The organism is Bradyrhizobium sp. Mp19 (assembly GCF_029952935.1).
GTDB classification, from domain to species: domain Bacteria; phylum Pseudomonadota; class Alphaproteobacteria; order Rhizobiales; family Xanthobacteraceae; genus Bradyrhizobium; species Bradyrhizobium elkanii.
On the sequence record NZ_JASAUT010000011.1, the window covers coordinates 127942 to 169364 of the forward strand.

The 41423-nt window shown below is 63.9% G+C and carries 40 protein-coding genes and 1 tRNA gene; 25 read left to right on the forward strand and 16 right to left on the reverse strand.

The annotated features are described in order from the left end of the window. Positions 1-1378, forward strand: a 1378-nt coding sequence (locus QJT82_RS15960; RefSeq protein WP_281446648.1) for a glycosyltransferase, incomplete at its 5' end; no start/stop codon positions are given. On the opposite strand, the gene QJT82_RS15965 is transcribed toward QJT82_RS15960, so the two are convergent. Continuing rightward, complete coding sequence (locus QJT82_RS15965) at positions 1375-2442, reverse strand: hypothetical protein (protein ID WP_210199799.1); 1068 nt, start codon at positions 2440-2442, stop codon at positions 1375-1377. The two genes, QJT82_RS15960 and QJT82_RS15965, sit on opposite strands and share 4 nt — an antisense overlap. A gap of 310 nt (positions 2443-2752) precedes the next feature. Between QJT82_RS15965 and QJT82_RS15970 the strand changes: the two genes are divergently transcribed. The 4 genes from QJT82_RS15970 to QJT82_RS15985 all read left to right on the forward strand — a co-directional run bounded on the left by QJT82_RS15970 (position 2753) and on the right by QJT82_RS15985 (position 6453). After that, entirely contained in the window at positions 2753-3772 is a 1020-nt protein-coding gene (locus QJT82_RS15970) for a helix-turn-helix transcriptional regulator (protein WP_051448098.1), read from the forward strand. A 481-nt stretch (positions 3773-4253) separates the two neighbouring features. Further along, a complete protein-coding gene (locus tag QJT82_RS15975; RefSeq protein ID WP_028343784.1) occupies positions 4254-5171 on the forward strand; it encodes an NADP-dependent oxidoreductase in 918 nt (305 codons plus the stop codon). A gap of 97 nt (positions 5172-5268) precedes the next feature. Continuing rightward, entirely contained in the window at positions 5269-5886 is a 618-nt protein-coding gene (locus QJT82_RS15980; protein WP_028343783.1) for a nitroreductase family protein, read from the forward strand. 21 nt (positions 5887-5907) lie between these two features. Beyond that, complete coding sequence (locus QJT82_RS15985) at positions 5908-6453, forward strand: peroxidase-related enzyme (protein ID WP_028343782.1); 546 nt, start codon at positions 5908-5910, stop codon at positions 6451-6453. A 354-nt stretch (positions 6454-6807) separates the two neighbouring features. Here QJT82_RS15985 and QJT82_RS15990 read toward each other — a convergent pair whose 3' ends face one another. Next, a complete protein-coding gene (locus QJT82_RS15990; RefSeq protein WP_028343781.1) occupies positions 6808-7860 on the reverse strand; it encodes a polysaccharide deacetylase family protein in 1053 nt (350 codons plus the stop codon). A gap of 313 nt (positions 7861-8173) precedes the next feature. Between QJT82_RS15990 and QJT82_RS15995 the strand changes: the two genes are divergently transcribed. Beyond that, positions 8174-8389, forward strand: coding sequence for a cysteine rich repeat-containing protein (locus QJT82_RS15995; RefSeq protein ID WP_028343780.1), 216 nt, complete (start codon positions 8174-8176; stop codon positions 8387-8389). A gap of 115 nt (positions 8390-8504) precedes the next feature. Here the strand turns inward: QJT82_RS15995 and QJT82_RS16000 are convergent, their stop codons facing one another. Next, positions 8505-10184, reverse strand: coding sequence for an MFS transporter (locus QJT82_RS16000; RefSeq protein ID WP_028343779.1), 1680 nt, complete (start codon positions 10182-10184; stop codon positions 8505-8507). 185 nt (positions 10185-10369) lie between these two features. Between QJT82_RS16000 and QJT82_RS16005 the strand changes: the two genes are divergently transcribed. The 7 genes from QJT82_RS16005 to QJT82_RS16035 all read left to right on the forward strand — a co-directional run bounded on the left by QJT82_RS16005 (position 10370) and on the right by QJT82_RS16035 (position 18348). After that, positions 10370-11761, forward strand: a complete 1392-nt coding sequence (locus QJT82_RS16005) for a hydrolase (RefSeq protein WP_028343778.1) — start codon at positions 10370-10372, stop codon at positions 11759-11761. An 83-nt stretch (positions 11762-11844) separates the two neighbouring features. Beyond that, the gene (locus tag QJT82_RS16010) at positions 11845-13230 is read left to right on the forward strand and encodes a cytochrome P450 (protein ID WP_028343777.1); all 1386 of its coding nucleotides are present in this window, start codon (positions 11845-11847) and stop codon (positions 13228-13230) included. 41 nt (positions 13231-13271) lie between these two features. Further along, positions 13272-14681: an adenylate/guanylate cyclase domain-containing protein gene (locus QJT82_RS16015; protein WP_028343776.1), complete on the forward strand. Its 1410-nt coding sequence runs from the start codon at positions 13272-13274 to the stop codon at positions 14679-14681. A gap of 277 nt (positions 14682-14958) precedes the next feature. Then, complete coding sequence (locus tag QJT82_RS16020) at positions 14959-15462, forward strand: TerB family tellurite resistance protein (RefSeq protein WP_016847256.1); 504 nt, start codon at positions 14959-14961, stop codon at positions 15460-15462. 226 nt (positions 15463-15688) lie between these two features. Then, positions 15689-16468: an SDR family oxidoreductase gene (locus QJT82_RS16025; RefSeq protein WP_028343775.1), complete on the forward strand. Its 780-nt coding sequence runs from the start codon at positions 15689-15691 to the stop codon at positions 16466-16468. A gap of 147 nt (positions 16469-16615) precedes the next feature. Further along, entirely contained in the window at positions 16616-17425 is an 810-nt protein-coding gene (locus QJT82_RS16030) for a glutamine amidotransferase (RefSeq protein ID WP_028343774.1), read from the forward strand. Between the two features lie 113 nt (positions 17426-17538). Continuing rightward, the gene (locus QJT82_RS16035) at positions 17539-18348 is read left to right on the forward strand and encodes an enoyl-CoA hydratase (RefSeq protein WP_028337384.1); all 810 of its coding nucleotides are present in this window, start codon (positions 17539-17541) and stop codon (positions 18346-18348) included. 114 nt (positions 18349-18462) lie between these two features. On the opposite strand, the gene QJT82_RS16040 is transcribed toward QJT82_RS16035, so the two are convergent. Continuing rightward, positions 18463-18538, reverse strand: a tRNA-Ala gene (locus QJT82_RS16040). A 297-nt stretch (positions 18539-18835) separates the two neighbouring features. Here QJT82_RS16040 and QJT82_RS16045 point away from each other — a divergent pair. From QJT82_RS16045 to folD, 3 genes are read left to right on the forward strand one after another with little or no spacing between them, the layout of a single operon-like run. Next, on the forward strand, positions 18836-19126 hold the full coding sequence (locus tag QJT82_RS16045; protein WP_016847252.1) for a YggT family protein: 291 nt from the start codon (positions 18836-18838) through the stop codon (positions 19124-19126). A 32-nt stretch (positions 19127-19158) separates the two neighbouring features. After that, complete coding sequence (locus tag QJT82_RS16050; RefSeq protein WP_080686922.1) at positions 19159-19494, forward strand: DUF167 domain-containing protein; 336 nt, start codon at positions 19159-19161, stop codon at positions 19492-19494. A gap of 1 nt (position 19495) precedes the next feature. Next, the gene (gene folD / locus QJT82_RS16055) at positions 19496-20380 is read left to right on the forward strand and encodes a bifunctional methylenetetrahydrofolate dehydrogenase/methenyltetrahydrofolate cyclohydrolase FolD (RefSeq protein WP_028343772.1); all 885 of its coding nucleotides are present in this window, start codon (positions 19496-19498) and stop codon (positions 20378-20380) included. 154 nt (positions 20381-20534) lie between these two features. Here folD and ppa read toward each other — a convergent pair whose 3' ends face one another. Together ppa and QJT82_RS16065 are read right to left on the reverse strand one after the other, a co-directional pair. Beyond that, complete coding sequence (gene ppa, locus QJT82_RS16060; protein ID WP_028343771.1) at positions 20535-21065, reverse strand: inorganic diphosphatase; 531 nt, start codon at positions 21063-21065, stop codon at positions 20535-20537. A gap of 165 nt (positions 21066-21230) precedes the next feature. Next, positions 21231-21740: a GNAT family N-acetyltransferase gene (locus QJT82_RS16065; protein WP_028343770.1), complete on the reverse strand. Its 510-nt coding sequence runs from the start codon at positions 21738-21740 to the stop codon at positions 21231-21233. A gap of 374 nt (positions 21741-22114) precedes the next feature. Between QJT82_RS16065 and QJT82_RS16070 the strand changes: the two genes are divergently transcribed. From QJT82_RS16070 to QJT82_RS16080, 3 genes are all read left to right on the forward strand, one after another. Further along, complete coding sequence (locus tag QJT82_RS16070) at positions 22115-22582, forward strand: DUF2269 domain-containing protein (protein ID WP_028343769.1); 468 nt, start codon at positions 22115-22117, stop codon at positions 22580-22582. A 126-nt stretch (positions 22583-22708) separates the two neighbouring features. Beyond that, positions 22709-24037 (forward strand): SDR family oxidoreductase, encoded by a 1329-nt coding sequence (locus tag QJT82_RS16075; protein WP_028343768.1) that lies wholly within the window; start codon positions 22709-22711, stop codon positions 24035-24037. 60 nt (positions 24038-24097) lie between these two features. Further along, positions 24098-24505, forward strand: coding sequence for a thiol-disulfide oxidoreductase DCC family protein (locus QJT82_RS16080; protein WP_028343767.1), 408 nt, complete (start codon positions 24098-24100; stop codon positions 24503-24505). Between the two features lie 96 nt (positions 24506-24601). On the opposite strand, the gene QJT82_RS16085 is transcribed toward QJT82_RS16080, so the two are convergent. From QJT82_RS16085 to QJT82_RS16115, 7 genes are all read right to left on the reverse strand, one after another. After that, positions 24602-25852 (reverse strand): NAD(P)/FAD-dependent oxidoreductase, encoded by a 1251-nt coding sequence (locus QJT82_RS16085; RefSeq protein ID WP_028343766.1) that lies wholly within the window; start codon positions 25850-25852, stop codon positions 24602-24604. Between the two features lie 191 nt (positions 25853-26043). Next, a complete protein-coding gene (typA, locus tag QJT82_RS16090; RefSeq protein WP_016847242.1) occupies positions 26044-27870 on the reverse strand; it encodes a translational GTPase TypA in 1827 nt (608 codons plus the stop codon). Positions 27871-28146: 276 nt separating this feature from the next. Further along, complete coding sequence (locus QJT82_RS16095; RefSeq protein WP_028343765.1) at positions 28147-28383, reverse strand: hypothetical protein; 237 nt, start codon at positions 28381-28383, stop codon at positions 28147-28149. A 13-nt stretch (positions 28384-28396) separates the two neighbouring features. Beyond that, a complete protein-coding gene (locus tag QJT82_RS16100) occupies positions 28397-28648 on the reverse strand; it encodes a hypothetical protein (protein ID WP_028343764.1) in 252 nt (83 codons plus the stop codon). A gap of 18 nt (positions 28649-28666) precedes the next feature. Then, positions 28667-28948 (reverse strand): hypothetical protein, encoded by a 282-nt coding sequence (locus tag QJT82_RS16105; RefSeq protein WP_028343763.1) that lies wholly within the window; start codon positions 28946-28948, stop codon positions 28667-28669. Then, on the reverse strand, positions 28945-30390 hold the full coding sequence (locus QJT82_RS16110) for a radical SAM protein (RefSeq protein WP_028343762.1): 1446 nt from the start codon (positions 30388-30390) through the stop codon (positions 28945-28947). Before QJT82_RS16110 ends, QJT82_RS16105 begins: the two co-directional genes overlap by 4 nt. Continuing rightward, a complete protein-coding gene (locus QJT82_RS16115) occupies positions 30371-31090 on the reverse strand; it encodes a prolipoprotein diacylglyceryl transferase family protein (protein ID WP_028343761.1) in 720 nt (239 codons plus the stop codon). Before QJT82_RS16115 ends, QJT82_RS16110 begins: the two co-directional genes overlap by 20 nt. Before the next feature lie 304 nt (positions 31091-31394). On the opposite strand from QJT82_RS16115, the gene QJT82_RS16120 reads away from it, so the two are divergent. The 4 genes from QJT82_RS16120 to QJT82_RS16135 all read left to right on the forward strand — a co-directional run bounded on the left by QJT82_RS16120 (position 31395) and on the right by QJT82_RS16135 (position 36870). Then, positions 31395-32786 carry a hypothetical protein gene (locus tag QJT82_RS16120; RefSeq protein ID WP_245288876.1) on the forward strand — a complete coding sequence of 464 codons (1392 nt, stop codon included), beginning with the start codon at positions 31395-31397 and terminating at the stop codon, positions 32784-32786. 261 nt (positions 32787-33047) lie between these two features. Next, entirely contained in the window at positions 33048-33506 is a 459-nt protein-coding gene (locus QJT82_RS16125; RefSeq protein ID WP_028343759.1) for a hypothetical protein, read from the forward strand. Between the two features lie 155 nt (positions 33507-33661). Then, the gene (locus QJT82_RS16130; protein WP_028343758.1) at positions 33662-35401 is read left to right on the forward strand and encodes an ATP-binding cassette domain-containing protein; all 1740 of its coding nucleotides are present in this window, start codon (positions 33662-33664) and stop codon (positions 35399-35401) included. A 113-nt stretch (positions 35402-35514) separates the two neighbouring features. Next, the gene (locus QJT82_RS16135) at positions 35515-36870 is read left to right on the forward strand and encodes an HlyD family type I secretion periplasmic adaptor subunit (protein ID WP_245288875.1); all 1356 of its coding nucleotides are present in this window, start codon (positions 35515-35517) and stop codon (positions 36868-36870) included. 15 nt (positions 36871-36885) lie between these two features. On the opposite strand, the gene QJT82_RS16140 is transcribed toward QJT82_RS16135, so the two are convergent. From QJT82_RS16140 to QJT82_RS16150, 3 genes are all read right to left on the reverse strand, one after another. Further along, complete coding sequence (locus tag QJT82_RS16140; protein ID WP_028343756.1) at positions 36886-37662, reverse strand: response regulator transcription factor; 777 nt, start codon at positions 37660-37662, stop codon at positions 36886-36888. Positions 37663-37867: 205 nt separating this feature from the next. Continuing rightward, positions 37868-38452, reverse strand: a complete 585-nt coding sequence (locus QJT82_RS16145) for a hypothetical protein (RefSeq protein ID WP_245288874.1) — start codon at positions 38450-38452, stop codon at positions 37868-37870. A gap of 199 nt (positions 38453-38651) precedes the next feature. Then, positions 38652-39416 carry a Crp/Fnr family transcriptional regulator gene (locus QJT82_RS16150; RefSeq protein ID WP_028343754.1) on the reverse strand — a complete coding sequence of 255 codons (765 nt, stop codon included), beginning with the start codon at positions 39414-39416 and terminating at the stop codon, positions 38652-38654. Positions 39417-39682: 266 nt separating this feature from the next. Between QJT82_RS16150 and QJT82_RS16155 the strand changes: the two genes are divergently transcribed. Both QJT82_RS16155 and QJT82_RS16160 read left to right on the forward strand, forming a co-directional pair. Then, positions 39683-40057, forward strand: a complete 375-nt coding sequence (locus QJT82_RS16155) for a response regulator (RefSeq protein WP_028343753.1) — start codon at positions 39683-39685, stop codon at positions 40055-40057. Between the two features lie 93 nt (positions 40058-40150). Beyond that, positions 40151-41278, forward strand: coding sequence for a hypothetical protein (locus QJT82_RS16160; protein WP_028343752.1), 1128 nt, complete (start codon positions 40151-40153; stop codon positions 41276-41278). Positions 41279-41423 lie beyond the last annotated feature (145 nt).

Genomic DNA, 41423 nt, shown 5'->3' on the forward strand with positions numbered 1-41423 from the left:
CACATCGATCTATCGCTCCTTACTGACGAAATATGTGTTTGTTCATTTGCGGCGTGAAGCGGAAGCTGGAGTTGTCGCCTGGTCGAGCCTAGCGGTCGCAATTTGGCGAAGTCAGAGACGCAGCCGCGGCTTGCCGTGCTTTGGCTTCGAGTTTCCCGCTGATGCCTTCACGATACCGGATCCCGACGTCGCGGCGCCGGTTGCAAGCGAAAGCAACGTCTTCACTATCCCAACTGCTGACGCCGTGACGCCGGCCGCAGACAAAAGCGCGGCCGCTGACGTCGGTTCATCAGTCATTCCCGTGGTGACTCGCCCGGAGATCGTCGATCGCCCGGAGTTTCGCTATTTCGAAAAGTACGGCAAGGGAGAGGATCGAAACGCCTCGCAACGTGCGGCACTGCTTGGTGACGTGTTGCAACAGTTTACGGATTATCCGGCAGAAGCCCTCATCTCTGTCGAAGCTTTCGCATCTACCGTTGCCAATGAATTCGCTGACGTATTGGAGCAATACGACATCATTCAGGGATATTCGATCGACGGGTTCATTCCGTTCATCAACGGATTCAAAAATTACACGTGTTACGAACATGGCACGTTGCGAGAGGTGCCTTTCGAGAAAAGCTACAATGGCATTCTTTGTTCGGCGTCGTACAAGAATGCGGCTTTCTCGTTCGTGACCAATTCGGACGTGCTGCCGTCTGTGCAGCGGCTGAAATTGAAGAGGGAGCGGACCGTTTACCTTCCGCATGCCTTCGACGATGAAAAGATTTCGACCTTCCGAGCAGGACTCAAGCTTCCGAAACGGGACTCTAGGGTCACCACATTCTTTAGCCCCACGCGCCATCACTGGCACGCGGCACCCGCCTCAATGCAGAAGGGCAATGATCTCTTCTTGAGGGCGGCCGCGCAGGTTGCGCAAACGGATCGCGATTTTCGTATCATCCTGGTCGAGTGGGGCGTTGATGTTCACCGAAGCAAGGACCTGATTCTGGAGCTTGGAATCAACGATATGGTTTCGTGGAAACCGTCGTTGAACAAGGCGGAATTGCGACAGCTTTACTGCTCGAGTGACGTCGTCGTCGATCAGTTCAGGATCCCGGCGATCGGCGGAGTTACCTTTGAGGCCATGGCGCTCGGACGCCGCGTCATAACGAATCTCGATGAAGCCCAATCGGGCGAGTTCTTCGGAGCGGCGCCGCCTTGCTTGGCCGCCGACAGTGTCGAGACGTGCACGGCCCGGATTCTTGAGGTTCTTTCTGATCCGCTGGACGACAATCGCCGCGGCGATGCCGCGCGTCTGTGGTTCGAGAAATGTCATTCCGCGCAACGCGTCGTCGCGCTTCAATTGGCGGCCTATCAGACGATTTGCGCCGCCTAGATCCGCGCGCCGCACAGTCCGCTCATGATCGCGATCGCGACCAGCGCGCCGGCTGCGAGGCCGGTTGCCCAGATCCGGTTGGCGGCCGTGGTAGCGACGCCGTGGGCGATCAGGACGCCGCGCAATCCCGATGTCAGATGGGCGAGCACGAAGAAGACGCCGAGCGCGTAATGCGGCACCAGGCGAATGCTCCAGGCATCGTGGATCAGGCCGGTCGGTGCGCCCGACGCCCAGGCCCAATTGGTGTCGATGTGGTGCACGGCGCGCGCCGAGACCAATGCGGAATTCAGATGGGTGAGGATGAATGCCGCGAGATAAATGCCGGAGCCGATCTGAAACACGCGGTAGGCATCCGCCGGCAGCGCGCTCCAGCGCCAGGCGAGCCGCACCCCGACGGCGACCTGGAACAGCATCAGGCCGACGAGGATCGGTTCGACGAGGGACGATCGATAGACCGTGCGCCCCATCTTCATCACGGCGGCATGAACCTCGGGTCCGAGTAGGCCCAGCAGATGATTGGTGAGGTGAAACGCGACGTAGAGAAGGATGACCGCTGCGGCGACGCCGTGCGTCACGCGCCATTTGGCGATGGATGGAGCAATCGCGGCCGATCCTGCCGGGCGCTCTTGCTCACCGCCGAGCAGCACACACAGGCACGCGGCCAACCAGCCCGCGACCCAGACAAGCTCGTCGCTGACGGGGATGTGCAGCAATCCGAGACCGACGCCGGTCAACACGAACAAAGGCGGCGCAGCGATGCTGAGATAGGCGAGCCGCCGGGCGCGCAGCTCGAACGACGAAGGCTCGGCCTTGGTCATCCAGTACGCGCAGGCAAGACCCAGCAAGGGCGCGGCGGTCGCGGCCAACAGGCAAAGCGCCGCCAGGACCAGTCGCCCAAACGACACCGGACCAGCAGCGGGAGAGACCGCGAGATGAAATGCATCGAGCAGGAACGGATAGGCGATTGCGCCGGCCGCCGGGATCAGCCAGCGGAGCCTTTCGGCGGCCGTATTCGCCAAGCCATTGTCGCCCGACCGTACGCGGCCTTGTTCGAATGCACTCACTGAGCTCTCCAGGGGTCGGACATCGTGAAAGAGAGGGCCAGACCGACGAATCTATTCCCGGATCATCGTCGGAGGCGCAGCACACGAGCTGGTGCTGCAGATGCCGGCGTGCACGGGCAAGCGGCGTTGCGCCGAGACCATGTCTCAAGGTGCAAAAACTACAGCGATACGGGCCCACTGATAGGACCAAGTTCCAACAATCCGACTGGACCACGCCAAGGCTCCTTTCAGCGTGCCCTAAAATCCAGTTCCAGGATGCAGGCATGATTCGCCTAGCGGATTCATGGGTTGATCTTGTAAGCAGGTTGCTATGCAAAACACGGCCAAATCGCGGGCCGGAAGCGGACAGGGCGAGCGGCCAGATTCGCGGATCGCCGTCTCTGCCTCGAAGCTCGCCACCGCCGATCTCAACAACCTCATGCGGGCACTTGAGATCGATGTCGTCGCGCTCACCGAAATGCTGATTCCATCAGGCCATCGCGCCGAGATGGGGACGATCGATGCGCCGGCGGTCCATTACACCATTAGTGGCAGGGGACGAATTTCGATCGGCGATGGGCCTTGGATGTCGCTCGAACCCCATCTCCTCATCATCAAGCCTCCGAGTACCCCGTTCGTAATCGAAGTCGACGGAACCAGCGGCCCGAAGAGGCTCATCTCCCGCGATTGCTGGAAGCAGCATGACAGCGTGTTGCGTATCGCAACACCGACCGAGCAGCCCGAGATCATCCAGATCTGCGGCTTCTTCAACGCATCCTTCGGACAATCCGTCGGGTTGTTTCGCGAATTGCGCGAGCCCGTGGTCGAGAAGTTCGAGCCGACGGACAAGATCGACCTGAAGCTTCGCGAAGCGGTCGAGGAGCTTTGCGTGCAGGAAATCGGTATGGGCGCCATGACGGCGTCCCTGCTAAAGCAGGTCATCATCGCCCTGGTGAGGCGGTCGATGAAGTCCTCCCGCAGCTGGACTGATCGGTTTTCGATTCTCGCGGATCGGCAGATCACGCGTGCATTCGCCGATATGGTGGCGCGTCCGGGGGCCGCTCATACGGTTCAGAGCCTTGCGCATAGCGCGGGTCTAAGCCGGTCGGCATTCATGGCGAAGTTCTCGGAGATCTTTGGCCGTTCGCCGATGGCCATCCTTCGGGATCTCAGGATGCGGCAGGCGGCGCTCGATCTCACGACGACATCAGCCCCAATCGATGTTGTGGCCTACAACGCCGGCTACGAAAGCCGGTCAAGTTTCGTGCGAGCATTCCGCAAAGCCTACAACGTTGATCCTAGCGAGTACCGGCTGCGCGTGAAGAACGCTGGGAGTGATAAGGGCACTTGAGCCAATCCGAGGCATCTCTCCCGTCAAGTGTGCGATTTTAGATGGGCGTGCCAATAGCGACATCCGCTCATCTATTGAAACTGTTCGTCGGGCTATCAGCGTTGGCTGAACTCGCTGCCTGACCGAAGAAAAAACTGGAAACAGCAAAGGCCGAAAGCCGCGTGGGCTCGTGCATGCCCGACGCTGCGCCCCAACCGGGCTCTTTCCCGTTCCCTAGCCAGATTCGCGCACACTCGGCGCACTGATCCTCGGCGTTGGCCAGCTCTGGAGTCCAGAATGCGTGTCCGCGCGTCCAGGAACGCCCACCGCGGGTTTCATCGCGCCGGGACCAGTGGCAACGTGGCTTTAGGAAATGCGCCGCGTCGATGGCATCGATTCAATATCCAAGGTCATTGGAGCCATCGAGTTTCGCCTTCCGGTTTTCGCTCGTCTGAAAAGGAGTTCGGAAGATGATGAGCCGCCACACTCAGGCAGGTGCACGATGAAGGCAATCGTTGTGACGGACCAAGCGGCGGGAACGGGCGGAATGAAGCTGGTGGAGCGGCCCGAGCCGCAGGCCGCGATAAACGACGTCGTCGTTGAGATTCATGCGGCGGGATTCACCCGGGATGAGCTGACGTGGCCCTCGACTTGGACCGATCGCCGCGAGCGTGACCGAACACCGTCGATCCCCGGCCACGAGTTGGCTGGAGTGGTCAGCGCCCTCGGCTATGGCACGACGGGGCTGTCGGTTGGACAGCGGGTATTCGGTCTCGTGGACTGGTATCGCGACGGCACCTTGGCGGAGTATGTGGCCATCGAGGCGCGCAACCTCGCGCCGCTGCCGGGCGATGTCGATTTCACGGTGGGCGCGGCCCTCGTGATGCCAGGCCTTACCGCGTGGCAGGGGCTGTTCGATCACGGCCGGCTTCGGGCGGGGCAGAGCGTCCTCGTGCACGGTGCCGCCGGCGTCGTCGGTTCGATGGCAACCCAGCTCGCACGTGAGGCTGGTGCTTACGTCATCGGTACCGGACGCGCTGCCGGCCGTCAGACGGCTCTCGACTTCGGCGCACAGGAGTTCGTCGACCTCGACAACGACACTCTGGAAGATGTCGGCGGAGTCGATCTGGTGTTCGATGTCCTTGGCGGCGACATCGCGAAGCGGTCCGCGCGCGTGATTCGAGCCGGAGGAACGCTGGTGACCATCGCCGGTCCGACTGAGGCACGCCCCGCTGACGGCCGGACGATAGACTTCGTCGTCGAACCCGATCGCGCCCAACTGAGTGAGATTGTCCGGCGGGCGCGTGACGGACGAGTGCGGACAAACATCGGCAGCGTGGTTGCCCTCGACGATGCCGTTGCCGCCTTCAACCCGACCGAGCGGATCAGCGGGAAGACGATCATTTGCGCTCGTCCGTGAGCGGCGCGCGCCTATCGATGAATGCGGCCGGCCGGCTCTCAACGAGAGCGAAAGCACTCTCGTGCCTCAACCTATCACTTCACTCATAGGACCAACCATGACCAACGCTGTTATCGAATGTATCCTGAGCCGCAGCTCCACCAAGTATTACGACCCTGCCGCCACCCTGAGCGACGACCAAATCCGAGAGCTCGTGCGAATCGGCACCGCCGCACCGACATCCTTCCACATGCAGAACTGGCGCTTCATCGCCGTGCGCACGCCTGAAGCCAAAGCCCGGCTGAGTCCGATGGCTTGGAATCAACCCGCGATCACCGACGCAGCCGTTACCTTCATCGTCTGCGGCCAGTTGGCCGATTCCAGCGTAATACCAGAGCGCCTGGCGCCGCTGGTAGAATCGGGTGTCATGCCGGCGAAGATGGTGCCGGAATGGGAGATCCCCGCGCGCAATCTGTACATGGAGTACCCACAGCGCCAGCGCGATGAAGCGCTACGAACCGCCTCCTTCGGCGCGGCAGCGATCATCTATGCGGCCCGCTCGCTAGGCCTGGGTTCGACGCCGATGATCGGTTTCGATGCCGAACCGGTGCAGCGCGAGTTCGGATTGGCGAAGGACGAAGTGCCGGTCCTGCTGTTGGCCGTGGGGCCGGAGCGTCCGGGAAACTGGGCGCAGAAGCCGCGCCGTCCGGTGGCCGATGTGCTGGACCTGGTATGATACGATCTACGGAGATTACTGATGGCTCGAACTGCATTGCCAACGCCGGCTCAGGTGCCGGCGGATTCGAAACCGACTCTCGACGGATTCACCAAGAACATCGGGTTCACTCCGAATATGATGGCGACCTTCGCGCTGAGCCCGATCGCGTTCAACGCATGGGCTACACTGCTCAGCTCTTTGAGCAAGGCGCTTGACGTGAAGACGCGTGACAGCATCGGCCTCGCTGTCTCCGAAGTGAATGGGTGCAACTACTGCCTGACGGTTCACAGCTTTACGGCCGAGCATATGGCCAGGCTGCCGGCTAATGAAATCATTCTCGCTCGGAAGGGTCATGCCAGTGATCCGAAGCGGGACGCCGCTCTCCAGTTTGCGCGCAAGGTCATCACAACCCGCGGCAAGGTCGGTGACGCCGATATGAAAGCCGTCCGGGACGCCGGCTACACGGATGCGAACGTCATGGAGATCGTCGCGCTAGTGGCCATGTACTCCCTGACGAACTTTTTCAACAACGCGTTCGATCCCGAGCAGGATTTTCCCGCCGTTGCGCCCGCTGGCTCGATCTGAACTCTGTCCGATCGCATCAGCGTTTCCGAAGATGGTTGGAGGTTTCATGTGAGGCGAGCGTAAGACGGGACAATTCATCTCGGCCGATCCGAACACCCGCTACGCCCGCGCCGGGGCACTCAAACGGTCAGTCTGGAGACGGCATCCGCCGGCTCCTTTGCATGGGGTTGTTTTCGATATTTTGGTGGGGGCCGCAGCCACCGGGCGTGATGGCGCCTCTCTTGAAGGCGCATAGGCCTTTCCAGGCTGTCGCTCACATCGTATCGGACCGGGAGAAGGTGGCTGCGACCAGAAAACGAAAGCGCCCCTGGATTGGGTCCAGGGGCGCTTTGCGTTGAGAGTGCGTTCGCTGCGTTACTCGGCGACCGTCTGCACGACGTTGCCGATCGGCCGGCCCGTTGCGATCGGCTTCTCGGTCTTCGCCATCATCGCGTCGTATTCGGGCAGCGTCTCGAGCTGGGTCTTGGCCTTCATCCAGACCACCTTGTAGCCGCCGGCCTTGAGCTTGCGGAGCAGCGTCGGCAGCGCCTGCGCGGTGTGCTTCTGCAAATCGTGCATCAGGATGATGCCCTTGTGCTCCTTGTCGAGCTTGGTCATCACATTGTTGATCACCTCGTCCGCGCTCTTGGACTTGAAGTCGTTGGAGTCGACGTCGACCGAGAACATCGCGATGTTGCGGGTGCCGAGATAGGCGGTTGTCGCCGGGGTGTGCGCCAGCGCCGGGAAGCGGAAGAACGGGGCCGGGTTGGCGCCCAGCGCCAGCTTTACCGCGCTAAAACCCTTCTCGATCTCGTCCTTGGCCTGCTGCTCAGTGATCTTCTTGCCCGCCAGATGCGCATGCGACCAGGTATGGGCGCCGATGGTGTGGCCGGCGGCGGCAACCTGGCGCAGGATGTCCGGGTGATAGGTGGTGTGCAGGCCGATCGGGAAGAACACCGCCTTGGTGCATTCATCGGCCAGCGCCTTGAGCACGGCCGGGGTGGTCGGCCACGGACCGTCGTCGAAGGTCAGCACGACCTCCTTGTCGGTCAGGAAATCATACTGCTTGTACTGCAGGAAACCGAAGCCCGGGCCGCCATTGGTGTCGACCACGACGGTGCGGCTGATGCCGAGCGCATCGGGGTTGGCGCATTTGGGCGCGGCCGCGACGGGGGCCGGCACCGGCGCCGGAGCAGCGGCCGGCGCCGCGGCCTGAGTGGCATCGGCGCGCTTCGACAGCGCGGCGGTCGTCTCGACATCGTCCTTGGCGGCCTGTTTTGCCGCCGCGGGAAGCGGATCGGCCTTGGCCGCAGCCGTGGTTTGCGGAGGAGCCGCGTCGGCACGCGGCGAGGAGGTCCAGAACCACACGCCGGCGATCACGATCGCCGTTACAACACTGGCCAGCATCAGGCCCAACGCACTACGCATCGCTACACACTCTCTCGGAACTTAAGGATACGCCACAGCCGTAACGAGCGATTAATGCCAACAAGGTCTTAACGCGATCCCAACAAGGCGCCGGAAGGACAAGAAAAAGCGGGCCTTACCCATGCGTGATGACCGTCACAGTCGGTTTCAAGCTTCTTCGCGGCAACGAAACGCTATAGAACCGGCCTCGCATTCCCTGGAGCCGTTGCCGCTCCGATGAAATCGGAACGGGGCTCCGGATTCCTTATTTGACGCGTTTTCTTCACGCGAACCGGCACCGCTTCGCGCGAAAACGCCTGAGAGGCTTTGAGAGATGACCCGATTTCTGTTTGCCGTCGTTCCGCTGGTTTTGTTGACGTCGGCCGTCTCGGCGCAGCAGCAGGGGCGCGATGCCTGCTCGCGCGATGCCTCGCGGTTCTGCCGCGCCCATCTCAGCGAGGGCGATCAGGTCGTGCTGGCGTGCCTGAAGGAGCATCGCAGCCGCCTCAGCAAGGCCTGCCAGCAGACGCTCGCCGATCACGGGCAGTAGACCCATCAGCTGTCATTCCGGGGCATCGCGGAGCGATGAACCCGGAATCTCGAGCTAATAATCTCCAGATTTCGGGTTCGCGCTATTCGCGCGCCCCGGAATGACAATGGAGAGACTAGGTACTGCTCCCCGCTGCGGTCGCGACCACCGGGATCACCTCCTTGGCGGCGCGATCCGGGGTCTCGTCCTTCCAGCGCACCGATCCGAACGGACGCTCCAGCATCCGGCGCACGCGGATCGGCTCGGCGCCGATATGGAAGTCGGCCGCCTTCTGATGCAGTTCGCGCTCGATCTGCGTGGCGCGGTTGCGCTGGCGCAGGAAATCGAGCCAGGTCGGGCAATGATAGCGCTCGGTCCACAATTCGGGATCGGCGATGTCGCGCGCGATCGACCAGCCATAGGCGCCGTTGCGCTGGCGGCTGAGCTGCACGTCCTGCATCACATTGTGGAAGGCGCGGGCATTGTCCTGCGCCACCCGGTACTCGATCTCGACCACCAGGGGCCCGCTGCGCCCGCTCAGTTGCAGCCGCACCTCCGGATCGGCCAGCGCATCCGTCGCGTCCTCGTTGCGCGCGCCGATCGGCGGCATCCTGAGCCAGATGCCGAGCAGCGGCGACAGCAGCATCAGACCGGCGGAGATCAGCAGCGCCATCTCGACGCCGCCCACGTCCGTGATGCGGCCCCAGCACCAGCTGCCGATTGCGATGCCGCCGGCAATCGCGGCCTGGAAGGCCGCCAGCGAACGGCCCGCGACCCAGCGCGGCGCGGAGAGCTGCACACCGATATTGAACAGCGCGATCGCCAGCATCCACACCGCTCCGGCAACGACCAGCGCTGCGGCGGTGATCACCGGCTGCTTGCTCACGGCAACCGCGGCGATCGCCGCGCCCATCGTCAACGCACAGACGCGTATCGCGGCTTCGCCGCTGAGCCGGCTGCGAATCTCGCTGATGTTGAGCGCGCCGATCACCGCGCCCATGCCGAAAGCGCCGAGCATGATGCCGTAGGTCTGCGCGCCGCCATGCAGGAGGTCGCGCGCCACCAGCGGCATCAGCGCCGAGACCGAGCCGCCGATGATCCCGGTCACCATGGTGCGGGTCAGCACGATCTTGATCGACGGCGAATTGGTGATGTAGCGCACGCCGGAGACGATGGCGCGGTTCAGCCGCTCGCGCGGCAGCCGCGACGGCTCGCTGACGCGATTCCACAGGAACAGCACGACGAGCAGCGGCAGATACAGCACGGCATTGGCGGCGAAGGCGGCCACGGCGCCCGCGGACGCCACCACGATGCCGCCGATCGCCGGACCGAAGCTGCGCGCGATGTTGTAGCTGATGCCGTTCAGCGCGACCGCGGCGGGCAGCGTCTCCGGCGGCACCTGCTCGCTGACCGAGGATTGCCAGGCCGGGCCGAACAGCGCCATGCCGCTGCCGACGACGAAGCACAGCGCGAGCAGGATGTTCGGCGTTACCAGATTGAGCCAGGCCAGCACGGTCAGGGTGGTGGCGCCGGTCAGCGCGATCGCCAGCGACACCAGCGCGACGATGCGGCGGTCGTGCATGTCGGCGATGGCCCCGGCCGGCATCGAGATCAGCATCACCGGCAGCATCAAGGCGGTCTGCACCAGCGCAACCTTGTCGGCCTCCGAGGTCATCTGCGTCATCGCCCAGGCGGCGCCGACGCCCTGGATCAGGATACCGAGATTGGAGAGCAGGCTCGCGAGCCAGATTCGCCTGAAGATTGAATGCCGCAACGGTGCAGTGATACTGTCGGAGCGATCACGCGGTTCGGTCATATCCAGTTCCGGTTGGCCTGCTATGGCTTGTTGGACGATTCCGGCTGCACAATCTGATGCCCGCGAAACGCGTGTCCTGTCCAGCGATTACGACACCCTTGGCGGGGATAGGACACAGCTAAAGCACTGAAAGACCTGAGGAAGGCCAAGGGAAGGTCAAGGGAAGGCCTGGGGGAAGGGGACCGATGGCGCTGTCGCGGCGGAGAATTTTGCAAGGGGCCGGCGCCCTGTCCCTGCTGGCCGGCCGCCTCGGCGCCCCGGCCTCGGCTCAATCGGTCCTGGCTCAGTCGGCCTCGGCCCAGCCCTCGCCGGCCGGCGACATCCCGCCGATCCTGTTCGTGCATGGCAATGGCGATCACGCCCCGCTCTGGATGACGACGTTCTGGCGGATGGAATCGAACGGCGTGCCGCGCGAACGCATGGCGGCGATCAATTTCACCGATCCGCTGGCGCGCACCGACGACAAGATCGAGCAGGCGAGCCGCTCCTCGACCGAGGACCAGCGCCGCGAGCTCGCCGAGGCGATCAGGGAGCTGAAGCAGAAGACCGGCGCGCCGCGGATCGCACTGGTCGGCAGTTCGCGCGGCGGCAATGCGATCCGCAACACCATCAAGAATGGTGGCGGCGGCGACATCAGCCACGCGGTGCTGTGCGGCACGCCCAATCACGGTGTGTATGCGTGGGACGACGGGCTCGGCAACGAGTTCAACGGGCGTGGTCCGTTCCTGCGCGGACTGAACGATGGCGACAGCGAAGTCACTGTTGGCACCGCCTTCCTGACGCTGCGCAGCGACGGCCTCGACAAATATGCGCAAGCCGACGGCCGCTTCGCCGGCAAGCCGGGCACGCCGACCAACGTCACGACGGAAGGCCCGGCGCTGAAAGGCGCGACCAATCTGGTGCTCGGCGCGCTCGATCATCGCGAGACCGCCTTTCATCCGCGCGCCTTTCGCGAGATCTACAAATTCATCGCACGGCACGAGCCGTCGCGGATCGGGATCGTGGCGGAGACGGCGGTGAGGCTGAGCGGCCTCGTCACGGGTACGCCCGGCGGCGTGCCGACCAACCGGCCGGTGCCGGGCGCCACGGTCGACATCTATCATGTCGCGGCGGAGACCGGCGAGCGCATCGGCGGCCCGCTGCACAGCTCGCAGACCGGCGCCGACGGCCGCTGGGGTCCGGCGCAGGTCGACCCGTCTTGGTCGCTCGAATTCGTCCTGACGTCACCTGGTACGGCGACGACGCACATCTATCGCTCGCCGTTTCCGCGCTCATCCGAGATTGTGCATCTGCGCGCGGCGCGGCCGCTGGGGTCGGCCGATGCTGGCGCAGGCGCGGTCGTGCTGATGTCGCGGCCGCGCGGCTATTTCGGCCTGCCGCGCGATATCGTGCTGTTCGACGGCAAGGAGCCGGCCGATGTAAAACCCGGCGTGCCGACGGATTCGGTGACGACGTTGCGGCTCGCCGCGGACGATGTCGGGCGTCCGGTCGCCGCGATCTTCAACGGGGAACGCATTATGATGCGGGCCTGGCCGGCGTCGGAGAATCGGATTGCGGTCGCCGAGCTGACTTATTAGGTCTGGTGCAGGGTCCGCGCGCCTTCTTGGCGCCGGGATCGCATGGCCGGATCGGCCGTCGCGTGAGGCAGGAAGCGAGGACCATGAGCATAGCCGAGGTCTACGATATCACGGTCACGCGGCGTCCCCTGGTCCCGCCGGCCCCGCCGCGCGCGCCGGACGATATGGGCGCGTTCCAGCGCATGCGGGTGATGCGCAACTCGCCGATCGAGACCTGGGGCCAGCGCGCCTATGAGGACGACATTGTCCAGGGCCGTTTTCTCGGCCGCTCGAGCTTCATCCTCAACACGCCCGATGCGATCCGCCATGTGCTGGTCGACAATTACGAGAACTACACCCGCACGCCGGCCGGCCTTCGCGTGCTGCGTCCGATGCTGGGCGAGGGGCTGTTGATCGCCGAAGGGCGTGCGTGGAAGCATCAGCGCCGCACGCTGGCGCCGGCGTTCACGCCGCGCGCGGTGACGACGCTGGTGCCTTACATGATTGCGGCGGTCGACGAGACCATCGCCAAGCTGAACTCCGCGAGTGGCGGCCCGGTCGATCTGCGCGAGGCGATGCAGCGCATGACGCTGGAGATCGCCGGCCGCACCATGTTCTCGTTCGGCATGGATCGCCACGGCGCCGCGCTGCGCGACTTCGTGATGGAGTATGGCAACACGCTGGCGCGGCCGCACATGCTGGATCTGGTGCTGCCGTTGAACTGGCCGACGCCGCAGGATTTCCGGCGCGCCCGTTTCCGCAAGCGCTGGACCGCGTTTGTCGGCATGCTGATGGCCGAGCGACGTGCGGCCGGCAAGGATGACAATGCGCCGGCGCGCGACCTGTTCGACCTGATGGGCGCCGCGCGCGATCCTGAAACCGGCGAGGCCTTTACCGATGCCCAACTCGGCGACCAGGTCGCCACCATGATCCTGGCCGGCCACGAGACGACGGCGACCGCGCTGTTCTGGGCGCTCTATCTGCTGGCGCTCGATCCCCTGACCCAGGAACAACTGGCAGCAGAAGTCGGGAGCGCGGCGACGTCTGGCGCGCTCGACATCGAGCGACTGAAATTCACCCGCGCGGTGATCGACGAAACCATGCGGCTTTATCCGCCGGCGTTCCTGATCGCGCGTGCGGCAGGCGGTCCCGATACCATCGCGGGCCGTCCGGTCAGGAAGGGTGACGTAATCCTGATTGCGCCGTGGCTGTTGCACCGGCATGAGAAGCTGTGGCGCGATCCGAACGCGTTCGTGCCGGCGCGGTTCATGACGGGAACGCCGCCCGATCGGTTCGCCTATCTGCCGTTCGGGGTCGGCGCGCGGGTCTGCATCGGTGCGCATTTTGCGCTGGTCGAGGCGACGCTCGCGCTTGCGAAGATTGTCGGCGCATTCCGCGTCGCGCTGGCGGACAAGGATCCGGTGCTGCCGATCGGCGTGGTGACGACACAGCCGAACCGCTCCCCGGCGTTTACGATCAAGCCGCGCTAGCCTTGCGCGGCGATGTCCCAATGCTCATCTAGGGGCTCACCATGAGCGATACGCAGGCCCATTTCGCAGTCCTCAGGCAGACGACCGATCCGGCCGTCGTCGATGCCATGCTGCAGCTGATCGCGGACGGTCATGACCGGGATCTCAATCGTATCAATCTGCTGGATTTCTCGAACCGGACCGGGCTCGACCAGGAGAAGGTGATCTCCGGCTTCCTGCATGCGTCGCGGCTCGGCCTGTTCGACATGAGCTGGAATGTGCTGTGCCCGGGCTGCGGCGGCGTGCTCGATGCGCATTCGACGCTGAAATCGCTGCGCCATGACGACTACAATTGCGCGCTGTGCGCGGCCGGATACGAAGCGTCCGTCGACGATCTGGTCGAGGTCGCCTTCACCGTCAGCCCGCGCGTGCGCCGCATCGGCGCGCATGATCCGAATACGCTGCCGATCTGGGAATATGTCCGCCAGATGTTCTGGAGCTCGGGCATCGAGCTCAACGAAGACTCGCTGGAGCGTCTGCTCAAGGAGGTGACGCTGGAATCGCTGGAGTTGCCGGCCGGCGAGAAGGCGCTGCTGTCGCTGCAATTGCCGAAGCAGTTCCTGATCGTGTTCGAGCCGGTGACGCACTCGGCGCATTTCTTCGACGTGCAGGGCGAGCCGACCACCGAGCGCCAGCAGTTCTCGATCGTGTTCAACAAGCTGCAGGCGCCGACCGGCACCACGGTGCTGCGGCCGGGGCCGCTCCGGCTGTCGCTGGACAACCAGACCGACACCCGTGTGCTGCCCGCGGTGTGGGTCGCGGCCGATGCGCTGCATGAGCTGCTCGGCAAGCGCAAGCCGATCCTCACCGCGAAGCGGATGCTCTCGAACCAGACCTTCCGTGACGTGTTCAAGGCCGACAACCTCACCGTCGACCAGCGGCTGAAGATCACCGCGCTGACCTTCCTGTTCACCGACCTGAAGGGCTCGACCGCGCTATATGAACGGGTCGGCGATCTCGCCGCGTTCGATCTGGTGCGCGCGCATTTCCACGCGCTGCTCGAGATCATCGCTTCCGAGCACGGCGCCGTCGTGAAGACGATCGGCGATGCCGTGATGGCGACCTTCATCCGGCCAGAGCATGCATTGTCGGCGGGCCTGCGCATGCGGGCGGCGATGAAGCAGCTCAACACCGAGCGCGGCAAGGAGGATCTAATCGTCAAGATCGGCATCCATGAGGGGCCATGCCTTGCGGTGACGCTGAACGAGCGGCAGGATTATTTCGGCCAGACCGTGAATATCGCAGCCAGGGTGCAGAGCCTGTCGACCTCGCAGGAAATCCATCTGACCCAGCCGGTGATGGAATCGGCGGAGGTCGCAGGCATTCTCGATCGCGCCGCGATCAAGCCGATCCAGAAGGAAGCGGCACTGCGCGGCATTGCCGACAAGCTCGTGGTGTACGAGATACCGTAGTTGAGCACATCGTCATTCCGGGATGGTCCGTCAGGACCAGACCTCAGATGCGCAATTGCGCATCGGGGAATCTCGAGATTCCGGGTTCGATGCTTTCGCATCGCCCCGGAATGACTCAATCCATGTTGCCGAAACGTAATGTCGCAGCGGGAACCTGCGCGGATTGCACCGGTTCTGTTTCCACGCCATATAGATTTCAACGGAGCATGATCCGGAAATACGTGTAGCCGGATAGATCACGCTCAAATCAGGCAGGCTTCATTCCACAGAGAGAACGATGCTCGACGGACTTCGCCAATTCATTGCCGATATCGTTTCCCCCGATGCTCAGGCCGACCGCACCTTCGATGACGGCGACTATCGCCTGGCGGCGACGGCGCTGCTGGTGCATGTCGTGTCGCTGGACGGCGAGCCGACGCCTGCCGAGACGCGCAAGCTGCACGGCCTGATCGAGAGCCGTTTCCAGCTCGATCGCGGCGCGGCCGACAAGCTGATCGCCTCTGCCATGCGCGTCGAGGGCGAGGCCGTCGATCTCTATCACTTTACCAGTGTGATCATGCGCTCGGTGAACGAGGAGGGACGGCTGCGCATTGTCGAGATGATGTGGGAGCTGGTCTATGCCGACGGCCAGGTCAGCGAGTTCGAGGACAATGTGGTCTGGCGCGCCGCCGATCTGCTCGGCATTTCCTCGCGCGACCGCATCGATCTCAAGCATCGGGTCGCCGAGAAGCAGGCGGCACTGCCAAAGGGCCCCTGGGGCACGGCGGACGCCGCAATCTGACGCGATTGTCCGTGCCGGCGGACGCATCGTCACCGGCATCACGGATGACGAAATTTTAATGTCCGCCGCGATTGTGGGCGATCCGACTGAAAATCTGGCGTTTCATCACAAAACCAGTGCCTCGCCGCTGTCCACAAGCTTACACACGGCTTGCGTCCCACCGCATCCCTATGCTCTCGTCGCCTTGTTGGGGACCTCACTAGAATTTGCAGTAAGAGTTTGAAACGTGACCGAGCGTGTGACGCTGATAACCGGGGCATCGGCGGGCATAGGCACCGAACTGGCGCGCGTGTTTGCATCGAATGGTCACCGTGTGGCGCTGGTGGCGCGGCGCGCCGACCGCCTGAAGGCGCTTGCCGACGAGCTCGGGGCCAAGGGCGGCGCAGCGCCAATTGTGATCCCCTGTGATCTCCAGCACACAGATGCGGGCGATCGGATCGCGCAGGCCCTGACCGACGCCGGGGTCGAGGTCGAATTTCTTGTCAACAATGCCGGCTTCGGCCTGTTCGGCCGCGCCATCGAGCGCGACCGTGCCGAGCAGCTCAACATCATCAATGTCAATATCCGCGCGCTAACCGATCTGACGCTGCGCTTTGCCGACCAGCTGATCCGCAACCGCGGCGGCATCCTCAATCTCGGCTCGATCGCCGGATTTCTGCCGGGACCCGGCATGGCCGTGTACTACGCCAGCAAGGCCTATGTGCTGTCGTTTTCCGAGGCGTTGCGCTGTGAGCTGGCGCCGCAGGGCGTGCGTGTCACCGTGTGTTGCCCGGGCCCGGTACCATCGGAGTTTCAGGATCGCGCCGGGTTTGCCCCCGGATTCGATTCCGCGATCCTCAACGTTACGCCGGAAGAGGTGGCCCGCCAGGCCTATAGCGGGTTGATGGCCAACAAGCGCGCAGTGCTGCCCGGCGCCTTCATCAAGCTGGTGCCGTTCCTGCTCCGGCTGTTTCCGCGCTCCTTCATCCTGACGGCGGTCGGCGGATTTCAGCTCCGCAAGCGCTAGCTGCCCCTGAAAAACGTCCCGCGCGTCGCCGTTAAGGCTGTTTTCTGGCCCGCGATTTGCGTCGTCTGGGTGTGCGCAAACTCACACGATGTTAACGACCACTTAGCTATGATCGCGCCTTACGTGCCGAAACTTTAAGCAGAGGCAATGTCGTTCCGGTCTGACCAAAGCCGTGTCGTGGTGCCCTTCGCCAGCCGAAGGCCGACCTCGGTCACGGCTGAGGTCTCGGACCAGACCCGGCTGCGGCCGGTGCTGATCGTGCTGCATCAGGAGACATCGACTCCCGGCCGGATCGGCAATGCTCTGCGCGCGCTGGGCTACCGCCTCGACATCCGTCGCCCGCGCTTCGGCGACGCGCTGCCCGAAACGCTCGACGCGCATGCCGGCGCGGTGATCTTCGGCGGTCCGATGAGCGCCAACGATGGCGACGACTACGTGCGGCGCGAGATCGACTGGATCGCCGTTCCGCTGCGTGAGCAACGCCCGTTCCTGGGCATCTGCCTCGGCGCACAGATGCTGGCGCGGCACCTCGGCGCCAAAGTCACGCCGCATCCGCAAGGCCGTGTCGAGGTCGGTTATTATCCGGTCAGGCCGACCGAGGCGGGCCGCACGCTCTGCCCGGACTGGCCGGCGCGGGTCTATCACTGGCACGGCGAGGGATTTCAATTGCCCGCCGGCGCCGACCTGCTCGCGGCGGGCGATGATTTCCCGGTGCAGGCGTTTCAGTTCGGCAACGCCTTTGGCTTGCAATTCCATCCCGACGTGACCTACGCGATGATGCATCGCTGGACCACGCGCGGTTGCGCACGGATGGATTCGCCGGGGGCACAACCGGGCCATCTGCATTTCGCCGAGCGTGCCGTCCACGATGCCGCCGAACGCGCGTGGCTGAAGCATTTCATCGACGGCTGGATCGCGCGCGTGCCGCAGCCGGTGATGCTACAGGCCGCTGAATAGCCGCCACGCGGAATTTCACGCCGGCTTTTCATTCTGGTGGATGTGCTACTCTTGCCTGCCGCGCGTAGGTATCGCCGCGCGTATCAATAACAACAAGGCACAGGGAGATCGCCGTGAGCTACGAGCACATCCTCTATGAGGTCAGCGACAGGATCGCGACCATCACGCTCAATCGCCCCGATCGCATGAATGCGTGGACCGCGATCATGGAGCGCGACGTGCGCCACGCGATGGAGGCGGCGGCCAACGACGACAACGTTCGCGTCATCGTGCTGACCGGCGCGGGCCGCGGCTTCTGCGCCGGCGCCGACATGGACGCGTTGAAAGGGATCGATCCCAACGAGGTCAGGCGCGGCGAGAACATCCCGTTCGACATGAACCGGCGCGCCGACTGGCAGACGCGATACGCCTACTACCCCGCGATCAGGAAGCCCGTGATCGCGATGCTCAACGGCGCCACCGCCGGCATCGGCCTGGTCCACGCGCTTTATTGCGATTTGCGCTTCGCCGCCGACACCGCGGTGTTCACCACCGCCTTCGCGCGGCGCGGCCTGATCGCCGAACACGGCATCAGCTGGATGCTGCCGCGTATCGTCGGCCACGCCAACGCGCTCGATCTGTTGATGTCGGCGCGGCGGGTGTCGGCCGAGGAGGCGCTGCGCATCGGCCTCGTCAACCGGCTCTCGTCGCCGGAGAAGCTGCGCGAGGAAACCTATGCCTATGCCCGCGACCTCGCCGATTTCGTCTCGCCGAGCGCGATCGCGGTGATCAAGCGCCAGGTCTATGACGTGCCGTTCCAGACGCTCGCCGAAGCCACCATCGATGCCAACCGCGAGATGCAGATCGCGCTGAAGGGCAATGATTTCAGGGAAGGCGTCGCGAGCTTTGTGGAGAAGCGGCCGCCGCGGTTTACGGGGACGTAAGGGGGGAGTGCCGGGTTAAAGGTCCGTCTTCGCCCTTTGGGCTTCGCCGGACACCACGCTTCGCCCTTCAGGCTCCTGCGCGGCTGCGCCACGCGTAGCCCGAAGGGCGAAGCGTGGTGGAGCCAGGCGGGATCGAACCGCCGACCTCGTCATTGCGAACGACGCGCTCTCCCAGCTGAGCTATGGCCCCATCGCGGCCGGGTGTTGCTGAGTATCCCGGCCGTCAGTCGGGCGCCATTTACAGTCCCGCCCAAGGTCAAGTCAAGAACGGTGAAAGCGCGGTTTTCGGCCCGTCCCGCCGGGAACTTCCCTTGTTTGCGGGGGGATGAACCGATATTTAGAGCGTGATCCCGACCCGGCGGACCGCGCCAGCCCCCAGTGCATAGCGGTTTTCCGAAACGATCCTGCTCAACCAAGAAGCGCGATGGCGGCTCAGTCCGGTCTCGTTGCGCTTCAACCGGTTGTCTTACCCGCGAGCCTCCCTCATATGCGCGCTGTTCTCGACATCGTCATCATCATCCTCGACCTCTATGTCTGGCTGCTGATCGCCTCCGCCATCCTGTCCTGGCTGGTCGCCTTCAATGTGGTCAACACGCGCAACCAGTTCGTTTCTGCGGTGGCCGAGTTCCTCTACCGGATCACCGAGCCGGTGCTGCGGCCGATCCGCAACGTGATGCCGAATCTGGGCGGGCTCGATATCTCGCCGATCATCGTGATCTTGATCATCATGTTCATCCAGCGGGTGATCGCCTATTACATCTATCCCAACGTGATCTGATCCTTTCGACGGAGCCTTGGCGAGGAGCCTTGATGGATCCTTGGCGCTATTCCACCGAGGGCATCAGCATCGCGTTGCGCGTGACGCCGCGCGGCGGCCGCGACGACATCGACGGGATCGAAACGCTGGCCAACGGCCGTTCGGTGGTGAAGGTGCGGGTGCGCGCCATCGCCGAGGGCGGCGAGGCCAACCGTGCGGTGACTGAGCTGCTGGCCAAGGCGCTCGGCGTGCCGAAGGCCAGGGTGAAGCTGTTGTCCGGCGCCACCTCGCGGCTCAAGCAGGTCGCGGTGGACGGCGATCCGAAAGGGCTTGGCGATATATTGAGGAAGCTGACTGCGGCCAAGCCGAACCAGCAGACAAGGGACTGACATGACTGCCCGCATCATCGACGGAAAAGCCATCGCCGCCGAGCTTCGCGCCCGCGTCGCCGACGAGGTCGCCCGCGTCAAGCGCGACCATGCGCTCACGCCGGGGCTCGCCGTCGTGCTGGTCGGCCATGATCCCGCCAGCGAGGTCTATGTTCGCAGCAAGCACACCCAGACCCAGGCCGCCGGCATGGCCTCGTTCGAGCACAAGCTGCCGGAGGATGTGTCGCAGGCCGATCTGCTGGCGCTGATCGCGCGGCTCAACCGCGATCCCATGGTGCATGGCATCCTGGTGCAGCTGCCGCTGCCGAAATCGCTGCACACCGAGACCATCATCAACGCGATCGATCCGGCCAAGGACGTCGATGGTCTGCACCCCAGCAATGCCGGCCGGCTCGCCGGGGGCCTGGCCGCGCTGTCGCCCTGCACGCCGCTCGGCTGCATCATCCTGACCAAGAGCGTGCACGCCTCGCTCGAGGGCATGAACGCGATCGTGATCGGCCGCTCCAATCTGGTCGGCCGTCCGCTGGTGCAATTGCTGCTGAACGAGAACGCGACGGTGACGATCGCGCATTCGCGCTCGCGCGATCTGCCGAAGCTCTGCGCCCAGGCCGATCTGGTCTATGCCGCGGTCGGCCGGCCCGAGATGGTGCGGGGCGACTGGCTGAAGCCGGGTGCGACGGTGATCGATGTCGGCATCAACCGCATCCCGGTGCCCGGCGGCAAGCCGAAACTGGTCGGCGATGTCGCGTTCCAGGAAGCGCTCAATGTCGCCGGCGCAATCACGCCGGTGCCCGGCGGGGTCGGGCAGATGACGGTGGCGTGCCTCCTGGTCAACACGCTGCGCGCCGCCTGTGCGATCCAGGGCTTGTCGGCTCCGGCGGTGTGAGTTGCTCCCTCGCCCCGCTCTTGCGGGGAGAGGGTTGCGGTGAGGGGCCCCTCCCTGAGGTGGGATTGTCGAGAGACCTGTACCCCCTCACCCGGATCGCATTCCGCTCCGCTACATGCGATCCGACCTCTCCCCGCAAGCGGGGCGAGGTTAGTCACTTCTTCTTCGCGCGCTCGATGCCTTCGAGGATCAGCTTGCGGGCTTCGTCGGCGTCGCCCCAGCGCAGCACCTTCACCCACTTGCCCTTCTCGAGGTCCTTGTAGTGCTCGAAGAAGTGCTGGATCTGCTGCAGCGTGATGTCCGGCAGGTCGTTGTAGTTCTGCACCTTGTCGTAGCGCTGGGTCAGCTTCGATGACGGCACCGCGATGATCTTCTCGTCGCCGCCGGCCTCGTCCTCCATCAGGAGCACGCCGACCACACGGACGCTCATCACCGCGCCCGGCACGATCGCGCGGGTGTTGACGATCAGCACGTCGCAGGGATCGCCGTCGCCGGACAGCGTGTGCGGGATGAAGCCGTAATTGCCGGGATAGCGCATCGGCGTGTAGAGGAAGCGGTCCACCACGAGCGTGCCGGCCTCCTTGTCCATTTCGTATTTGATTGGCTCGCCGCCGACGGCAACCTCGATGATGACGTTGACGTCGTGGGGCGGATTTTTTCCGATCGATATGGCGTCGATACGCATGGATTGCTCCGCGTGGCCTCTGGAAGTTGAGAACGATGTGATTTTTTGGTTGGCGCCGCCGGGCCGCAAAACGGCACCAGGCCCGGCCTTGAGGCCGGGCTGGCCGACGCGCGCAGCGCTTGAGGCTGGTTTAGCCTTGCTGCAGCTGCGAGAGAAGCAGGATTTTCAGTTCGCCCAGGCGAAAGCGACCTTGTCGAGCGACTTCGGCCCGAACCGCTCCGAGGAGCGCGCCACCATCCGGCCGCCCAGCGCACGGTAAAACTCGGTCGCCGGCTCGTTGTCGGACAGCGCCCAGATCACCATGCTCTTGAGGCCGCTCTGCATCAGGTCGCGGCGGGCGGAGGCGAACAGGCGCCGGCCGAAGCCAAGCCCCTGGAATTCCGGCCGCAGATAGAGCTCGTAGATCTCGCCTTCGAAATGCAGGCTGCGGGCGCGGTTGCGGCCGTAATTGGCGTAGCCCGCGACCCGGTCGCCGAACACCAGCACGCTGACGCGGCTGCCCTTGCGGATGGCGCTGTCCCACCACTGCGGGCCGCGGCGATTGATCAGCTTTTCGAGTTCGGCGCCGGGGATGATTCCCTGATACGCCGAGCGCCAGGCTTCGTCATGGGTAGACGCCACCGCCGCCGCGTCTGCAGCTTTGGCCGGCCGGACCTCGATTAGCGTTGTGCTCATGGGTGTAATCAAAGCAAGTCGGCGGGCCGCCTTCAAGGTCCATCGTTAATTATCGGTTAATCTGTGGATTTTCTGCATCAGTGTCGTGAGAACTTGTTCCGAAAGAGGACACTTGCCGGAGCTCAAGCGGCCAACCGCCGATCCGGAGCTGTGCAAAGCGTGTATCGCGAGCGCAGTATGACACTGCCATAGTTGGAAAAAGCTCATTCGGGGGCTGATTCGCGGCCAGGATTCTGCGGGCGAATCCAGACGCAATGTGGGTACTCCGACCGCGCCACGCCTGCGCCGCTGCAGTGGATTTTCGCGCCCGACCGGCCTATGGCAGCGGCGGTATTTGTGCGCACCGAAGTTGGCCCGATCACGAGCGGACTGCGATGACGCTCTACTTCCTGATCAAATATCTGCACGTGCTCGGCGCCATCGTGATCCTGGGCACCGGGACCGGCATCGCCTTCTTCATGCTGGCGGCGCATCGCACGCAGGATGCGGCGTTCATCGCGCGCACGGCGGCGACCGTCGTGATCGCGGACATGATCTTCACGCTGACCGCCGTGCTGCTGCAGCCGGTGAGTGGCGGACTGCTGATGCTGCTGTCGGCAACGAGCATCACCGAGCGCTGGCTCGTGGTTTCGCTTGCGCTCTACGCGCTGGCCGGCGTGTTCTGGGTTCCCGTCGTCTTCATGCAGATCGAGATGCGCAACCTCGCGCAGGCGGCCGTCGAAAAAGGTCTTCCGCTGCCGCCGCGTTATTTTGCGCTGTTTCGCCGCTGGGTCCTGTTCGGTATTCCCGGCTTCGGCTCCGTGATGATCATCCTCTGGCTGATGATCGCGAAACCATTTTAGTCCAGTGTCGTCATTCCGGGGCGATGCGAAGCATCGAACCTCAGATGCGCAATTGCGCATCGGGGAATCTCGAGATTCCGGGTTCGCTTCGCGCCCCGGAATGACCACCAGATAGTCCAGGGCTCCATGAGTGACGATGCATCACACAACATCCTCGTGCTCGGCGCGTCGGGCCTGATCGGGCGCACCATCACCGACGATCTGCGGGCGCGCGGCTTTCACGTGATCGGCATCGCGCGGCACTTCACGCCGGCGCAGAAAATGAGCGCGGCCGACATCGAGCTGCCTGTCATGTCGATGGATGCCGCGGCGCTGACGCAGCTGCTTCGCACGCACGAGGTAGACATCGTCGTGAACTGCCTCGGCGTGCTGCAGGATGGTCCGGGCAGCGACACAAGCGCGGTGCACCGCGACCTCGTCGCGCGGCTGTTGCGGGCGATTGGTGACAGCCACCGCGCGATCCGTCTCGTCCACATCTCGATTCCCGGTACGGCCGATGCGGACCGCACCGCCTTCAGCACCACCAAGCGCGAGGCCGAACGGCTGATTGCGGCGTCCGGGATTCCTCATGCGATCCTGCGTCCGGGCTTCGTCATCGCGCCGTCGGCCTATGGCGGCAGCGCCATGCTGCGCGCGCTGGCGGCGCTGCCGATCGATCTGCCGGCCGATGAGGCCGCGACGCCGTTCCAGCCGGTCGCAGTCGAGGATATCGCCGCCACCATCGCCTGGCTTGCGGCGCGCGATGTCGCCGATGAAGCGATGCGATCGGTGACATGGGACCTGATGCAGAAGCAGCCGATTTCGCTCGGCGGCGTCATCGCCCAGTTCCGCCGGTCGTTCGGCACGGCAAAGCATCTCCGCATCGCGACGCCGCCGTTGCTGATCGATCTCGGCGCCCGCCTCGGCGATCTCGCAAGCCGCCTCGGCTGGATGCCGCCGCTGCGCTCCACCGCGATCGCCGAGCTGCGCCGCGGCGTCACCGGCGATCCCGCAGGCTGGATGCAAGCGACCGGCATCGTGCCGAAGACAATCGCGCAAGCGGTCGGCGAGCGCCCCGCGACCATTCAGGACAAATGGTTCGCGCGGCTGTTCCTGATCAAGGCGCTGATCTTCGTGAGCCTCGTGCTGTTCTGGATCGCATCCGGCTTCATCGCGCTGGTGGTCTCCTATGACGCCGCGGCAGGCATCTTGCGCGCGCACCATTTCCCGCCCGCTTTGGTCGGGCCGGTGACGGTGTTGACCAGCCTGATGGACATGAGCATCGGGGTGCTGATCGCGATCCGCCGCACCGCGGCGTTCGGCCTGATCGCAGGCATCATCGCCTCGCTCGGCTACATGGCGGGATCGGCGATCCTGACGCCCGATCTCTGGATCGAGCCGCTCGGCGCGCTGGTGAAGACGGGACCTGCGATCGTGCTGATGCTGGTCGCGCTGCTGATCCTGGATAACCGATAGCGTTTTCAAGCGAAGTGGGAACCGGTTCGCGTGAAGAAAACGCGTCGAAAGGAATCAAGAATGAGCACTTGGCCCGACGACGACGTGATCCTCTATGACGGCGTCTGCATCTTCTGCTCGCGCTGGGTCCGCTTCGTCATCGCCCGCGATACCGACAGGCGCTTTCGCTTCACGCCGATCCAGTCCGGCTACGGCACGCGGCTGGCGAAGGCTTTCGGCATCGATCCCGACGACCCCGACACCAACGCCGTCGTCCATGGCGGCGTCGCCTACATGAAATCCGATGCGGCGCTGACGGTGCTGAGCCATCTGCCCGGCTGGGGCTGGACCCGCACGCTGTTCGCGGTGCCCAAGCCGCTGCGCGATGCCGTCTACAGCCTGATCGCCCGCAACCGGTACAAGATCTTCGGGAAGTACGAGACGTGCTTCGTGCCGGATGCGGATATGCGGCCGAGGGTGCTGGAGTGAAGTTCGTCGTTCCGGGGCGATGCGAAGCATCGAACCCGGAACCTCGAGATTCCGGGTCTGGTCCTTCGGACCATCCCGGAATGACGAATCTAACGGCTACCCCTTACTTGGAAATCCATCCACCACTTCCTTCGCCGCCCGCTCCCCCGAGTCCCGTGCGCCGTGCGCGGTCGAGAAAAACTCCGGCGACGTCGCTTCGCCGGCGAAGAACAGCCGGCCGTCGACCGGCGCGGCCAGCACGGCGCGCTTGTCGGCGTGGCCGGGCAATGCGTGCGAGTAGGAGCCGCGGGCGAACGGGTCGTGGGCCCAGCGGGATTCGCTGAGCGGCTTCAGCTTGCTGCGGAAATCGCTGCCGAGGAAGGAGACGATCTCGTCGATGCTGTGCGCGGCGATGGCGCCGTCGCCGGCATTTTCGAGCTGTCGCGCAAAACGGCCGCCGAAGAAACCTTCGATGCAGGGCTGGCCGAACGGGCGGATGTGATAGGTGCCCATCTCGGTGCGCATGGTGGCGCCGCGCAGATTGCCTTCCTTCGGCAGCGCCTCGGGCTCGGCCAGCGCCAGCGTCACCTTGTCGGCGAGGCCGAGCGGCAGGCCGCGCGCGGCGTCGAGCTTGTCCGGCAGTGCAGGCGAAAAGCGGATCGCCTGATCGGCGATCAGGTTGGTCGGCACGGTGACGATTACCTTGTCCGCCTCAACCGTGCCGCGCGAGGTCTCGATGCGGATGCGCTTGCCGGAGTGATCGATCAGCCTGACCTCGCAGTTCAGCGCGACCGGCACCTGCGCGCCATAGGCCGCGACCAGCGCGCCATAGCCGCGCCGCACCCGCCAATTGATGTCGGTGTCTTCATAGGCATCGACATCGAGGATCGAGACCTGGTCGAGCTCGCTGCCGTTCACATAAGTGGAGATCGCATCGATCATCGGGTTCCAGCGGTTGCCGGGCTCGAGGTACAGGCTGGCCGGGCTGTCCCTGCCCTGCTGCGCCGCCTGCTCGATGCGGTCGTAGAATTCGTCGAGTGCGTGCGTGAAGTCGTCGCGAGCGGCCTGCGGGAACGCCTCGCCGTAGGCGCGCTCGCGCCACGGCGGCAGGTCCTTGTTGAGTTCGAAGTTGAGTTGCCGGGCGATGCCGACAAAGCTGTTCCGGTCGGCCGAATGCAGCCAGCCGCAGCCGACGTCGAACACCACGTCAGGCGCGGCCTGAATCGTATGCGCGCGGCCGCCGAGGCGGTCGCGGGCCTCCAGCACGATCGTGGAGAGGCCGGAGTCCTTCAGCGCATTCGCGGCACCGAGGCCTGCGGCGCCGGCACCGATGATGGCAACATCGATCGTGGAGGGAAGGGAAGTCATGTCCCGGCTCTAGCACGTCTGGAAAGACGCCTAAAGTCACCCCGCGCATAACTGTCATCACCCGCGCATGCGCATGCGGGTGATCCAGTATTCCGGAGACAGCAGTGATTGAGCCGATGAGCCGCGGTGTACCGGGTGCCCCGGTCAAGCCGGGGCACGACAGGCTACTACGCCGCCGCTTAAGCCACCGCTTACGCTACAGCTTCCTTGGCCTTTTCGGCGCGCTTGCGGTCGTTCGGGTCGAGGTGCTTCTTACGCAGCCGGATCGACTTCGGCGTCACCTCGACGAGCTCGTCGTCCTCGATATAGGCGAGCGCCTTTTCCAGGGTCATCCGGATCGGCGGCGTCAGGCGCACCGCCTCGTCCTTCGAGGTGGTGCGGATGTTGGTGAGCTGCTTGCCCTTCAGCACGTTGATCTCGAGGTCGTTGTCGCGGGTGTGCTCGCCGACGATCATGCCCTTGTAGACCTTCCAGCCCGGCTCGATCATCATCGGGCCGCGGTCTTCCAGCTTGAACATCGCATAGGCCACCGCTTCGCCCTGGTCGTTGGAGATCAGCACGCCGTTGCGGCGGCCCTGGATCTCGCCCTTGTAGGCGGCATAGCCGTGGAAGATGCGGTTCATGATCGCGGTGCCGCGGGTGTCGGTGAGCAGTTCGCCCTGGTAGCCGATCAAGCCGCGGGTCGGCGCGTAGAACACCAGCCGCAGGCGGTTGCCGCCGGAGGGGCGCATCTCGATCATCTCGGCCTTGCGCTCGCTCATCTTCTGCACGACGACACCGGAATGCTCCTCGTCGACGTCGATCACGACTTCCTCGATCGGCTCCTGCCAGGCGCCGGTCGCCTCGTCCTTCTGCAGCACGACGCGCGGGCGCGACACCGAGAGCTCGAAGCCCTCGCGGCGCATGGTCTCGATCAGGATCGCGAGCTGCAATTCGCCGCGTCCGGAGACTTCCATGGAATCCTTGTCGGCGGCCTCGACGACGCGCAGCGCGACATTGCCCTCGGCCTCGCGCATCAGGCGGTCGCGGATCATGCGCGAGGTCACCTTGTCGCCTTCGGTGCCGGCGAGCGGCGAGTTGTTGACGATGAACGACATCGACACCGTCGGCGGATCGATCGGCTGCGCCGGCAGCGGCGTCTCGACGGTGGGATCGCAGAAGGTGTCGGCAACGGTGCCCTTGGTGAGGCCCGCGATCGCGACGATGTCGCCGGCCTCGGCCTCCTCGAGCGGGGTGCGCTCGAGGCCGCGGAAGGCGAGGATCTTGGTCAGGCGGCCGCTCTCGATCAGCTTGCCGTCGGCGGACAGCACCTTGACCTGCTGGTTCGGCTTGATCGAGCCCGAGGAGATGCGGCCGGTGATGATGCGGCCGAGATAGGGGTTGGCCTCGAGGATGGTGCCGATCATGCGGAACGGCCCTTCCTCGACCTTCGGCGGCTCGACGTGGCGAACGATCAGGTCGAACAGCGGCTGCATGCCGAGGTCCTTCGGACCCTCCGGGCTCTCCGCCATCCAGCCCTGCTTGGCCGACCCGTACAGAATCGGGAAGTCGAGCTGTTCTTCGCTGGCGTCGAGCGCCGCGAACAGGTCGAACACCTCGTTGATGACTTCGGTCGGGCGCGCGTCGGGACGGTCGACCTTGTTGATCACGACGATCGGCTTCAGCCCGATCTTGAGCGCCTTCGACACCACGAACTTGGTCTGCGGCAGCGGGCCCTCGGCGGCGTCGACCAGCACCAGCGCGCCGTCCACCATGTTGAGGATACGCTCGACCTCACCGCCGAAGTCGGCGTGGCCGGGGGTGTCGACGATGTTGACGCGGATGTCCTTCCACTGCACCGAGGCGGCCTTGGCCAGGATGGTGATGCCGCGCTCGCGCTCCAGGTCGTTGGAGTCCATAGCGCGCTCGGTGACCTTCTGGTTCTCGCGGAAGGTGCCGGATTGCTGCAGCAGGCGGTCGACGAGGGTGGTCTTGCCGTGGTCGACGTGGGCGATGATGGCGACGTTGCGAAGGTTCATGGCTCTTCTTCTGGTCGTGCAATGGTCAGATGCGCGATCTCGCCGGACCAGTTTGGCCGGCCGCTCGCTCGCGTGGCCCATTCGGGCCCGGATCACGCTCATACCCAAGAAATTTGACGGGGACGCATCACCCCAAAAAGGAAGCCCGGTCAGAGGACCGGGCACCTTGCGCGTTGCGGCGCAATATAGTCAGAAAACGCCAAAAAACAATGATTTATTGGCTGTTTGGAGGGCTGATTTTCGCTCCAAAGGCGCGTTTTGAGGGGCTTTCAGGTCCTACTTCCGGGTAATCGCGAACACGATCAGGCCAAGCCCGCCCAGCGCCGCCATCATCACGAACATGGTGATGGGGTCGCCGCCGGCCCCGGCGCCCATCTTGGCGTTGAGAATGGCGCACAGGACCCCCGGGATCAGCAGGATCACCCCGACGACCAGCATGATTGCGGTGGCGCAACCGCTGCGCTGCCCCCGTTCCGGTGGTCTGATCGGCGGGGTCTGCTCGACATTGCTCATGGCATTTACCGGTCTAACGATTCCGCGGACGCGTCGCCAACCAGATCAGCCAGCCACCAATGAGGGCGATCGCGAGAATGACGAGCAGGATAGGGAAGTCGGCCGCTCTGAGCGACATGCCGGATTTGAGGCCAGCCATCACGACGCATAAGGCGGGAAGCAACAACACGATGCCGATCAGCAGCATCAGCATCGACAGGCAGCCTTCCGCCGCCGAAGGCGGCGTCGATGGTCGTTCCGGGGGCGGCTCGTCGGTGTCGGACATGCGTCGTCGAATGGTCCGTCAGCTCCGTCCCTTGATCGCGGCGCGGATCAGCATCACGCCGGCAAAGCAGACCGCGAGCCCGAGCAGGATCAGGAAGAGAATGGAGGGATCGGTTTTCGACTCGCTCAGGACGCCGAACCCGAACAGGAGGGCGCAGAGCCCGGGCAGCAGCAGGACCAGCCCGAACAGCACCATGAACGCGGTGGCGCAGCCGCTGCGTGGTGACGGTGGCGGCGGGACGTATTTGTAGGGTGGCTCCGGTGGTGCAGGCGGGATGGGCGGTGGATTGGTCTCGCTCATCGCGGCACCTCCTCGCTTTGCCGCGTCTCGCGGTAAGTCTGGCCGGCCATCGCGGCGCGGATGCCGTCGATCTTTCCGTCACGGTAGAACAGATTGTAGGTGTCAAACGGAATGATCGCGCCGCTCTCGGTGACGAAGTGGATGCAGCTTCGCTTCACGTTGCCGACGCAGAAATTGAAGCGGTCGAGAAACTGCACGATGGTGACGCGGAACACGTTCTCGTAGGTCAGGCCCTCCGGCACCTCGAAGCTCGGCAGGCAGCACAGCAATTCGCAGACCCGCTCCGAGGTGTTCAGCGGCCCCGACGACAGCGAGAACAGGTCGACAAACTTCTCCCGCAACACCGGATATTTCTCCGGGCTGATGGTGTTGGGCATCACGGCGATGAGCTGCTCCTGCGGGATCAGCGAGGTCAATGGCAGTACCTTGTCGCCGTTGCGTAGGCCATAGCCGATCGAGATGCTCTCGGGGTTGCAGGGCAACGGGATCATGTCGTTGGCGCCGAACACCCCGGTCTCGATCACGCGCCGGCGGATCTCCGACAGCATGATGCGGTCGGTGTCCTTGTCGAAATGCTCGTTGCGGCCGGCATCCTGCACCGGCTGCAGCGTGACGCCGCGGACGCACGTCCAGGTCAACGCGTGGCGGACGATGTCGCCGATCTCGCCGTCGTTGACGCCGCGCTTGATGGTCGCGACCAGCGTGGTCGAGACGCCGTGGCGCTCGAGATTCTCCAGTGCCTGTTGGCGAATTTTTCGCAAATCCGCGCCGCGCAGATTGACCAGCGCCTCGCGCTTCAGCGAATCGAACTGCAGATAGACCTCCAGCCCGCGCTTGTTCTCGGCGAGCTTCGCCACGAAGTCGGGCTCGCGCGCGATCCTGAGGCCGTTGGTATTGATCATGACATGGCGGATCGGGCGGGCGCGCACCGCATCCAGAATGGCGAAGAAGTCCGGATGCAGCGTCGGCTCGCCGCCGGAGATCTGCACCAGATCGGGCTCGCCTTCGCTCGCGACCAGGGCGTCCAGCATCTTCTCGATTTTCGCCAACGGCGTGAAGCTGGTGCGCGCCGGCGAGGAATCCGCAAAGCACACCGGGCAGGTCAAATTGCAGTGCTCGGTGATCTCGATCAGCGCCAGGCAGGAGTGCTGCTCGTGGTCGGGGCACAGCCCGCAGTCATAGGGGCAGCCGAATTCGGTGTGGCGCTGGAACGCGAGCGGCCGGTCGCCGGGCTTGATGAAATCCTTGCACAGCCGCCAATAGGCCGCATCCGTCGAGACCAGCGTCGACTGCACGCCATGCTGCTTGCAGCGCTTCTCGTACCAGACCTCGTTGCCTGATATCTGGATCTTGGTCGGCACCAGGGCCAGGCAGGTTTCGCAAAGCGACTGGGTCTGGCCCCAGAAGATGTAAGGGCGTGCCTTACGCAGCGGCGCGTTCATGCTTCAAGCTCACATTCGGCGCCGTCGCCAGCATGACGGCGGCGTAAATCATGACAAACAGCGACAGCAGGTGAAAAAGCGAGAATGGTCCGATCAGCGTGCCATAGGGCTTGATGAACTCCCACAGGAAGCGCTGCAGCCCGTAGTAGAGCAGCACGAGGTAGAATCCGTTGGTGATGACGGCGGCATTTCGGTTCAACACGGCCCAGACATAGAATGCCGCGAACGCCGCCATCGCCAGGCTCTCGTAGAGCTGCACCGGATGACGCAGCACGCCGTCGCCGAAATCATGGCCCCAGGGCAGCGTGGTCGGCGTGCCATAGGTGAAATCCTCGAGCCCCGCGAAATAGCAGCCGAGACGGCCGACCGCGACGCCGATCGCAAGCGGCAGCGCGAACCGCGCGCCGGTGCGCAGCGAAATCCCGTGCCGCCATTTGTAAAGCTCGATCGCGGCGATGCCGCCGGCCAGCGCGCCCTCGACCGAGCGGGCGACGCCCGCCATGCCCGAGAACCACAGGTTTAGCGTGCCGAAAATGTAGGCGCCGGCCCCGGCGCCGAACAGCAACGCGGCGATGTAGGGCAGCTCGAAGGATTGCCGGGGGAATTGCAGCCCGCGCGGGCGCGACAGCCACCACATGGCGAGCGCGGCCGCGCCCCATGCTGCAACGTCGAAGACGGCGTGAAGTTCAGCCCCACTCATGAGGCGAGTGTAGCGTGATTTTCGCGGTACGCGATAGCGCCTTCCCGATTGCAATGGCGGGGCGAGGTTATCAACCCGTCCGCCTGGGAGCGGCGGGCTGATGGACCACGCCGGCGACGCCGGCCCGCGCAAAACTACAAAGGCTGTAACCGCGCCAGAACGGATGTAGCCGATGTTACGGCGACCATCCGAAGCGCTATATCCGAACTGACGGCTGGGCTTTCGACCTTCCCAGGATGACATTCTGTCCGGAGTGCAGAACCCGTCCCGATTGCGCGGAGCGATTGCGATGAGGAAGGCTACGATGGATTTTTCGCGGATGTCGGATGGGATCCGGCTGCATCACGCCTCTCATCGCCACGATGGGCACGATGGTGACGACGAGCCGGGTCCGGCACCGAGCGGTCCGTTTGCAGGGCTCGATGCGCATCCCGCGACCGCGAATTCTCCGCCTTATGACTCTGGCCCAGGCCAATCCGACCATCCCACCGCGTCGGGGGGCAGCACCGGCGGCCACGTCGGCAACCACACTGCGGCGAGCCTGGATGCTTCGGCAACGAAGCCTGCTGCCGGCGCACCCCATTCGGCGACGGGTATCGCTTCGATCGAGAGCGGGGCGAACACCGCCGGGAACGGCGGAGACGGTTACTTTTACGGAGGTATCATTCACGCATCCCTGTTGATCTATGAACCGATCAACATTTCGGTGAATTTGGGATACGGCTCGGTCGCCGTGGCCAATCAGTCCAACGATTTGAATGTCGATCAATCCGCCTTTCAAATGGCCGGCGTCGGCGGACATGGTGGGAATGACAACCTTGCATCGGGAGGCAGCATCAGTGCTTCCTTGAGTGCTTCCCTGGGCCCCGGCGTGATCGGGAGCGGTGACAACGGCGCCGGAAATGGCGGCAGCGGCTATTTCTCGGGTGCGTTGGTGGACGCTCCCGTCGTGATCTATCATCCGATCAATATTGCGGTGGCGAGCTCAGGCGGCACGGCCTATGCAAGTCAATCGAACACAGTCGACATCGATCAATCGGCTACGCAGATCGCGGGCGTCGGCGGCAGTGGCGGAAATGGCAATGTGGCCTTCGGCGGCAGCATCATCACGCTCGACCCCAGTTGGGGATCAAGCAACGGAGGGAGCGTCTGGGACGCTCAAACGGGCGGGAGTCAGGCCGGCAATGGCGGCGACGGCGCGTTCTACGGGAGTCTCGTGCATTCCTCGATCGTAGTGTACGACCCGATCAACATCGCAGTCGCGGGCTATGGCTCTAACGTTCATTCAGTCCAGACGAATGACGCCGGCGTGGATCAATCCGTAGTTCAGATCGCCGCCATGGGCGGGCACGGCGGCAATGGCAACGCCGCGACGGGCGGCCATGCAAGCCTTCTTTCCCACGGCTTGTGGGGCGGCTCCGACACGATTGCGACCGGCTCGAACGGCGCAGGCAACGGCGGCAACGGCTATTTTGCCGGCAGCCTGATCGATGTCAGCGTCGCGATCTATGCACCCATCAATATCGCAATCGCGGGGCCCCATTCGACGGCCGTGGCCGATCAGGTCAACAATTTGCACATCGACCAGAGTGCGGTCCAGATTGCCGGACTTGGTGGGGACGGCGGCTACGGCAATCTCGCGCTGGGTGGCGATCTTTCCGCCCATCTTCTGTCGGATCTTCACCTGTTGGCATAGCGAAACATCGCACCGCTCGCGCAGGCCGGTCGCAAGGGAGCGGAGCCCTGCGCATGCAAATCTCGCGCAGAGGCGCCCACCTGTTTTGAGCCCCAACGTTGCGCGACGAATGTCATACTTTCGTACGTAGGTCGACCAACCCGGATGGTGTCCGATTTGACATCTATCGGCAGCGCGCATCGCCGGATCAGACTCGCCCGTGCGCGTCCGCCTGATCGGGATGGATGATGCACGACAGCCAACACAAGGACGGAGGCTCAAATGTTGCCCAAGGCGATCAGCATCTCGGATTCGATCGAATTCAAATCGATCAACACCGGTGGTCAAAGTGTCGGAAATGGCGGCGACGGTACCTTCAAGGGAGCCATCATCAGCAAGCCGACCCTCAACTTCGATCCGACCAACAAGGCAGAAGGCGCCGATGTGCATGTGAACACCGGCGACCACGTCACTCAGACGGCAGATTGGGACGCCGGCGGCGCAAACGCGACGGCCTCGGTGTTTGCGAAGGCCCATGGCGGAAGCGCCGAGTCGAACGGAAGCCAGAAATCCTACAGCGGCCACGATACGTCCAAGGTATATGCCAATACGGATGCCACTCAGATCAACAAGCTCGCGGTGGACCAGCACCAGGAGGTCCTGGCCGGCATCGGCGGCAATGGCGGAGACGGCAACGCCGCGCTGGGTGGAGAAGTGAGCTTCCACCTCGATACATTCTGACCATCGGCTCGTCCGACCGTGGCGGGACCGGCGGTTGCTGCCGGTCCCGCGGTTCAAGCCGATGCCCCCGCCGATGCCCTGCCGATGCGCTTCTTGGCAGATCGCGTTGGCCGTCGGGCAAGTGCGCCGGACTTCGATTTCAGGCGGTGACGATCATGCTGATGCCGCCCATTCGGTTGCCTGTCCTGCCGCAGATCCCGACGCCGCTGCACGCGGCTCTTTGGTCCTGTGCGGGACCGCTTGGTCTCGTATTCGCGTATAGCTGCAGCTACAACCTGCTTTTATTTGCGCCCTCGATCTACCTTCTTCAGATCTACGACAGGGTGTTGTCGAGCCGGAGCGGCGACACGCTGCTCCTGCTCACGCTCATTGTCGCGATCACGGTCGTGGTCGGCGGCGTGTTCGATGCCTTGCGGCGCGCTGTCCTGGGTCGCCTTGGCGCCTGGCTCGACGATCGGCTCCGTCCTTGCGTGCTTTCGGCCAGCCTCGAATCCGCGTTTCGCAGCGATTGGACGCGGGCGTCGGACGCATATCGGGATCTCACCGTGCTGCGCCAGTTCATCGATTCCGGCGCATGTCCGATGCTGTTCGACGCACTCTGGGCGCCCCTATTCCTCCTGGTCCTCTTTCTCATCCATCCCCTGCTTGGCGTGGTGGGCGCCTGCTGTGTGGCCTTCCTCTTCGCTCTCACGGTTGCCGGAGATCTGGTCACCGAGGACGTTCTGCTCAGATCCGGCGCGGCGCTGTCCAGAAGCTACGGCCGCCTCCAGGCCGCCGCAGGCAACATCCACATGATCCGCGCCATGGGAATGCTCGATAGCGCCGCGCGCACGATCTACCATGACGCGCAGGAGGCACGCAGAGAGCACGATGTGGCAGTTCGGCGAAGCGAGATCGTGATGCTGGTCACCAAGCCGGTCCGCGCGCTGTCGCAGGTGTTGATAATGGGGGCTGCCGCGTGGCTTGTCCTCGATCACGGAAAGAGTCCGGCGATCATTTTTGCTTCGACACTGATGTTCAGCCGCGCGCTCGCGCCGGTCGAAAGTGCGATCGCAGGCTGGAAGTCACTCAGGACGGCCGTGAGTGCCTGTCAGCGGCTCGGCGCGGTTCTCGCCGCGTCCCCCGCCGCCGCCGGACAGCAGGATCCGGAGGTTTCGCGGCGGCAAGCGTCGAGCGGTCTCGTTGTCGACAACATCGGCGTGAGGCTATCGGGGACCAACCACGTTCTGCTGAACGGTGTCTCGTTCACGCTCGCGAGCGGAGAATGCCTTGGCATTATCGGTGCGTCCGGGTCAGGCAAGTCCCTGCTTGGCCGGGTGATTGCCGGGCTGTCGACGCCAACTCACGGCTGTGTCCTGCTCGACAATACCGACGTCTCGCTGCTTCGCGAGGGCCTAAGCGGCCACCGTCTCGGTTATCTCCCCCAGGACATCGAGCTGCTCGGCGATACGATAAGCGATATCATCGCACGGCTTGATGATGCCGATCGGCGGAAGGTCGTGGAAGCGGCCAAGCTGGCCGGAATTCATGAGGCGATCATGCGCCTGCCGAACGGGTACGACACGGTGATTCACCGTGAAAAATCCTTCTCGCGCGGATATCGGCAGCGCCTCGGTCTTGCCCGGGCCTTTTTCGGCGGTCCACGCCTGATCGTTCTCGACGAACCGAATGCCAGTCTCGATTACGGGGGCGAGCGGATGCTGCTGGACGCTATCGAGCGCATGAAGCTCGCCGGTGTCATCCTGGTCGTCGTCACTCATCGTATGGGTCTCCTCGCAGCCACAGACAAGATTGCCATTATGGAAGAGGGGGCGGTCGTCGCTTTCGGCGACAGCGAGGAAATCTTTGAGCGACACCTGAACCGACCCCAGGTTACCTCGCGGATTGCGCCATGATCCGGAATCCTCTCACCATCTGGAAGCTTCCCGCGATATCGCGGCTACCCGCGATCTGGGACCAACTCGTGCGAATGCCGGCAAGTCCCCCGCTCGCCAGACGATCCGGGGCCGTGGTTACCGCGATCGACGATTTCGAGCCTCTCGAATATCCATGGTGTGCGACCCCGACACCCATCTCTCCGCGTGGACGGCTTCGCGGTATCGCCCTGGCGGGCAACCTGCTGGTGCTCTGTTTCATGCTGGGGCTTGGCACATGGGCGTGCCTCGCGCCTCTCGAGAGCGCCGCGATCGCTTCCGGCGTCGTGGAATCAGAATCGAGCCGCAAGACGATTCAGCACCTGGAAGGCGGGATCGTCAGGAAGATCCTGGTTTCGGACGGCGATATCGTGCGAAGCGGACAGACGCTGATCGCGCTGGACGACACCCGGCCCGGCTCGGAGGTGCAAAGCCTTCAAGGCCAGTTGTGGGATGCAATGGCTCGTGCCGCGCGGCTTCAGGCCGAGCAGCAGAACTTTGAGAGCATCGCAATCCCGAGCACGCTGGAACAGGACGGCAAGCGAAATGGGGTGGCCGCCGCCGCGGTATCGGCGCAGCAGTTCATTTTTCAGGCGCGCCGGCAGGTTCATGAGTCGCAGCTTGCGGTCATTCGCGAACGGAGGCTTCAAGTCGAGAGGGAGATCGAAGGTCTCAAGGCTCAGCAGAGCGCCACCGGGCAGCGGGTCGACATCGTCCGGGAAGAACTGGATATGGTCACGACGCTCGTGAACAAGGGACTCGAACGGCGGCCGCGGCTTCTGAACCTGCAGCGTGAACTGGCCGACGTTGAGGGTCGCCGCGGCGAGATCACCGCGCAGATTTCTCGCGCCGGGCAGGTTATCAGCGAGCAGCAGGCCACCTTGTTCAAGCTCGAGAGCGACAGGCAGAACGAGATCGCACAGTCGCTTCGTGAGGCACAGAACCAGATATTCCAGCTCCGCGAGCGGTTGCTTGCGGCCAGGGATCAGCTATCGCGAACGGAGGTGAAGGCGCCTGAGGACGGCGTGATAACCGACTTGCGGATTCATACAGCGGGCGGCGTCATCGGGGCGGGTGCTCCGCTCATGGAACTGGTGCCAAGGCAAGACCGCCTCATCGTGACCGCCCGCCTGAGGCCCGAGGACATTGATGTGGTTCATCCCGGCCTCAATGCCGAGGTGCATCTCGTGCCGTACAATCAGCGTCGCGTACCGCGCCTGAAGGGAATCGTCGTGCACATATCGGCAGACCGGCTACTCGACAAGCGTACCGACCAGCCATACTACGCGACCAAGATCCGGATCGACGACGCGCAGATCGCCGCAAACGACTTCCAGATCGTCCCCGGTATGCCGGTTCAAGTGTTCATCACCACGGGGCGCGGTACCGTCGCACTTTACGCGCTCAGGCCCCTGCTCGACAGCTTCCGCGGTGCATTCAGAGAGGATTGATCCGGCTCAGGGTGACTAGGTCTCCGGCATTGGGGCTGTACCCGGGTCGTGATCGCGATTCTGGGGGAGCGACCGGCCGCGCCAGCGGAGGACCGCTTCCGTGCGATTGTGAGCGGCACATTTCCTCATGATATGCTGAATGTGCATTTTGACGGTGCTTTCCGAGAGCTTCAATTTGGCTGCGATCAGCTTGTTGGGCAGGCCGAGCTCCAATTCCGCCAGAACGTGCTGCTCTCGAGGCGTGAGACCGCTCCTGTCGATGGCCGCCCTGGCTGCCTCGTTCATCAGATATGCGGACGCAAGCCCGCGCGCGTCCGGCGGATCGAAACCCGGCATCCTGTTCATCTCGGCGACCGGCAACGGCCTGTAGACGCCGCCGACAAGAACCAGGCGCAGGCCGGCTATGACGACCTCGATTGGTAGCGAGGTGGGAAGAAAGCCGCGAACACCCCGCTGCATCGCGGCTTGTGCGGTCGGCTCGTCGTCATGGTTTGACAGGATTGCGACGGCGGCATTGGGACAGTGCTCGGCCACGAAGGCGAGATCGTCCTCGACCGAGGGATCGCCGATGGGCTTGTCCGCGATGCTCAGCAGCACCAGACGAACGTCGCGGGCTGACATGCAGTCCAGGCCTTGGACCGTTGCCATGTCGAGGATCTCGAAGTCGGCCAATTCCCGTCTGAGGACGTTGAGAATACATGTGCGGGGCAACAGGTGCGGCTCGATGATCACCAGAACCGGTACGTGAAGCGCTCCATTGAGCCGTTTTGAGGAGTCCGTTATGTCGTCCATGATTTCCTCGGAATGAAAAGAATTTCTGCGACAGTCCCATCGATGCGTATTGCGCATTTACCGTTGCGGCATTCATCCTGAATGCATCATCACGCGCAGCGCCGACATCAGGATCGCATCCATTGCGGGATAGCCTGGCGCTTCGGTGGAAATTCTTTCCGATCAAATCATTTGGACGCGCGCCGTGGCGCGGTCGACGCATCCCCTATTTGCAGATATTTCGATACGCCGTTGACGCCGCCGACTCCGATTTGCCGTCGACGACATACGCTTCATCCTCCTTCACAAGATACAGAAACGGCCTCCCTCCAGTCTCTCCGCCCGACGCACTGCTTCCTTTCACGCGCCCGCAAATCGTATCCACGGCGCGCCCGAACGTGTTCTTTCGCATGGCGCGCTTCATGTCGCTGAATTCGGCCGATCCCGGATCCTCTATCTGCGCTGCAATCGTGACCTTCGCTTTGGTGAGGACAGGATCTGCCATGTCCGCGGCGCGTTCGGGTGTCGGGACGTTGTTCCTCGTCCGCGGGGACGCCGCCTTGGCGAGGTCGGCCGGTCGGTGTTTCTTCGATGATGGTCTCCTGCCGGATTTTGCCGGGGTTGCAGAATTCGATTTGACGATCGCAGGAGCTGGCGCTAACGCCGCCGGCATGGGCTCTGTGGGCGGGGCGACTGCAACCTTGTCGAAACAGGGTCTTGACCCACACCCAAGGAAATACCCTCGGGAAGGCGCAAACCAGCCAAAGCCGACCAGGATTCCTGCCAGCGCTCCGACAACAAGCAGTCCCATCCGATTCCCCTCCTCGGGAGCTCGGCTCGCACTCATAACAAGGACTAATTCCGCGCTGGTGATCCTATCTGTTGCGCAAAAGCGTTAAGCGCTCATTAAGCGCGCGGGTTGGGGCGATAGGACGAACCCCTACGGCGATGTCGGGTTTAGCGTCGGGTTCCGGAAGCATGGCGGATGCGACGAATGATGCGTACACACCCTAGTTCGCCGGGTTGTCCTCGCTCGGATAGACCCCGCGCAGTACCTCCTCGAAATGATCCTTGACGGCGTCGTTGCACAGGCAGGAGCGCTGCCGCAGCTTGTCCGTGTCGCGGATCACGATCGCGCCGCGGCGCGTCTCCAGCACACCTTCCGCCTTGAAGTTCTGGATCACGCGGCTGGTGTAGCTGCGGCCGACGCCGAGCAGGGTCGAGAGCTGTTCATGGGTCAGCGGCACCATGCCGTTGCCATTGGTGCGCTCCATCGCGGAGATGATCCATTTCGCCGCGCGCTGCTCGATCGAGTGGATCGCATTGCAGGCGGTCGACTGGAAGATCTGCGCCAGCATGCAATCAGCATAGCGCGCGAAGATGTTGCGCACCGAGATCGACTTCAGCTTGGCGGCGTTGAGCTTGCTGATCGGCAGCCGCGCGAACGGGCCGCCGAACTTGACGGCGATGCGGGTATAGGCCGGCAGGAAGCCCTGGCTGACGATGCCGCCGACCGCGCCCTCGCGACCGACCAGGATGGTCTCGATATCGCGGCCGTCCTCATTGGGCACCATGTAGGAGACGAGGCTCGGCCCGCACGGGAAATGCACGGTCTGAACATCGTCGCCGGGGCTGTAGAGCAGGTCGTTGGCCTGCGCGTCGACCAACCCCAGATGCGGTGCGATCAACTGGTAATCGGCGTCGTTCAGCCGGCGCAAAAGATTGTTGAATGGCCGGTCATTCGTCCCGGCCAACTCGGTCCGTTTGGCGATCATGGGAAATTCCTGAAAACCCAACGCCGACAATAATCGAAAGGTTCCCGGATTTATGTTCACTAGTGAACAGACGGCGTCGCTCGCGATGTGGTGGTTTCATCTCGGGAACAGCCGGCGTGCTTTCAGGCGCCGGTCGCGGGCCATCCGGCCGGACTGATCCGGTCTTTCATCCATGCTTTGGAGCGTTTTCGAGCGAATTGGATACCGGTTCGCGTGAGGAAAACGCGTCAAAGCAACAAGCTCTAGCAAACGGAAACTGGCACGCCATGGACTTCACCCCCAATGCCGGCATGCCCGGTGACGTCCTCGTGGTCGAGGACGATCCGATCATCTCGCTCTATTTCGAGGACACCATCCTCGGCTTCGGCGCCCGCACGGTGCGCACCGCGGCGAACGTCGCCCGTGCGCTCGAGCTGATCGCCGAGCGCGCGCCGGATTTCGCGCTGCTCGACGTCGGCCTCGTCAGGGGCGAGAAGACGTTCGCGATCGCCGAGCGGCTGGATGCGCTGAAGGTGCCTTACGCGTTCGTCACGGGCTATGGCGCGGACATCAAGCTGCCGGCATCGCTCGCCGACAAGCCGCGGCTGACCAAGCCGTGCTCGAGTGAGGCGCTTGAGGCGGCGCTGAGAAACGGCCACTGACGGATTGCCGGGCTTCGGCCTCGCCGCCGGCGCGTTCGTCGTCTACGATCCAAGTTGTTGGATTCGGCGACGCGCCGGCATCGGGAAGCCGTCATGGCGATCAGGACATCTGCCGTTGCGCCGGCAGCAGCGCGATCTCTTGGGCTGCTTGGGGTGGTCCTGTCGCTGGCCTCGGCCGTCATCGGTGGTTCCGCGTCTCCAGGCACTGCGGCGCCCCTCGCGCTCACGAGCCAGCAATCGGCCGCACGTGAGACGTACGAGAATGCCCTGAAGAGCTTCGAGTCGATCCTGCGCCAGCGACGCGCGCAGATCGATTCCAATCAGCCGCTGCCCAATCTGCCGGGCCAGGCCCTCTACCTGGCCCGCGTCGAAATGATGAGCGCATACAAGGATCTCACCGATGCGCTTCCGTCCAGGATTGGAAGACCCAGCAGATTCCGAATTCCCCCGGCGTATTTTGACGCCGACAATGAGCCGCTGTTCGATGAGTACAGGAAGCTCTTTGAGATCATGGAGGCGCCGCCCGCCAGCGCGCAACGATCCGATACGCCATTCACGGACGTGGTCGATCTGGCGGCCGCGATCGCGCGAGCCAAGGGTCTCGATGCCAAGGACGCCGCGGCCGCGGGCCGTATCAGCCTCGGCCTTTTCTTTGCCGAGACCGGCGGCAAGCAAAATGCGGGGAATGCGCGGTCGAACACCTACAAGGGGAGCCTGCAGACCGGTCCGTCCGAAGACCGCAACGGCCGAAGGAAGTGGGCAGCGATCAAGGGATCAATCGCGGCCCTCGATCCTGCACTGAGCGGTCGTGACGACAAAGAAGAGGCGCGGGCCGGCAACCTTGATCACAGGTTCAATCACTGGACCGCCGTGCGGGACGCCCTCATGAACGCACACGCGGATATTTTCCCGGAGATCCCCGCGATTTTGAAAGCCCTGCCGGATCCGATCGATCAAATGAAGCTGTTTGAGCTGATCCAGATCATTCCGACGCCGACCAGGGCCGCACTCAGGTCGGGCAACCTCGTCGGTTACAGAATTTCCGATGCCAGGATCATGCGATACTTGCGCAACAACAGCATCTTCGCTTACGGCCGGGCCGACCGGGCAAGAACATCTGCGACCTTCCGCGAGATCCTCGATGCGATGTGGCTGTTCAACGCCAAGTTCGAGCAGGCGCTTGCCAGGTTCAAGGAGATCAAGGCGGGCAAACCGGGCTGATCGGTTGCGGAGAGACCCCAGCCCTCCCCGCAAGCGCAGGGCTATCGCAATGCCGCTTGGCGACCGGACAAGTGCTTGGCCTCGTGGTTCGAGACGCGCCGCAAGCGGCGCTCCTCACCATGAGGGTCTACTATTGTGCCGCAAA

What these genes read in the sequence shown, in the direction of transcription:
- QJT82_RS15970 (WP_051448098.1), top strand. Translation starts at nt 2,753, where the DNA reads ATGCAAAACACGGCCAAATCGCGGGCCGGAAGCGGACAGGGCGAGCGG.
- QJT82_RS15975 (WP_028343784.1), top strand. Translation starts at nt 4,254, where the DNA reads ATGAAGGCAATCGTTGTGACGGACCAAGCGGCGGGAACGGGCGGAATG.
- QJT82_RS15980 (WP_028343783.1), top strand. Translation starts at nt 5,269, where the DNA reads ATGACCAACGCTGTTATCGAATGTATCCTGAGCCGCAGCTCCACCAAG.
- QJT82_RS15985 (WP_028343782.1), top strand. Translation starts at nt 5,908, where the DNA reads ATGGCTCGAACTGCATTGCCAACGCCGGCTCAGGTGCCGGCGGATTCG.
- QJT82_RS15990 (WP_028343781.1), bottom strand. Translation starts at nt 7,860, where the DNA reads ATGCGTAGTGCGTTGGGCCTGATGCTGGCCAGTGTTGTAACGGCGATC.
- QJT82_RS15995 (WP_028343780.1), top strand. Translation starts at nt 8,174, where the DNA reads ATGACCCGATTTCTGTTTGCCGTCGTTCCGCTGGTTTTGTTGACGTCG.
- QJT82_RS16000 (WP_028343779.1), bottom strand. Translation starts at nt 10,184, where the DNA reads ATGACCGAACCGCGTGATCGCTCCGACAGTATCACTGCACCGTTGCGG.
- QJT82_RS16005 (WP_028343778.1), top strand. Translation starts at nt 10,370, where the DNA reads ATGGCGCTGTCGCGGCGGAGAATTTTGCAAGGGGCCGGCGCCCTGTCC.
- QJT82_RS16010 (WP_028343777.1), top strand. Translation starts at nt 11,845, where the DNA reads ATGAGCATAGCCGAGGTCTACGATATCACGGTCACGCGGCGTCCCCTG.
- QJT82_RS16015 (WP_028343776.1), top strand. Translation starts at nt 13,272, where the DNA reads ATGAGCGATACGCAGGCCCATTTCGCAGTCCTCAGGCAGACGACCGAT.
- QJT82_RS16020 (WP_016847256.1), top strand. Translation starts at nt 14,959, where the DNA reads ATGCTCGACGGACTTCGCCAATTCATTGCCGATATCGTTTCCCCCGAT.
- QJT82_RS16030 (WP_028343774.1), top strand. Translation starts at nt 16,616, where the DNA reads ATGTCGTTCCGGTCTGACCAAAGCCGTGTCGTGGTGCCCTTCGCCAGC.
- QJT82_RS16045 (WP_016847252.1), top strand. Translation starts at nt 18,836, where the DNA reads ATGCGCGCTGTTCTCGACATCGTCATCATCATCCTCGACCTCTATGTC.
- QJT82_RS16050 (WP_080686922.1), top strand. Translation starts at nt 19,159, where the DNA reads ATGGATCCTTGGCGCTATTCCACCGAGGGCATCAGCATCGCGTTGCGC.
- folD (WP_028343772.1), top strand. Translation starts at nt 19,496, where the DNA reads ATGACTGCCCGCATCATCGACGGAAAAGCCATCGCCGCCGAGCTTCGC.
- ppa (WP_028343771.1), bottom strand. Translation starts at nt 21,065, where the DNA reads ATGCGTATCGACGCCATATCGATCGGAAAAAATCCGCCCCACGACGTC.
- QJT82_RS16065 (WP_028343770.1), bottom strand. Translation starts at nt 21,740, where the DNA reads ATGAGCACAACGCTAATCGAGGTCCGGCCGGCCAAAGCTGCAGACGCG.
- QJT82_RS16070 (WP_028343769.1), top strand. Translation starts at nt 22,115, where the DNA reads ATGACGCTCTACTTCCTGATCAAATATCTGCACGTGCTCGGCGCCATC.
- QJT82_RS16075 (WP_028343768.1), top strand. Translation starts at nt 22,709, where the DNA reads ATGAGTGACGATGCATCACACAACATCCTCGTGCTCGGCGCGTCGGGC.
- QJT82_RS16080 (WP_028343767.1), top strand. Translation starts at nt 24,098, where the DNA reads ATGAGCACTTGGCCCGACGACGACGTGATCCTCTATGACGGCGTCTGC.
- QJT82_RS16085 (WP_028343766.1), bottom strand. Translation starts at nt 25,852, where the DNA reads ATGACTTCCCTTCCCTCCACGATCGATGTTGCCATCATCGGTGCCGGC.
- typA (WP_016847242.1), bottom strand. Translation starts at nt 27,870, where the DNA reads ATGAACCTTCGCAACGTCGCCATCATCGCCCACGTCGACCACGGCAAG.
- QJT82_RS16095 (WP_028343765.1), bottom strand. Translation starts at nt 28,383, where the DNA reads ATGAGCAATGTCGAGCAGACCCCGCCGATCAGACCACCGGAACGGGGG.
- QJT82_RS16100 (WP_028343764.1), bottom strand. Translation starts at nt 28,648, where the DNA reads ATGTCCGACACCGACGAGCCGCCCCCGGAACGACCATCGACGCCGCCT.
- QJT82_RS16105 (WP_028343763.1), bottom strand. Translation starts at nt 28,948, where the DNA reads ATGAGCGAGACCAATCCACCGCCCATCCCGCCTGCACCACCGGAGCCA.
- QJT82_RS16110 (WP_028343762.1), bottom strand. Translation starts at nt 30,390, where the DNA reads ATGAACGCGCCGCTGCGTAAGGCACGCCCTTACATCTTCTGGGGCCAG.
- QJT82_RS16115 (WP_028343761.1), bottom strand. Translation starts at nt 31,090, where the DNA reads ATGAGTGGGGCTGAACTTCACGCCGTCTTCGACGTTGCAGCATGGGGC.
- QJT82_RS16120 (WP_245288876.1), top strand. Translation starts at nt 31,395, where the DNA reads ATGGATTTTTCGCGGATGTCGGATGGGATCCGGCTGCATCACGCCTCT.
- QJT82_RS16125 (WP_028343759.1), top strand. Translation starts at nt 33,048, where the DNA reads ATGTTGCCCAAGGCGATCAGCATCTCGGATTCGATCGAATTCAAATCG.
- QJT82_RS16130 (WP_028343758.1), top strand. Translation starts at nt 33,662, where the DNA reads ATGCTGATGCCGCCCATTCGGTTGCCTGTCCTGCCGCAGATCCCGACG.
- QJT82_RS16140 (WP_028343756.1), bottom strand. Translation starts at nt 37,662, where the DNA reads ATGGACGACATAACGGACTCCTCAAAACGGCTCAATGGAGCGCTTCAC.
- QJT82_RS16145 (WP_245288874.1), bottom strand. Translation starts at nt 38,452, where the DNA reads ATGGGACTGCTTGTTGTCGGAGCGCTGGCAGGAATCCTGGTCGGCTTT.
- QJT82_RS16150 (WP_028343754.1), bottom strand. Translation starts at nt 39,416, where the DNA reads ATGATCGCCAAACGGACCGAGTTGGCCGGGACGAATGACCGGCCATTC.
- QJT82_RS16155 (WP_028343753.1), top strand. Translation starts at nt 39,683, where the DNA reads ATGGACTTCACCCCCAATGCCGGCATGCCCGGTGACGTCCTCGTGGTC.
- QJT82_RS16160 (WP_028343752.1), top strand. Translation starts at nt 40,151, where the DNA reads ATGGCGATCAGGACATCTGCCGTTGCGCCGGCAGCAGCGCGATCTCTT.